The organism is Longitalea luteola, assembly GCF_017356035.1.
Taxonomy (GTDB): domain Bacteria; phylum Bacteroidota; class Bacteroidia; order Chitinophagales; family Chitinophagaceae; genus Niastella; species Niastella luteola.
This window is the reverse complement of the sequence record NZ_JAFIQX010000003.1, coordinates 1-57,671: the sequence shown is the minus strand read 5'-3', so window position 1 is coordinate 57,671 and position 57,671 is coordinate 1. Positions and strand designations below refer to the sequence as shown.

Genomic DNA, 57,671 nt, shown 5'->3' with positions numbered 1-57,671 from the left:
CAAGGTTACCAGCGAAGAAGTGACCAAATATCTTAACTAAGAAGCAGGTTAAACAGCGTACACAATAAAATAATATGGCGTGGCGGGTTCCTTTCAACCACTGCTTTAACGGGCAGGCAATGAGGAGCTCGCCACGCTTTTTTATCCCGCCCTTGTAATTAAGATTTTCTTTCTTCTTTATATTATTGGTTTGCGGTTTTTTGCGCATTTTGGCTAATAGTTATATGAAATAAGCTCTTTATTTCACCTATAATGGTTTCCGCTCATATTTTCATCCGCATAAAGCGGCGCTATATCGATTTTAAATGTCGTTTGAACGAATAATGTTAAAGTTGCGGTAATATATCGGCAATTTTGAGCCTTAATCCAATATCAGTTTTAAACATCCAGATCCGAAGAAAGACCATCCAGGTCCTCGAAAAACTTATCCAAGGTTCCTATGAAAGAAAGATATCCTGGTGAAAAACCATTAGGATCAATTGTTATCCTATCCAATGAAAAGCTGATCCATCCACTTTTCCTGGTGAACCTCTTTGTAGCTTGATCCTATTCCTACGTAATCCCAAAAGAGTTTAGCCTGTTAAAAGTATTTAGGCCCCGGCGATTGTGCCGGGGCTTTTTTGCGGGTTGTGCCTGCCTGCCGGCAGCTTCCAATCGATGAGCTTTTTGCGTTCGGCATTCCGCGTTTTGTGTTTTGTATTTTGCGTTTTGCGTTCCGCGTTTTGCGTTCCGCGTTTTGCGTTTCGCGTTCAGCGTTTTGCGTTTTGCGTTCCGCGTTCCGCGTTTGGCGTTTTCCGCTTAACTTCGCCCCGCATGTTATTTAAAGATGTTATAGGCCAGGCAGATGTAAAACTGCATCTCGCCAATATGGTGCAGCACGACCGCATCAGCCATGCCCTTTTGTTCTTAGGGAAAGAAGGTAGCGGCGCCCTGCCCCTCGCCATTGCATTTGCCCAATACATCGTTTGTGAAAAAGTGAACCAGAAAGGCGTTGTTCCTGCAGCAGCCGCCGGACCTTCGCTATTTGGCGAGGAGCCGATCCCTTCGGGAGCCACCCACTCACCACTCACCACAAACCACTTACAAGATTCCTGCGGTGAATGCCCATCCTGTCAGAAGATGCTGCAGCTCATGCATCCGGATATCCATTTTTCTTATCCGGTGATCCCTCGCAAATCGGGCGATAAGCCCCTAAGCTCGGATTACATCAGTGAATGGCGGGAGTTCATCAGCAAATACCCATACGGTAACGCCTACGACTGGTTACAATTTATTGGCGCCGAGAACAAGCAGGGTAATATTACCGCCTATGAGTGTAACGACATCATCCGCAAGCTGTCGCTAAAAAGCTTCGAAAGCGGATTTAAAATACTGGTCATGTGGATGCCCGAATACCTGGGCAATGAAGGAAATAAGCTGTTGAAACTCATCGAAGAGCCACCACCAAATACTCTATTTATTTTGGTCGCCGAAAATGAATCGCTCATTCTGCAGACCATCTTGTCGAGAACCCAGCTGGTTAAAATTCCGGCCCTTAGCCACCAGGAAATAACGGGCGCCCTGGTAACCAGAGCAAAAATGGCCGAAGAACCTGCCAGCCAGATCGCTCTTATCGCAGAAGGCAATTACCGGGAGGCATTACAGTTAATACAGCATGCCGACGAAGACTGGCAATCGCTGCTGCGCGAATGGCTTAATGCCATTTTAAAGAACGGCCCTATTTCCCAGGTAAAATGGATCGAGGAAGTGAGCAAGCTGGGCCGCGAAAAACAAAAACAATTCCTCCGTTATTTCACCCATCTGCTGGAGCAGGCCATCCGGCTGCACGCCATGGGACCCGAGAACCTGCACCTGCCCGACAAGGAAAAAGACTTTGCCGGCCGCCTGAACAAGATCGCCGCCTTTCATCAGCAGCAGGCCATTATTGAAGAGCTCGACAAAGCCTCTTATTATATAGAACGGAACGCCAATGCCAAAATGCTGTTCCATGCCCTCACCATTAAATTATACCACATCATTGCCGCCAAGCAGGTAGCTAATATTATTTAGCAGCTGTTGGTGTTCAGCCAGCCTTCAATTACGCTATCCACGGGCCAGGCTTTTCAGCTTTATCATATAAAAGCCCTTTTGACGTTAATAACTTATATTTGTAAATCGGCCTGTAAAGCAGGAGCAGAAAAATTGTGCGTAAGGGATTGCAATGCGAGCAGGATATATATATTACCAGGTTATCTTATTTCGCTATATTATCCATAAATGCGTCTTATTCAATAGGTTACAATATTGTAACCCGTCAATTTGCGAATACAGGCGCACCCCGGTTTTCCCGGAGGGATGAATAATACCCTGCCTTTATTTCTGCATGTATTTCCGGCCGATCATTAATTAAATTTATAAATCGTTAATTCCAAATAGAGAATGGGATGTAGTTCATGCGGAACAGGCGGTAAAGTTGCCGGTTGTAAAAGCAATGGCGGATGCAGCACGGGCAGTTGTAACAGGATGAATGTGCACGATTGGCTGAGTAACCTGCCATTCAGCGATCCTTCAGGCAGCTGCAAGATCGTAGAGATAACTTTCAATAACGGAAGTCGCAAAGACTTTTTCCGGAATACCACTGTTCATTTATTCGAAAAAGGGGACCTCGTTGCCGTAGAAGGCGTAAGCGGTTTCGATGTTGGCACTGTAAACCTTACAGGAGAAATTGTTCGCCTGCAAATGAAGAAAAGAAATGCCGACGAAACCGACCCCGATATTAAAAAAGTGTTACGCCGCGCCACAGATAAAGACATAGAGATCTGGCAACAAAATAAAGAACGCGAAAAAGACGCCCTCATCAGGGCGCGGGCCATTGCCCGCCAGCTGAACCTGGAAATGAAGCTCACGGAAGTAGAGATCCAGGCGGACGGCCGCAAAGCCACCTTCTTTTATATCGCCGATGACCGGGTCGACTTTCGTGAATTGATCAAAGTTTACGCTAAAGAATTCAGGGTAAAGGTTGAAATGCGCCAGATAGGCGCCCGCCAGGAGGCCGCCAAAGTGGGCGGAATCGGCAGTTGCGGTCGCGAACTTTGCTGCAGCACCTGGTTAACCGATTTTAAATCGGTAAATACCACTGCTGCCCGTTATCAGAACCTGTCGATCAACCAAAGCAAGTTGAGCGGACAGTGCGGCCGGTTAAAATGTTGCCTCAACTACGAACTGGATATTTACCTCGATGCATTACAGCATTTTCCAGACAATGCCGATACGCTGCAGGTACAAAAGGGCACTGCCATCCTGATCAAGAAAGATATTTTCAAAAATCTCATGTGGTATACCCTGCCCGACAGCACCAAGCAGTACCCGCTGACCATTGAACGGGTACGGAAAATAAAACAGTTGAATGAGCAGGGCAAAGTGGCCGATGAACTGGAAGCAGTTGATGTAACCACCCAGAAGCCCAAAGAGGTGGAACCTGAATTTGTTGATGTGGTTGGACAGATCAGCTTACGCAGCCTGGAAAGGGCCGAAAAGAAAAAGCGGCACCACCACCAACAGCAGAAGGAGCAACAGCCCCGTCAGCAGCAGCAACAAAAGGAGCAACACCGTCCTCATCAGCAACAACAGCAACACCGCCGCGACAACCGGCAACACGATAAAAAAGGAGGCGGAGGCAACGAGCGGAAGCATAATCCGCAAAGGAATCAGCAGCAGAACCGCGAAAACCGGGAGAGCCGGGACAACCGGGAAGACCGGGGGAAAAAAGAATAATGTGATAATGTAATCACAATGAATCAATGTACTGATGTGCTGATTTGCTAATCCCGACTAAAGTCGGGACAAGTTGTGTTGATTAAAACAAATAAGCGGAACTTTATTCAGGTTGCAGGCCACCGGTAACTGGTAACCGGTGACTCTGGAAGCCTGACCAGAAATAAAACAAAGATCTTAGAACATAGCATAATTAAATTTAAAACCCTTATAACTATGGCTCTATTTAAATCCGGTAATCCTGCTTTAAACGAAAAGACATTTTCGAAAAGCTATTCCATGTCCTATGACGGGGCAATGACGGTAAAAGGAACGCTGAACAAATTCGGTATCCTTTTCCTGCTTACCATGGCAACTGCCGGCCTCGCATGGAAAATGGTTTATTCAGGTGTTGAGGTAACAACCTACATGTGGGTGTCTGTATTCGGTGCTTTAGGCATCGCCCTTATCCTGGCTTTCAAGATGCAATGGGCGGCCTACCTGGCCCCTATATACGCACTGGTGAAAGGCTTTGCTGTAGGTGCTATTTCCGCTTACTATAACTATGCTTTCGAAAAGATCGCACCTAATATTATAACGCAGGCTGTAGCCCTCACCTTCGGGGTGGTGATCGCCATGTTCCTGTTATACAAATTCAACATCATCAAGGCAACACCCGTTTTCAAGAAAATAGTGATCACCGCTACGTTGGGTATCGCTGTATTCTACCTGATCTCAATCGGTTTGCATTTTGCCAATATCGATATTCCCTTCCTGCATGAAGGCAGTACATTCGGTATCATTTTCTCTTTGGTAGTCGTTGGTTTGGCTGCCATGAACCTGATTCTGGATTTCGATATGATCGAGAATGGCGCCAACATGGGAGCTCCTAAATATATGGAATGGTATGGCGCCTTTGGCCTGCTGGTAACCATCGTATGGCTGTACCTGGAGATTCTGCGCTTACTGGCCAAGCTGGCTGGTGATAGAAAATAAAGCCCCCGCCCCTCCTGTGGGGCACGAGATAATATACTTTACAAAAGGGGCGTCCCGGCAAAGCCGGGACGCCCCTTTTTAACTATGTATTCATTACATTGGTTTTACCATCCATCTCCATCCAGCACATTACCTAATCCACCCAGGATGCTGCCCTCTTCTCTACGGCCTCCGGGACCGCCATACTGTAAAATGCGGCCGGCCAGGCGGCTGATGGGCAGGGTTTGGATCCATACTTTACCCGGACCACGAAGCGTAGCAAAGAACAAACCTTCGCCGCCAAACAGGGTATTCTTAATACCACCAACGAACTGAATATCGTAATCGATAGTCTGAGTGTATGCTACTATACAGCCTGTATCTACACGCAGTAACTCGCCAGGTTGCAATATTCTTTCAAATACGTGTCCACCCGCATGCACAAAGGCCATACCATCACCTTCCAGCTTTTGCATAATGAAGCCTTCGCCACCAAACAAACCGGTACCCAGTTTACGTTGAAACTCAATGCCCACACTTACACCTTTCGCAGCACACAGAAAAGAATCTTTCTGGCAAATAAGCTTTCCACCCATTTCCATCAGATCGAGGGGAATGATCTTACCTGGATAAGGCGAAGCGAAGCTTACTTTCTTTTTGCCCTGACCCACATTGGAGAAAGCAGTCATAAACAAACTTTCACCAGTCAATATGCGCTTGCCAGCTGACATCAGTTTGCCGAAAAAGCCGGTTTGCGGGCGGGCGCCGTCACCGAAAATGGTTTCCATTTGAATACCATCATCCATCATCATGAAGGAGCCGCTTTCTGCAACAGCCGTTTCACCCGGATCCAGTTCCACTTCTACATATTGCATCTCTTCTCCATAAATCTTGTAATCTATTTCGTGATTTGTACGCATGTAAATCTGTTTAAAAGTTTTATTAATGAGTTTTTAGTTGTTACATGGTGAATGGTCAATGGTCAATGGTGAATGGTGAATGGTTCGCGCATCTTGAAATTAATAACCGAACTTACGCCACCCGAAACTCATTGCCTTGCGCCTTAAGCCTTCCGCCTTCAGCCTTTCGCCTTCTGCCTTAAGCCTTCAGCCTTCCGCCTTCAGCCTTCCGCCTTCAGCCTTCCGCCTTAATGATCAGGTTAGTCGCAAATTAATGCTATTCGTTTCACGAAAATGATTATTTTTTTGCTGTTTGCAGCTTCCGCCCGCCCCATGCTTTTGATAAATGGTTTGGAACCCCTGTACTATTTCCTTTACCTTGTAATTACTTAACAAAAATCACATATATGAAAAGAGCCATACTGCTACTGGCCATTATGCCCTGCCTGTATGACCAGGTTGCTGCTCAGGCAAAACTGGTTGAAAAGATCACCCGGCAGGGACATGAGCTCGTTATTCCTTATGAGAAATATGTACTGCCAAACGGCCTCACGCTGGTGGTACATGAAGACCATAGCGACCCGATCGTACAGGTAGATGTTACCTACCACGTTGGTTCCGCGCGGGAACAGATCGGTAAATCGGGCTTTGCCCACTTCTTTGAACATATGATGTTCCAGGGTAGCGACCATGTAAAAGATGAAGAACATTTTAAAATGGTCACCGACGCGGGCGGCACGTTGAATGGTTCAACCAACCGCGACCGTACCAACTATTACGAAACGGTCCCTTCGAACCAGCTTGAAAAAATGCTTTGGCTCGAAGCAGATCGCATGGGCTTTTTGCTGGATGCAGTTACGCAGCAAAAATTCGAAATTCAGCGGGCTACCGTAAAAAATGAAAGAGGACAGAACTACGATAACCGCCCCTATGGTTTAATGGCCGAAGTGGCTGCGAGGAACCTATACCCATACGGTCATCCATACTCGTGGCTGACGATAGGATATATTGAGGACCTGAACCGCGTAGATGTAAATGACCTTAAGAATTTCTTTTTACGCTGGTATGGTCCTAACAATGCTACGGTAACAGTTGGCGGCGATGTAAAAACCGCAGAAGTCGTTAAACTGGTAGAGAAGTATTTTGGTTCTATTCCCAAAGGACCAGCCGTTGAAAAAGTAGTAGTGCCCCCGGTTGTATTGGAGAAAGACCGGTATGTTTCCTACACTGATAATTATATCCGGTTACCATTATTGAATATCGTATTTCCAACGGTGCCTAACTATCATAAAGACATGGCCGCCCTGACCTGCCTGGCGCAACTACTGGGCGGAGGCAATTCCTCGATCCTCTATCAGCAACTGGTAAAATCGCAGCAGGCATTACAGGCAAACGTGTACAGTCAGCTGTTTGAACTGGCCGGTGAATTTACCATCCGCGTAATTCCCATGCCAGGTAAAACCCTCGCCGATATGGAAAAACTGGTACGCGCTTCATTGGATAGCTTTGAAAAGCGCGGCGTTACCGACGAAGACATAGAAAAATTCAAAGGTTATACAGAAGCTCAATACATAAACGGGCTGCAAAGCGTATCGGGCAAAGTGTTCCAGCTGGCAGCTTTTCAAACCCTGGCCGGCAATCCGAATATGATCGGCACCCTGCTTAAAATGACCAGTACAGTGACCAAAGAAGATGTAATGCGGGTATACAATCAATACATTAAAGGAAAACATGCTGTTATCGTGAGCGTATTGCCTAAAGGGCAGGAATCTGTTATTGCCGCTGCAGATAATTACGAAATTGACAAAACCCATTACACAGCCCCTGATTATGGCTATACCGGCCTGAAGTATACGAAAGCAACAGATAAATTCGATCGTAGTAAACGCCCGGGCAACGGCGCCAACCCCGTTGTAAAAGTACCGGCCTTCTGGCGCAAGGACCTGCCCAATAAGATCAAATGCATCGGCGCGGAAAATAATGAGTTGCCTACCGTAACCCTAATTATCTCCATCCCCGGCGGCCATCTGCTTCAGGCTAACGATACTGCCAGGGTCGGACTGGCAAGCCTGTTCGCCGACATGATGAATGAAGACACTAAAAATTACACAGCTGAACAAATGGCCATCGAGCTGGATAAACTGGGCAGCACCATAGAAGTAACCAGCAGCCGCGACGCCATTGTCTTTACCGTAGAAGCACTTAAAAAGAATATCGATAAAACACTGGCCCTGCTGCAGGAAAGATTGTTCAATCCCAAATTCACAGAGGCAACGTTCAACCGCATTCAACGGCAAACGCTGGAAAGTTTAAAACAATCAAAGACCCGTCCGGCCGTAGTAGCAGATGATGTAATTGCCGCGGTGAATTATGGTGCCACTCATATTTTCGGCATGAACGAATACGGCACTGAAAGCTCTATCAGGAACATAACTTTGAAAGACATTGAATATTATTACAACAATTATCTCGCAGCTAACAATACCAAAGTGGTTGTGGTAGGCGATATTAAACAACATGAGATCCTGCCAAAGCTGGCTTTCCTGAACAAACTGCCCAACAAGAAGATTGAGCTGCCTGTTGTACCGGCCAAACCGAAAGAAGTTGATAAATCACGCATCTACCTCGTTGATATTCCCCGCGCAGCGCAAACTGAATTCAGAATAAGCCATGTTACCGGTTTAAAATACGATGCTACCGGAGAATATTACAAAACCGGCCTGATGAACTTCGCATTAGGTGGTGGTTTCAATGGGCGCGTAAATATCAACCTGCGCGAAGACAAGGGCTGGACCTACGGTGCGCGCACCAACTTCAATGGCGATGAATATACCGGCGACTTCATCTTCAGCTCCGGCATTAAAGCCGATGCTACTGACAGCGCATTAGCCGAGGTGATGAAAGAATTGAAAGCCTATGCAGCCAATGGTATTAAAGAAGAGGAACTGGTGTTTATGAAAAATGCGATCGGCCAGCGGGATGCATTGCGTTATGAAACGGGCACGCAGAAAGCCGGCTTTATACAACGCATGTTACAGTTTAATTTACCGGCCAATTATGTTGATCAGCAGCTTAAGATCCTCAAGAACATCACCAAACCTGAAATTGATGCGCTGGCTAAAAAATATATTCAGCCCGACAAATTGAATATGGTACTGGTAGGTGACAAAGCCCGTATTCTACCCGGCCTGCAAAAATCGGGTTACGAGATCGTGGAATTGAATACAGATGGGAAGCCGGTTGATGGAATGAAGAAAGGATTTTGATCAATGTGATAATTGGATAATTCGATAATGTGATAATTGAAATACAACAAAAAAATCCCTGGCAATGCCAGGGATTTTCATTATCAAATTATCACATTAGCTAATTATCACATTAATTTTAGAACCAGCTTCCGATAAACGCTTCATTTACTTTTTCTTTCTTGCCAGCCAGCTTTCTTCTTCTGCGGCTAACTTTATAACGGTGCCGTCCCAAAGTGATCAGCATCATTAAGAAAAATACAGGCGTTAATGGCGGAATACCTGTGAATGAAACCCATTTACCACCCCACATGTTCCGCATGGGTCTTCTTAACCGTTCAGCGATGAGGTACATCGCAGGCAGGATCAGCAGCGTCATGAAGAAGGCAAAGGCCAAACCGAAGATGATGGTCCATGACAATGGCTTCCAGAACACCACGTTATCTCCGCCAAAGAAGATATGCGGATTGAGTTCTGAGAACAGGGTAACGAAGTTGATGTTCAAACCAACAGCCAGCGGTATCAGACCCAGGATGGCTGCCAGCGCTGTTAACAATACGGGAATGATACGGGTTTTACCGGCCTGCACCAGCGCTTCCCTTGTTTTCATACCACGTGCTCTTAACTCATCGGCGAACTCAATTACCAGGATACCGTTCTTCACCACAATACCGGCCAAACCTACGATACCGATACCGGTCATTACCACTGATACTTCCATACCTGTAAATGCAAAGCCGAGCAACACACCGATCACACTGAAAATGATCTCCGTTAAAATGATCACCGGTTTACTGATGGAGTTGAACTGAATAACCAGGATCAACAGAATGAAAAACAGCGCAATGACCAGGGCCTTGCCCAGGAAGGCGCCTGTTTCAGCCTGTTGTTCACCCTCACCCGTTTGTTTAATAGTAACATCGTCGGGTTTTTGTTTGAAGTTATTGATATGTCCGGCGATCACCTGGTTAACTGCCGTAGGCGTATAACCGCTCAATACGTTTGAACGTACCGTAATTACCCGCTTCTGGTTTTTTCGCTTAACGCTACCCAGGGTACTGGTGTAATCAACTTTCACCAGAGAACTGATGGGCACTTGTTTTACCCGGCCGGTAGCCATATCGCGGAATGAAATATTCATGTTCAGCAGGTCGGCCAGGTTCTTACGTTGACCTTCCAGGTTGCGTAATTGGATCTTATATTCATCTTCACCGTCCTTGATCTTCGATACTTCCCTTCCGAATACTGCCGTTCTTATCTCCATACCAATCTGTTGGGTAGAAACTCCTTCGATCAGCGCACGCTCACGGTCTATCGTAAAGCTCACCTCAGGATTGGTAAGATCGATATCCATTTTCAACTCTTCCACGCCGGGCACCTGGATAGAATCGAGGTAGTTCTTGAGAGATACTGCGGTTTTGATGAGGTTATCGAAATCTTCACTGGCTACTTCAATATTAACCGGTGGTTCTGTTGGCGGACCGTTCTGCTCCTGGTCAACGGAGATCTCGGCGCCCGGTATACCTTTGATCGCCTGACGAATTGAATCAAGAATGGGTTTGGTGGCAACGCCATGTCTTTTTTCAAACTCAACGAACGATACCTGTATACGTCCCAGCTCGGGCCTTGTACTTCTGTCGCCGCTATTGGGATCACTGGCGCCAACGGCCACGTTACTGATCACACTTTCGACGATCGGGTTTTCTTTATATCCGCCTTTACCATCTTTTTCCATGTGTAGCACCTTGTACACTTTCTCTTCCAAAGTATGCGTAATAGAATCTGTGTACTCTACATCAGTACCTACAGGCAGCTTCAGGTACACATAGATCTGGTTAGGGTCGCCACCGGGGAAGAACACCACCGGCACATTGCGGGCGCCAAAGAAGATGAAGGTAAGAATGAGCAATGCGAATGTACCCAACAGTAAATGCACAGGGCGCCATCCTTTCAATGCCCAGCGTAACGAAGTTTCATAATGACCCATGATCCAGGGCAGGGCGCGGTGCTGAAATCCATGGATCATATCATCGAGCACATACTTGTTGAGGATGATCATCAGCACAATAAAGATCAAAAAGTTGCCCAGGAAAGTGAATCCGACCAGATCGAACAGGATACCAACACCTAATGCTATCCATAATGATGGCTTACGGAAGATGGCCGATTTAGGTTGTTTATGCTCTCCTTCCGGATGGTTCATAAAGTCAACGGCAAAAACCGGGTTCATAATGAACGCCACGATCAACGAGGCCGTTAACGTAAAGATGAGCATGGTAGGCAGGTAGATCATGAACTTTCCAATGATACCTGGCCAGAACAATAACGGGAAAAAGGGCGCCAGCGTGGTTAAGGTACCGGCCAGTACAGGGATGAATACTTCACCCGCCGCCATCATGGCCGATCGTTCACTGGTCAGCCGTCCGTTGCCCTGCACAAATATGCGATGGGTATTTTCAATAACCACAATGGCGTCGTCCACAATGATACCCAGGCCGAACAAGAGGGCGAACAGTACTATGAAGTTGAGGGTAACGTGTGTTCCCACGATAAGGTCAGCAGCCGGTAAAAAGATAAAGGCCACGAACATACTCAGCGGTACCGACAGCGCCACAAAGAAGGCGTTGGTTACACCCATAAAGAACATCAGGATGATCAACACCAGCACAAAGCCGATAACGATGGTATTTACCAGTTCATTGAACGAGGTACGCGATGCTTTACTTTGATCACCGGTTACCGATACCTGCAGATCTTTAGGGAACTCCGTCGCCCGCATTTCCTCTACCACCTTCTTAACCGCATCTGATGTTTCGATCAGGTTCTCACCCGCCCGTTTAATGATATTCAGCGTAATTACATTCTTGCCATTCAACCGGGCATAACTTTCTCTTTCCTTGATAGTGTCTTTGATCTCGGCTATATCTTTCAGGTAAATAGGCGAACCACCTGAATTACGAACCACTACTTTCTGAATGTCAAAGGCTGTTTTAAACTGACCTTTTAACTGCAGGGTGCGTTTCATATTACCTACATCGAGCAACCCACCCGATATATCCAGGTTCTCACGGGCTACTGCGCCGGCGATATCGTCAAAAGTTACACCGGCACTGCGCATTTTGTAGTTGTCTACATTTATCTGGAACTCGCGTTCGGGCGCACCTACCAGGTCAACGCGGTTCAGCTGCGATAATTCTTCCAGCCTGTCCTGCATATCGTCGGCATATTCTTTCAGGCGGGGCAGGTCATAGTCGCCATACAGGTTCACGTACATGATCGGCTGTTCTGAAAAACTCACTTCCATCACGGAAGGTTCTTCAGTAAGGTCGGTTGGCAGGTCGGGCTTGGCCTTGTCTACCGCGTCCTTGACCTTTTGCAGCGCCACATCCGTTTTTACATCGGTGCTGAACTCAACCATAATAGCTGAGAAATCAGCCACCGATGTACTGGTGGTTTTATTGATCTTGGCGCCTGTGATACCCTTGATCTGTTTTTCAATAGGCCGGGTAACCAGGTTCTCGATATCCCTGGGTGAGTTACCTACATAAACAGTTTGTACATATATGGTAGGGATCACGATATCGGGGAACTGTTCTTTAGGTAAGGTCATGAACTGGAACACCCCGATCAGGCTCACGATGAGCATGACCAGATATATGGAGGTCTTGTTCTTTATACTCCACGTGGTGGGCTTAAAGTGTTTGAACTTACCTGTAAAATTTTCTAAAGCACTCATACGATGGATTTGGTGTGTAAGTCTAAAGTCTGCTTGAACTATTTGTTTTCTGTAATGATGAGCTGGCCATCATACAGACCCTGGAAACCTTCAGTGATCAGCTGATCACCGGCTTGCAGGCCGCTTTTTATTTCCAGTTTATCACCATACAGCAACCCAACTGTTACCGGTCTTTTCTTGGCTACCAGTTTACCATTTTCGGAAGCTGCTACCATCACAAATTTTCCTTTTTCATCATTCTGCAGGGTATTGATAGGAATTGTGATCGCATTGGGTAATGAATAATCCTGAATACGTACCATGGCTATCTGGCCTGGACGGAAACCGGTACCGGGCACACGACCTTCTATATAAAATGAACGGGAAGAAGGATTGATGGTTTTACCGGCTACAGACACTTTAGTATTGATCGATTTGTTGTTTTGCTCCGGCAGGGTTACTACCAGGTTGGTTCCTTCCTTTACTTTGCTCTGATAAGCTTCAGGCACATCGGCGGTCACTTTCAGATTGCCTGTATTAACGATCCGGATACCCAACTGGGAAGCAGTAGCAGCAGAGAAAGTTTCACCTACTTTAATATTCACGATATCGGCTACGCCACTGATACCTGCATAAACATTTGACTGGTCGAGCTGCTCTTTCAACAGGTCGATCTGTCTTTCTGTACCTTCCATTTTACTTTTGGCCTGCAGCAGTTCCACTTCAGTACCAATTTTCTGATCCCACAGGTTTTTACGGCGCTCATACATAGTTTTATCGAGGTTCAGTTGAACGTTTGCCTGCTCAATCTGCTGTTTTACCAGGGCATCATCGAGCTTCATCAACAACTGGCCTTTACGAACATAATCGCCTTGTTTTACATAAATAGCCCGAACCTGTCCGCCCTGGCCACGAGGCGTAACCCAGGCCATGTTCTCTGCATCTATGCTTCCCTGCAGGTCGATATAATGGGTGAAAGCAGCTGCATTTACCGGTGTTATCACTACCAATTTTGGTTTCTCAGTGCGGGCAGCACTGGTATCGAGTTTGGCAATCTCACTTTCCAGTTTGGCCTGCTCTTTTTTCAATTCTTCCAGCTTAGCCTTTTTCTGCTCCAGGCTTTTGTTATCGCCTCCGCTTGACGCGCCACATGCCGCCAGGAAGAGAACAACTGTTACTGCGCCAATTATGTTATACGTACTTTTCATATCTGATAATTTATCCGGTGAATGCATTTGTTGGTTTAGGTTTTTATAGAGTATGGTTATCATAGTTTTCCAATAGCCCTTAAGTAATTGATGCGGGCTATGATGGCATCGTATAGTGCCGAGAAATAATTGTTCTGTGCAGTTCTTAACTCGGTTTCTGCATTGGTGATCTCGAGGTTACTGCCCAGTCCCTGCTCATACTTGATCTTTGTTTGATTGTATACCTGTTCGGCCAGTTCCATGTTCTTTTTTTGTTCATCCACCGCTATCAGTGCATTGGCTATGCTGATACGCGATGAATCAACTTCCATGTTGATCCTGTTCTTCAGGTCTTCGATATTGTTATGCGTTTTTTCCAGTTCGAGTTTAGCCGTTCTTATGCGTGCATCTCTGGCAAAACCGTCGAAGATGGGCACATTGATCTGCAATCCGATATAAGCGGTAGTAAACCAGTCCTGGCCAGATTTAAAGAAGTTGAACTTTTCACGCATGGCCATCCGGTTATAGTTACCTGTAAGCGAAACAGTAGGTATGTAAGTGAACCTGTGGCGCTTGATATTATACGTGTTCAGTTTTTCAACTGATTTTAACAACTGGTACTCCTGGCGGTCTTCCATCCGGATGCTATCGGTTAAAACGCCTTCGCGCAAAAATGCATCAGACAACGTATCAGTAAGCATTAACTGGTTCTTGACCGGCATACCCATCAGGTATTTGAGACCGATATACCCTGTTTGCAGCTGGTTCTGCACTTTCGTTTTTTGCGTTTTTAAATTTGCCAGGGTAACAGACACTTTATCTACATCGAGTTTTTCCTGGAACCCGTTTTCAAACAATGCTTTGGTATCGTGCAACAGTTTTTCTGAACGGGCAATGTTGGCATCCAGCAACGCTAATTGCTTTTGGCCAACTACCAGCTGGTAGTAAATTTTATAAACGTTCGCCTTGATGGTTTCCCTGGTAACGCCCACATTTTTTTCAGCATATTCGATAGACGCAGCCCTGGCCTGTAAGCCTACAAACACCTGTCCGTCGAACAAAATCTGGTTCAGGGTAGCACCATAAGTACCGCTCCATTTTGTACCAAACTGTACAGGAATGAATTCGCCAGCCGCTCCGCCAAAAAATTCAGCAGGTATTAACTGCGTAGGCAATTTCAGGTAATCGGTAACATTCACGTTACCACTCAGCTGTGGGTAGGCAGCAGCAGTGATCTCGCGGTTGGTTTGCAACTGGATCTCCACATCTTTCAGTGCATTTCTAACGTTCACACTGTTTTTCATGGCGTAGTCTACAGCCTGTTTGGCCGAAAACGTAAAGGTTTCCTGTGCCATAGCCGGTCGTATTATACCTGCCAATACAACCACCAGGGCAATACTATTTATGCTTGCCGGTTTCAGTTTCATAGTTCTTTGCATTTTTATTTCTATGCTGTTGATATTTCAAGATGAGTTTGTGGCCTTTCAGGGAAGCGACCCCATATACGTAATGCTCAATAATGATTTTTGTAACCTCTGATAATTTATAACGGGAGGGGGGGAATAAGTCAATATTGAAGGGCATCATCATCGATTCCAACCTGAACTTCGATAAAATATCAACATCTACATCAGGGCGGTACAGCCCCTCCTTCACTCCCCACTCCAGGTTCTTGCGAATGACCTGTAATAAAAACTTGTTCTTATGTTCCATAAACCGCTGGTATGCCCGAATATGGAACTTCTCCATATCGTATAATACCATCGGGTTCATACTACTCAATTGTTCCACTACCTGGTCAACGGTTAAAAAGATCTCTTCAATGGCGTCCTTTGCATGTTCTCCGCATTTAAGGCAATCCTGCTGCATATCCATCACCTCATCTTCCACTACTGCATCAACCAGCTCATTCTTATCTGTGTAATATTGATATATGGTCTTTTTCGACATACCCAACTGGTTGGCTATATCATCCATGGAAACAGAGCGGATCCCATACCGCAGGAATAATTCCTTCGCCTTTTCCCTTATGCGCACTTTTGTGTTTGCTTCTGTTGTCATAATATCGGGCACAAAACTATAGAAACTTTTATCGTTACCAAAGTTTCCATCCTTTATTTTAAACCGCCGGTAACAAAAAGAAGGCTGAACAATTGTTCGTTTTTTAATTGTTCAACCGCTAAAATGGAACGTACCTGCGTGTTCCGTATCTTTGCTAACCGATTGCTTTCCAACCGAAAATACACAGCTTTAATCAAGCTTATTTTTAAGGCCGGTGAACTGGGTTACTTTTGATACGCAAAAAGCAGCAGCACATGAAAACTCCACATATATTTAAAAAGCTTATACAGTATTTTCTCCAGGGGCTTATTATCCTGGCCCCTATTGCGATCACGATCTATGCAGTGACCGCTTTGTTTAATTTTATTGACAATATTCTGCCGAGCCTTATCGGTTATTTCATGCCCGACCTGTTGGGCACCGATGCCGCCGGCAATCCTAAAAAAATACCCGGACTTGGTTTTATACTGGTAACCCTGGTCGTTATACTGGTAGGTTATATCTCTTCTTCCTTTATTGTAAGTAAACTGGTTGACCTGTTCGATAAAATACTGGAGCGCACGCCGGGCATTAAACTCCTGTATTCTACCGTGAAGGATTTCTTTGAAGCTTTCGCAGGTAACAAAAGGAAATTTGATAAAGCTGTATTGGTAAGTATAGAAACAACGGATGTATGGCAGATCGGCTTTATTACCCAGGAGGAAGTACATGAGTTCGGCTTACAGGATTATGTAGCCGTATATGTACCGCAATCTTATGCCTTTACAGGCCGCCTGTATTTTGTAAAAAGTGACCGCGTACGGCTGCTGACCGGTATAAGTTCTGCGGAAGCCATGAAATTTGCAATATCCGGCGGGGTTACTACCATTGACGACGACGTTCCTGTTAGGAAAAAGTAGCGATGGGTTACTGAGTTATTCCCATAAGGATTGACGACTGACGATTGTCGATTGTCCATTGACCATAATCAATAACTAACAGCCAGGGTCACAGCAAAACGATAATCTCGGTACCTTCATTCCGTTATGAAAAAATTACTGCTCATAACGGTTGCCATGGTGTGCAGTCACTGCCTTTATCCCTGGGGTTTTTATGCCCACCGCCAGATCAATTATTACGCTGTCTTTATGCTGCCGCCCGAGATGCTGGTATTGTACAAACCCAATATCCAGTTTCTCAGCGATCACGCGGTTGACCCTGACAAACGACGGTATGCAGTAGCCGCAGAAGGCGCACGCCATTATATCGACATCGATCGTTACGGTGTTTATCCCTTCGATTCATTACCCCGAACCTGGGCCCGCGCCCTTGAAAAATATGGGAACGACACCCTGCAGAAATATGGGATTGTTCCATGGTATATTCAAACCATGCTGCACCGGCTCACCAGGGCCTTTAAAGAAAAAGACCAGGTAAAGATCCTCAAGCTTTCTGCCGATATCGGCCATTATATTTCGGATGCACATGTACCCCTGCACGTTTGCAGCAATCACAACGGACAACTCACCAATCAGCATGGCATTCACGCTTTTTGGGAATCGCGTATACCTGAACTGCTGGCAGCCACTTCCTGGGATTTTTTGCTCGGCAAAGCCACTTACCTTATCAATCCACTCACCTTTACATGGAAACGCGTGCTGGAAAGCGCCGCTGCAGCAGACAGTGTGCTGCGGATCGAAAAGGAATTGACGAGCCGTTTTCCGCCTGATCAAAAATATTCATTTGAGCCGCGGAACGGTTTGCTGATCCGCCAGTATGCCACAGCTTACTGCCTGGCTTATAACCAGCAGCTCAATAACATGATCGAACGCCGAATGCAGGAATCCATCACCGCCGTGGCTTCTTTCTGGTACACAGCCTGGGTAAATGCCGGTCAGCCCGATCTGAAACAGCTTATCAATACCACATTCAGCAGTGAAGATCTGCGATCATTCGACCAGTTAAATAGAGAATGGCTGAACCGGAAACCCCTGGCAAAAGATTGTGATTAACTCATTCTGAACCAGTTAGGCTTTAACAGAAAAATTCGTTCCGCCCATAGTCCCGCGAATTGAATACTTTTGCACTCCTTCTAACAAAGTGAAACAATGATGCACAATTTTAACGCGGGACCCAGTATTCTCCCCCAGGAAGTATTCAAACAAGCCAGTGAAGCCATTTTGAACTACAACAATTCCGGTTTGTCGATCCTGGAGATCGGTCACCGCACCGACCTGTTTCAGGCAGTAATGGATGAGGCCATTGCCCTCGTGAAAGAATTAATGCAGCTCGATGATCAGCATGAAGTGTTGTTCCTGCATGGTGGCGCATCCACCCAGTTCTTTCAAATTCCCATGAACCTGTTGAACGATAATGAGATCGCCGCCTATACCGATACCGGTACCTGGTCGGCGAAAGCCATAAAAGAGGCCAAGATCTTCGGCCATGTAGAAGTAGTATGCAGCGCCAAGGAATCGAACTACAACCGCCTGCCCAAACAATTTACGGTTCCCAAAACAGCCAAATACCTGCACCTGACCACCAACGAAACCATTCACGGTGTGCAGTGGCACGACTTCACGCCATTTTATGAAGCCGGTGTTCCCCTGGTAGCAGATATGAGCAGTGATATCCTGAGCCGTCAGATGGACTTCAACAAATTCGACCTCATCTATGCCGGCGCCCAGAAAAATGTAGGTGCTGCCGGTGTAAACCTGGTTGTAGTGAACAAGAACATCCTGGGCAAAGTAAACCGCAAGCTGGCCTCAATGATGGATTACCGCAATCACATCGAAAACGGTTCCATGTTGAATACACCGCCGGTGTTCGCTGTTTATGTTTGTATGCTTACCCTCCGCTGGTTGAAGAACCTGGGTGGAGTAGCAGCTATTGAAAAGATCAATAACCAGAAGGCGCAGTTACTGTATAACACCATCGACAGCCTGCCCGTATTCAAAGGAACGGTGATCAATAAAGAAGACCGCAGCAGTATGAATGCGTGTTTTGTGCTTGACAATGCCGACCTGGAAAAAGAATTCCTGACCTTGTGCAAGCAAAACAATGTTATAGGCGTAAAAGGTCACCGCAGTGTGGGCGGCTTTAGGATCTCCCTGTACAATGCCCTGCCGCTGGCCAGCGTGCAGCTGCTGACCGACCTCATGAAAGATTTCGCCAATAAAAAGGGTTAACCCCATCCTCCTAAAGGGGGGAAATTTTTAAATGGTCAATAAAATTAAAATTTAATCAGGGTGCCGCCAGTTCCCCTCCTTCAGGAGGGGTTAGGGGTGGTCCCACTTAATTAATAGAACAATGGCTAATATTTCTCCTTTCAAAGCCCTGCGCCCGCGTCCTGAGCTGGCAAAGCAGGTTGCTTCTCGTCCTTACGATGTGCTGAATTCAAAAGAGGCCCGCGAAGAAGCAGTAGGTAATCCATATACGTTCCTGCATATCACAAAATCAGAGATCGATCTGCCTGACGATATTGATATCCACAGCCAGCCTGTTTATGACAAAGCGAAAGAGAACATTGCGGCTTTTATTCAACGCAGCATTTTGTTCCGGGAAGACAAGCCTTGTTATTACATCTATCAGCTTATTATGAATGGCCGCAGCCAAACAGGCCTGGTAGCAGCCAGCTCTGTTGATGACTATGAGCAGGATGTGATCAAAAAACATGAATTTACCCGTCCTGAAAAAGAGCAGGACCGTATTAACCATATTGCTACCACCGGCGCTCAAACCGGTAATGTGTTCCTGGCTTATCGCAACAACGCTGAAGTAGATACGATCATTGAAAATTGGAAGAACACGCACACACCCGTGTATGATTTTGTGGCCGATGATAGTATCAGTCATACTATATGGGTGATCACCGATGATACGGTGATAGCTACAATAACGAATATCTTCAAAACACAGATCCCGCAAACTTATATTGCCGACGGGCACCATCGTGCAGCCTCAGCCGCCAAAGTAAGAAAAGCACTGGGCAACCAGGCCAAAGAAGAAGCAAATCATTTTTTAACCACCCTGTTCCCATCGAACCAGTTATACATCATGGATTATAACCGCGTGGTTAAAGACCTGAACGGACTCACAGAAGCCGCCCTGCTGGATAAATTAGCCTATTCTTTTACGATCGAAAGAGCATCTGGCCCGGTTTCTCCTGCCAGCCTGCATCAGTTTGGCATGTACCTGAAAGGACAATGGTACACCTTGACCGCTAAAGAAGGCAGCTGGACCAATGACCCCATTGGCGTGCTGGATGTAACTATTTTATCGAACCTGGTATTGGACCCTATCTTGGGCATCAAAGACCAGCGTACCGACAAACGCATCGATTTCGTCGGCGGCATCCGTGGTTTAGGTGAACTGGAAAAAAGGGTGAACAGTGGTGAAATGGCAGTTGCCTTCAGCCTGCATCCCGTAACCATTCAGCAGTTGTTCGATATTGCTGACAGTGGCAATGTAATGCCGCCCAAGAGCACATGGTTTGAACCGAAATTGCGTGATGGCTTACTGACGCATCTTATTTACGGTTAAAACTGACATCAGTTTATGAAGTCGGAAGTCAGAAGCCGGAGGTTGAAATTTACAGCTCAAACCTCCGACTTCCGGCCTCTGACCTCAGAACTCCGAACTCCGCCTTCCGGCCTCCGACTTCAGGCCTCTGACCTCCGACTTCCGGCCAACTTTACCCCCGATTTTAACTTTGTCAAGCCCCTACTTCCCTTATCTTTGAACCGTATGAAACATCTTTTACCAGTTGTAGGCTTTTTGTTTGCCGTACATACCACCCAGGCCCAGCAGGAGCCTGGTGATCTTAAATCAGTTCAGGAAACGGCCAAATCTTATATCAAACAGGGAGATTACTCTAATGCGGTACTGGTGCTGAACCGGGCATTGCAAAACAATTCCGATAACCTGGAATTACAGAAAGACCTGGCTTTTGCCTATTATCTGAACCGGGATTATGCGCATGGACTGGAAGTGGCAAAAAAGTTCCCCGAGCGTTCCGATGCCGATGTGCAGAGCTTCCAGGTACTGGGCATGTTATACAAAGCCATTGAGGAAGTGAAGGATTGCGAAAAGATGTACAAAGCTGCCCTGAAAAAGTTCCCCAACAGCGGTACCCTGTACAACGAATACGGCGAAATGATGTGGAGCAAAAAAGCGTTCAGCGATGCCATCAAACTGTGGGAAAAAGGGATTGAAACCGACCCCAATTACTCCGGCAACTATTATAACGCCGCCAAATATTACTATTTTACGCCCGATAAAGTGTGGGCATTGATCTACGGTGAGATCTTTGTAAACCTTGAAAGTTATTCAAAACGTACCGCAGAGATCAAGAACATTTTACTCGATGGTTACAAGAAGTTATTTACCGACGCTAACATCTATAAAGACCAGGATACCAAAAATGAGTTTGTGAAGGCTTTTCTCGATGGCATGAAAGCACAATCTTCATTTATCAGCACCAGCGGTGTTACGCCGGAAACATTATCTGCCGTTCGCACCAAATTCATCCTGGACTGGTTTTCTAAGAACGCTACAAAGTTTCCCTTCCGCCTATACGAACATCATCAGCAACTATTAAAATCAGGCATGTTCGATGCCTATAATCAATGGGTTTTTGGCACTGCCAGCAATCTGCCGGCTTACGAAAACTGGACCAAGACCCACCAGGAAGAATACAATAAGTTTGACTACTTTCAACACAACCGCGTTTTTAAGTTACCCGCGGGACAGTACTATCAAACAATAAAATAACTAATTAGCCCCGACGTTTCAGTCGGGGCTTTTTTTATTTGCGCAGATTCGTTAAATTCAATTAAGTTTAAAGGGAGCGCGTTTGCACCGTTAACATGCCCTTTTTAAAACAACGTCTATGACCGAACCCAAACGATTATTCGATTGCCTGCAATTCCATTTAAAAGGGAAGCCACTGCCTGACATGCTGGCTGCCAAGGAAAATGGTCAATGGAAAAAATACAGCACAGAAGAAGTTAAAAGCACCGTAGACAAACTCAGCGCCGGCTTACTGAATCTCGGCATTTCCTGCGGCGATATGACTGCCGAAAAACGCGACAAGATTGCCATTTTAAGCAAGAACCGCCCGGAATGGGTAATGCTCGATCTGGCGGTACAACGCATCGGCGGCATTCTCACCCCTGTTTATCCTACCATTAATGTACAAGACCTGGAATTTGTGCTTAAAGACGCCCAGGTCAAAATTGTATTTGCAAACGACGAAGAACTGTTTCATAAAGTTTTAAGCGTAAAGGAACGGGTGCCTTCGCTGCAGGCCATTTACACCTTTGAACATGTGGCCAATGCGCGCCACTGGAAAGAATTACTGGCCCTGTCGACCGACGAGGCCATCAAGAACGTACAGCTCATTGCCGATAAGATCCGGTACGAAGACCTGGCAACGATCATTTATACCTCCGGCACCACCGGTACACCCAAAGGCGTTATGCTGTCGCACCGGAACATCCTGAGCAACGTAATGGCCTGTTACCCCTGTCTGCCCGATTTCCCTAATATGCGCTCGCTGAGCTTTTTGCCGCTCAATCACATTTTCGAACGCATGATCACTTATTTTTATCTGTACAGGGGCATCGCAATTTATTATGCCGAAAGCATGGAAACTATTGGGGACAACCTGAAGGAAGTTAAACCCGATATGTTCACCACCGTTCCGCGCCTGCTCGAAAAAGTGTACGACAAGATCATGGCCAAAGGCGCAGAACTGACCGGTTTGAAAAGGAAACTGTTCTATTGGGCGCACGACCTGGCTGCCCGCTACGAGATCAACAAACCGATGGGCTTCAGTTATAACCTGCAGTTAGCACTGGCGAATAAGCTTATATTCAGTAAATGGCGCGAAGCGCTGGGCAATAACCTGAAATGTATCGTTAGTGGCGGTGCTGCCGCCCAGGTACGTTTAATTCGCATTTTTACCGCCGCGCAGATACCGGTGCTCGAAGGTTATGGGCTAACAGAAACCTCACCGGTGATCAGTGTGAACCGCTATGAGATACATAACAGGCATTTCGGGACTGTGGGTCCGTTGATCGATAATGTAGAGGTGAAAATAGCAGAAGACGGGGAAATCCTCTGCAAAGGCCCCAACGTTATGATGGGTTATTATAAACGTCCCGACCTTACGGAAGAAACCATGAGCGGCGAATGGTACCACACCGGCGATATAGGCATGATGGTGGAGAACAAATTCCTCAAGATCACCGATCGTAAAAAAGAACTGTTCAAAACCAGTGGCGGTAAATACGTAGCGCCACTGCCTATTGAGAACAAGCTCAAGGAATCGATCTATGTAGAACAGATCATGGTAGTGGGTTCTGAACGGAAATTCGTGGGCGCCCTTATCATTCCCGCCTTTCCGGCATTGAAAGACTGGGCCCGCAAACAAGGCATAGCCGAGATGCCGAACGACCAGCTGATAAAGCAACCTAAAGTGATCGAGCTGTTTACAGAACTCGTCGACAGTTACAACAAATACTTCAATCACGTAGAGCAAATAAAAAAATTTGAACTCTTGCCGCAGGAATGGAGCATTGAAACCGGTGAGATGACCCCCAAATTAAGCATAAAGCGAAAAGTGGTCATGGAAAAATACCGCGACTCCATTGAAAAGATCTATGTGTGATAAGTTGGTAAGATTAGAATAACGCCCAACGTATTACTATCGCCGGCCTGGAGCGAACATTTGTCTCTCCCCTGCCGGCGATCGTTTTTATATATAATTCCACAGCTCTGTACTTTCCACCTTCATCTGATCTGGTTCAACTATCCAAAACTGCATCTGTTTTATACCACTGTTCTTCGTGAAATTTGCTATACGCCTAAGGGCGCTGGATGGCCTACGCGCGTTTTGCGTTTCGCCTTTTGCGTTTTGCGTATTGGGTTAAGCGTTAAGCACCTGCCTGCCGGCAGGCAGGTTTGCCTTTTGCGTTTTGCCTTTTGCGTTAAGCGTTCAGCGTTTTGCGTTCAGCGTTAAGCGTTTTGCGTATAAAAAGTTAAGTTATGAAAGAAGAAGCAATACTAACGGAGGAAAAGACACTTGATCCGCAGGATTGGTCGGCTTTGAACGAGCTGGGCCACCGCATGCTCGACGATCTGTTCTACTACCTGGAAACGGTGCGGCAACGGCCGGTGTATTCAAAACCCACAACTGCTGCCATTGCCAGTGCAAAGCAACCGCTGCCCGAAATGCCGCAGGACGCTGCATCGGTGTATAAGGATTTCTATACGAATGTACTTCCCCATAACACCAACAATATCCATCCGCGCTTCTGGGCGTGGGTACAGGGCAGCGGTACACCTTTCGGCATGCTGGCCGATATGCTCGCAGCAGGCATGAATGCCAATGTCAGCATCGGCGATAATATGCCCATGTATGTTGAAAAGCAGGTCATTGACTGGTCGAAAGAAATGATGGGGTTCCCGGACACCGCCAGCGGCATCTTGCTTAGCGGAGCCAGCCTCGCGAATATCACTGCGCTAATAGTGGCCCGGCATCACGCCAATCGCGATATAAAAACAAAAGGGTTACAGGCAGTAACCGGTCCGCTTACGATATATGGTTCATCTGAAACACATAATTGCGTATTGAAGGGAGTAGAAGTGATCGGCATTGGCAGTGATAATTTCCGCAAAGTACCGGTCGACGACAACTACCGCATCCGCATAGATGCGTTGAAGCGTATGATCATGGAAGACAGGGCCGCCGGTTGCCAGCCTTTTTGTATCGTAGGCAATGCGGGCACCGTAAACACCGGCGCTATTGACCCGCTTCACGAACTGGCAGCCATTGCCCGCGAACACCAGCTGTGGTTGCATGTTGATGGCGCTTTTGGCGCTATTCCCAGGCTGTTGCCGGAATTTGCGGACCAGCTGAAAGGCCTGGAACTGGCCGACAGCCTTTCCTTCGATTTTCACAAATGGCTCTATGTAAATTATGAAGCAGCCTGCGTGCTCATTCGCGATCCTGAGCTCCACCGGGAAGCCTTTACTTCGGCAGTGAATTACTTAACCCTGCACGAACGGGGCTTATCGGCCGGGCCAGACAGCCTGAACAATCTGGGCATGGAATTATCGCGCGGCTTCAAGGCCCTGAAGATCTGGATGTCATTGAAGCACCATGGGTTGGAAACCTATCGGCAGCTCATCAGGCAAAACCTGCAGCAGGCGCAATACCTGGCAGAACTGGTACAATTACAACCGGAACTCGAGCTATTGGCGCCCGTTCCGCTGAATATCGTAAACTTCCGGTACGATCCCGGCCATCGCACCGAACAGGAATTAAATGCCCTGAACAAAGAAATATTAATGCGATTGCACGAGCAGGGCATTGCCGCCCCCTCTTATACGGTGCTGAATGGAAAGTATACCATCCGCACGGCCATTACTAACCACCGCAGCCGGCTGGAAGACTTTGAATTGCTTGTAAAAGAGGCAGTACGAATTGGAAATCAATTGACTCAAAGTTCTTAGTCGCCGGTAACCCTGGAACCTTGAATCCTCGGTCTGCTGCCCTGGGTTCTTAACCTTGTACCTTGAGTTCTTCAGGCTTAAGCCATGCGCTCCTGAGCTTTGTACCTTGGCCCGTGTGCCTCGCACCTTTGGGCCTTGGGCTTATAAAAGTTATCTTTACACACTGAATGACTTGTAGCACCAAAAAAATTACCTGAATATGGAACTTACCGATGAGATCTTAGTTGAACAAACAACCAAATCGAGGTTACCTGAAGTAGATTTTAACAAACTGGGTTTTGGCACTTATGTATCAGATCACATGCTTATTTGCAATTATTCCAAAGGCCAGTGGCAGGCGCCCCGCATCATACCGTTCGGCGATATTACGATAAGCCCCACTACCCTGGCATTACATTACGGACAATCGGTTTTTGAAGGCCTCAAGGCATTCAAGCTGGATGATGGCCGCATTAACCTGTTCCGTGTACATAAGCACTATGAAAGAATGGGCAAGTCCCTGGCTCGTATGTGTATGCCCCATGTTCCGGAAGAAGTGTTTGTTGATGGTTTACGCCGCCTTGTTGAAGTAGATAAAGAATGGATCCCCACACAGCCCGGCTCCTCATTATATATTCGTCCGCTCATGTTCGCCAGCGAAGCAAAATTCGGCGTAAAGATCTCTGATGAATATTGCTTTATCATTTTCACCGGCCCTGTTGGTCCTGCGTTTTCACAACCGCTGAAAGTTAAGGTAGAGACCAATTACACAAGGGCAGCCAAAGGCGGAACCGGTTCAGCCAAATGCGCCGGTAACTATGGCGGCGCTTTTTACCCTACCCAAAAAGCGAAAGAAGCAGGGTACGACCAGGTATTGTGGACAGATGCCCGCGAAAACAAATTCATTGAAGAGTCCGGTATGATGAATGCCATGTTCGTGATCGACGGTGTACTGGTTACCCCACCCACCAGCGATTCTATTCTCGCCGGTGTAACCCGCGATTCATTACTGACGCTGGCAGCCGATCTGGGTATTCCCCATGAAGCAAGGCCGGTAAGCGTGGCAGAACTTGAAAATGCGTTCAGGCATAATTCTATTACAGAAGCGTTTGGTGCCGGAACTGCCGCCATTGTAGCGCCCATTGCTACCATACACATCAATGGCATTGACCATCATCTGCCAACGATCAACGACAATGCCATTATGTTCCAGTTGAAGAACAAAATGGAAGCTATTCGTAAAGGCCAGGATGAAGATAAACATGGCTGGAACTTTCTGTTCTAGGTAACATTACGTTATAATAACATTTCAGGGTGCCATCCGCTTTCTGCGTGATGGCACTTTCTTTTTATATCTTTGAAAAACAAGCTTTAATTTTTACATATATGCCTAAAACCATTATTATAACCGGCGCTAACGGTAACCTCGGCACTGCAGTGGTAAAAAAATTCCTGGAGCAGGACTACAAGGTAATTGCGGTTGACCATTCAGGTAGCCACCTGGGTTTTGCAGACAGGCATCCTCAATTCGAGCTGCATGGAATCGACCTCAGTGATGAATCGGAAGCCGGCACATTTGTAAAGGAAGCAGCCAGTTTATATGGCAATATTGATTGTGGTATATTACTGGCCGGTGGTTTTGAAATGGGTGGTATTGAAACAACCGATACAGCACAATTGAGAAAAATGTTCGCGCTGAACTTTGAAACGGCCTATAATATTGCAAGGCCTTTATTTCAGCATATGATGCAGAATGGATATGGCCGGCTGGTATTTACCGGCGCCCGCCCCGGTTTACAGGCAGAAGAAGGTACTAATAAAATTGCGTATGCTTTAAGCAAATCTTTATTGTTTAAACTGGCCGATATTTTAAACAAAGAAGCCAAGGGCAAAAATGTAACCGTATCGGTAATAGCCCCCAGCACGATCGACACGCCCCCGAACCGGGAAAGCATGCCTAAAGCCAATTTTGACAATTGGGTAAAACCCGAACAGATTGCCGAAGTGCTTGCGTTTATATGTTCAGACAATGGAAATATCCTGCGGGAGCCGGTATATAAAGTTTACAATAATGCATAAAAAAATAAGATGAGTTATTCAATCAATTTCGAATAACTCATCTTATCCTTTTTAAACGCTGCATGCCTCACAAAGCTTTCCTCCCAATACAATCGGGCGTACGGAATGAAGCACACTGTTTTTATTACACCATTTTAACACTTTTCTGTTTAATGGCCAGCCGTTAGCTGGCGTTCGCCGACCTTTCAATCACACCTCTAACACACTGTTCCATCCGGTAACACCGTCGGGTTCACGAAACTGGTTCTCTATGTCTTCAGCCCACATTCTTTCATCAATAAAGAATTTGTAATGATACTTACCGCGTGGTAACATGGGAATTTCAATTTTCCAAAAACCATTTTTTGTGGGACGTAATGTTAACTGGTCGTGCGCCCAGTTATTGAAATCTCCGGCAAGTGATATCCTGTTCGCACAGGAATTCTGGATGTGAAATTCAATACACTTCTTCCTCTTGTTAACGTAAGGGGATTGATGGTGTTTCATGGTGCCCTCCTTCCTTTTTTGATGCCTAAATAAATGTTGTTATCAAATACAGATCCTACGGCGGTTTTCACAAGGTTCGCTACGAAGCACAAAGAATAAAGATGACGCCTATGCAGGCAAATAGAACAAGTAAGGCAGAGATATTAGTTTAAGGATTTCTTCTGGACTGTCACAAAAGGTACGATAATTTAAAAAAAATATAAAATCATTTGCAAAATAATTTTAGCCGGTGGCCGAACATCATTTTATTCCAGTAAGAATCATTTTCCTATACACTGCTGCGCAATATGCCCTAGCCGTTCAAATATAGGGCACCTCCAATATTTTCATTATGATAGTGGTCATACGCAGGAATGATCAGCGTTGCTAAACCGTTTCGGAGGAAAATATGTATGAGCACACTCTTTAATGTTGCATCAATGAGCAGGCGGAGCATTCAGGAGATTATTTATTTGCGGTCAGTTGTTGCTTTTCGGGCTGGTGACTGTGTAAAAGGCTGTCGACGTCGTGTTTCAGAAAATTGATGTCTTTTTGCAGCTGTAAGTTTACAGACAGAACGGAATCGTTCAACAGTAACAACTCGTTATTGTGCTCAGTAAGTTGTTTATTCTTTCGATGCTGCACAACAGCTACTATCACTAAAGTAATGGCGCAAATCGCGAGGCCTCGGAAAATATAAACAGGTTGATTCAACTTCATGGAATATTAGTATATCAAATATGCTTTATTGCCGTTAAACCGTAATTAAACGGGAATTAAAAAGCAATTAACATATTTAAGGACCAAATCAGCGAATCGCTAATAACAAATGATAAAAGCCAAAATACAAACCCCAAAAGCAGGTTCTATTCTGGAGCTTGAGCTTTGCGTTTTGAGATTTACCCGGGTATGTTCATCCTAATAAGCCTGGTAATATCCTCAAAGTTTAGCCGCAAATGCTTTCAGGGAGGGCAGAATGATGGTAAACACCGTACCGGACTCTTTTGTAGACTGTACTTTAATGATGCCTTTATGCAAGTTGATGATGCGCTGGGCCAGCGCAAGCCCCAGTCCAAAACCTTTTATCGGGGAAGCATTGGCGCTCCGGTAGAATGGCTGGAATATGTGTTCTGTCTCATCTTCGGTAATAGTATCGCCAAAGTTCCTGAACTGTACAATGACATTATCGTTTTCAAACAGCAGGTTCACCATTACGTGATGGTCGTACGAAAATTTACAACCGTTGTCTGCAATATTACGTAGTGAACTATACAACAGATCACTGTTGCCGAATACCAGGAAGGCTTTTTCATCATCGGGAAAATCGCCGAACTGTAAGATCACCTTATACTCTTCACTGTTCTTTTGCACATCGGCGGTTACCTTTAACAACACTTCGTCGATACGAACCTCATTCAACTCGATACTTCCCTGGCTGCCTGTTTTGGCGATCTCAAGTAAACTTTTGGTAAGCTGTTGCATTTGCTGCACGTCTTCATGTACCGATTGTATCACCTGTTTATATTCTTCGGTACTTCTTTCTTTTTGCAGTGTTACATCGAGCTGGCTCGAAATGGAAGTAAGCGGTGTTGACAGTTCGTGTGATGCATTGGAAATAAAACGCCTTTGTATTACAAATGACTCCTGCAGGCGATCGAGCAATTCATTGAACGTGTTGGCCAGCTGGTTTAACTCGTCCTGCGTGCTGCCGGCCTGAATATGATGCGTGAGGTTCTGGGAGGTGATATGTTTTACGTCGTAAATGATCTGTTTTATCGGTTTTACGAGCTGTACTGAAAAAGCATATCCTACCACCAGCGCAATGGCAATGCCCATGAACAGGCAGGTAAGTAAGATATCGCGGAGGTCTTTCATCCGTAGCCAGCCATCGACATCATAACCGGCCACAACTACTACGATACGGCTGCGGTTATCGGTGTAATGAAAAGCCAGAACATCCCGTTTATCCACTGTATAGTACACTTCTTTCCGCAGGCGGGCCTGTTTCAGGATGTCTTTGTCGGGCAGTATGCTATCGATGTCGTTCGCATTGTAGTTATATACAGGTTTATCGAGGTAATTGAAGATCACCACGCTTTTCCGGTTCAGGGTAAAGGCTGATGCGGAATCGATATGGTGCAGGATGCGGCGGGTACTGTCGCTGTCGCCAAAATAGGAGAACAGCTGGCCGTCATTATTGGCCCGTCCTTTCAACCGCTTTTTAAATGCTTCAATGCGCTGCAGCGAAGTAAAATAATGAACGGAAATGCTTACTACCAGCAGGATTATGGTAACCAGTAAAGCAAAAAGCGCGGTTATTTTAAATTTGATTTTCAACCTAGGGATTTTCTTTCAATATATAGCCCATACCAACCTGGGTATGAATAAGCCGGGTTTCAAAATCCTTATCCAGCTTCTTCCGCAGGAAATTTACGTACACATCTATCACATTGGTCTTGGTGTCAAAATCAATATCCCATACATTCAGGGCTATATCGGCACGGGATACCACGCGGTTCTTATTACGAATCAGGTATTCGAGCAACTGGAATTCCTTGGCGGTAAGGGAAATGGGCTTATCGGCACGGGTCACCTCCTTACTGTCCAGGTTCATCGTAAGATCGGCCACCTTCAGAATATTACCGGTTGGAATGTTATGATAGATCCTCTTCAACAAAGCTCTTATGCGAACCAGCAGTTCCTTGAAATCGAATGGCTTTACAATGTAGTCATCTGCACCGGCATCAAAGCCTTCAATTTTATCGGCCGTTGTATTAAGGGCTGTTAGCATAACCACCGGAATGCGCTCACTATGCCGGCGAATTTCCTTGCACAGCTCGTATCCATTCAATCCGGGCAGATTGATATCCAGAATAATGAGGTCGAACGGGTAGGTCTCAAACAGTTTTTTACCGATCAGGCCGTCATACGCTACTTCAACATGATAATTCTGTTCGGTAAGTCCCTTCTTTAATGATTCTGCAATCTTTTTTTCATCCTCAACCAGTAAAATTTTTATTTCTTCCATAACCAAAAATTCATGGTCGCAAAATTCACGAATAATAAAGTTACCGGGTATGCCTGCTCAATTTAATGAATTAAAAACAAATTAAATTTCTGATTTCTGATTTCGAGATTTCGGGATTTTGAGATTTTGGGATTTTGAGATTTTGAGATTTATCAAAGGTTTGGAGTTTGAAGAAATCAGGAAATCTCGCAATCCCGAAATCAGAAATTCCATTTCAGTTCGGGATCCGACCACTCTACCTTATAACTTCCCTAACCAGTCGATCATCCTTGTAGTGAAACCATATTCATTATCAAACCAGGCTATCAGCTTCACATGATTGCCTACGACAGAGGTTAGGGTACCGTCAATAACGCAGCTATGCGTATTTCCTTTAATATCGAGCGACACCAACGGGTCTTCGGTATATTCCAGAATGCCCTTATAATCGTTTTGAGCGGCTGTTGAAAAAAGCCGGTTGATCTCCTGCCGGGAAGTTTCCTGCTTCAATTGAATCGTAAAATCGGCCATGGCCCCATTGGCTACCGGCACCCGGGTAGAAACCGATGCGATCCTGCCTGCCAGGGCCGGCAGTAACCGTTCAAGCGATTGCTGCAGATCGATTTCTACCGGAATAATAGCTTCAGCCGCTGCCCTGCCCCGCCTGAATTGCTTATTGGGCGCATCCACCAGCTCCTGCCGGGAGGTGTAGGAATGTAAAATGTTACATTGAACCGATTGAATGCCAATTGCATTCAAAATATACAATATATGAGTGGAGCAGTTGGTCATACAGCCGCCTGGGGAAACGATGGTGTCATCCTTTTTAAGCGCATGCTGGTTAAACCCATATACCAGCAGCGGAATATCGGCTGAACCGGTGGTAGATAATAGCACTTTCCGGGCGCCGGCTTTAATATGCTGTTCAGCGGCAGCGCGGTTCGAGAACCTGCCCGAACATTCCAGCACCACATCTACCTGCAGGTCTTTCCAGGGCAGGCGGGCGGGATTTTCCTGCTGAAACGTTTTTACTATCTTGTTGTCGGCTACAATAGCTCCCGGCTGCTGCACGAGCGTCCCGGTAAAAGTTCCGTATACCGAGTCATATTTTAACAGGTAAGCCAGGTTATCTGTATCCATAATATCATTCACCGCAACCAGTTCAACCTCTTTGTTATCTATCAACCTTCTGAACAATAGCCGGCCGATACGGCCCATACCGTTAATTGCAATTCTCATCATATAGTTTCAAAAATGAAGTTGCAAATATAGGCAGGAAGAAATCACTGGAGCCAAATCTCCATTCGCTCACAGATCACAAATCTTCAATCTTAAGAACCAAAGAATAAATACCAAAAATCAAAATTCAAAAGCCAATAGCGACTAAGACATTTCTGTTCTTTTTGGTGCCTGGTTCTCGGAGCTTTTTTGGTTCCTGGTGCTTGTTATTTGAGATTTAACTGAAGAATTTATCCAGATCGCGCAGGGAAATCGGCTTTTCCCAGATCTTGGTAACCGGCAGGTCGTCTTTTATCCGCGGCGGGTTAAAGGCACTTAACAGGTGCAGCTTTATATTCGGATGGTCTTTAATGATCAGCTCCGCCTTCTCCCACCCTAACCCGTCGGGCAGGTTGTTATCAAGGAATAGGATGTCTGGCAAAAACTGGTCAACCTGGCTAAGTCCATCAGATAATGTATAGGCAGTGTGTACGTCACAGTTTTTACGGCTAAGGTAGGCCTTGATCAAAAGGCACAGATCCTTCTCGTCATCAATAATTAAAACCTTAAGTCGCTCTTTTGTCATGTTTTAGAGCTGAATTTTTTACCCTGGGGAAATTGTTTCCCATTGATGAAAAATATAAAAAAAACAGGAATCTTTTCTCAGTGGTATAATTTTTTCCTCAAATTCCTGAAAACGTAAATGTATGACATCTAACACAAAAATCATTCTAGGCATGCTGGCAGCAGCTGCTGCAGGTGCGGCAATTGGTGTTTTAATGGCTCCTGAGAAAGGTAGTGAGTTAAGACGAAAAATAAAGACCGGTTTCGACGAAGTAATGGAAGATGTAGCTGAATTACTGGCAATTGGCAAGGAAGAAATGAAGAACATGTATGCAGGAGCGCAGGAAGTGCAACGGGAAATGCAGGAGGAAATGGAAAGATAACCAGGCCGTTACAATGAAATCTAAAGCCGGATCAAAAAGTAAACATGGACGATTTTAACACAAAAGCAGCCAACTTTGGTGATCATCTACCGCATTTTGCACAAACGCATTAGGAGCCGGCCCGTATAAACGTAGTAATGTTGTTAGCGGGTGTAGGTCTCTCCCACTATTTGGGTATTTTGTTAAACAATGCAGCAGCCGCTATTTTAGCAGCGGCTGTTTACCTATCATCAAGACAGTTATATGCTGCCCGGAAAAATTGTCCTTCCCTTTCACCAGGAATATTATCGTTCGAAAAATTTATGGCAACAGAGATCAACAGCTACAAAGAATTACTTCGGGAAAGAGCCCGCTTGAATGCGCTGCTGGCTGAGCAGGAACTTCTGATCAAAGAAGACTGGCGGCTAATTAAAGAAGACCTTAAACCTGCTGCCCTTGTAGCTACTACTGCACGCAGGTTATTTACCCGAAGAGGTGGTATGACAGTGGCCCAGTTGGGCATTAACATTTTCGCTGATGGTATCGTTAAAAAAGTGCTATTGGGAAAATCAGGCTGGATCACCCGGTGGCTGATACCATTCTTTATAAAAAATTACGCATCGCACCTGGTAGGCAGAAAAGGCAATCTGTTCGTGAAAGTAAAACACCTGTTTGGCAAAAACGGGAAAGCAGCTCAGGAAGCGGGAATGGATGCTGTTTGAAACCAGAAGCTGCGAATGTTCTCCACTACTTTTAACAAGGCATCGAAACTGATCGGCTTTACTATATAGCTATTTGCACCCAGCTCGTAACAACGTTTAATCTCTATTTCGTTCTTGGTTGTGGTGAAAACGATCACCGGTATCTTCTTAAATACCGGATGTTGCTTTATTTCCTTTAATACCTCACGCCCGTCTTTCTTGGGCATATTAAGATCAAGCAAAATAAAACCCGGAAGTGCTTTCACTTCCATGTTGTTGCTTGTGTAAATATCATCCAGATAATTCAACACTTCAATACCATTCTCTACAAAATCGATCTTCTCGGGATAGCCTGTTTCTGAAAAAGCAGTTTGAAGCAGGTACCTGTCGTCGGCATCATCTTCCGCAATGAGTATTGGTTGCATGTTCATAATTACTCACTCCTTTTATCCTTTCAAATGTAAGAATTTGTTAAGAGACATCACCCTTAAAGTTTCCTTAAGACGATGTGTAAAAACTAAAAAAGTCCGGAAGAAGATTGAATGAATCGTCTCCCGGACTTACAAATTTCCGACTCGCAAACTTTCTGGTTTGTATTCATTATTAGTCTACACGACGGAAGCCTCCTGCGATCAATGAGATCAGGAACAGTATGATAAAAATGAAAAACAGAATTTTGGCGATGGAGGCAGCACCTGCAGCTATCCCTGTAAACCCAAACACTGCTGCTATTATAGCTACTACCAGAAATATCACTGTCCAACGTAGCATAGTAATAAATTTTAGGTGAATAAATACAGTTACTATCATTCTACCGGCCTGCCGGGTGCACTTCAGCGGTTACCTGCATACACCGGTATAACTTATAATTTGTAAAAATCATACCGCCGGCCCGGTTCAAATGCCCGTCATTACTGATCAATTGGTAGTACTCCCCCGTTCAGGTAAAAAAAATTACAGCGTGTAGACTATGTTCTACATTATCTTTTTGGCTCCGTAAAGCCCTTCGCCGGTACAATCTTTACAATAATTCAGGTAGCTGCTTCTTTAAAAAGTCGTTGTAAAATGAACAGTTAAAAGAGAGATTAGAGTCATTGAACAAAAAAAAATTTCAGGTTATGAAGAACAGCTATTTAATGCATATAGATGAGCAAACAATGCTGGGGATTCCGCTTGAGGATATAAGTTTCTTATCATCATTTAAAGCCAACCTCCTTGAAGATGTGCTGAGAGAGATCTATGTAATTGAAGTAACCCTCTCAAATCCTGACGCCTGTTCTGTTGCAGCGCTGATAAAGATAGGCGCACAAACAGGTGAATTCACCGGCTACAGCGTTGCCTTTCGATGGGAAACGGCCATAGCGAAAGCTTTTGAAAGTATCAGGTACCATGTTCACCTGATCGCTAACCCTCCGGTACAGGAAAATACAAATTAAATAAAGCGCCTTTGTCAACCTGTGATGAAGCAAGCACATAACCATTGTGATTGGTCATTACGCGTTCAACAATAGCCAACCCGATGCCCTTGCCTTCAAATTCAGCTTCTGTATGCAGGCGCTGAAAGATCAAAAATATTTTTTGGTTGAATTCATTGCTGAACCCTATACCATTATCCTGTACGCTTATACGTATGAAGACCTTTTTCAACAATTTCTTATCGATATGAACCAGTTCTTCGCCGGTAGTTTGCACACATTGAATGGTAACTACCGGTGGAATACCTGGTTTTGAGAACTTAAGTGCATTGTCGATAAGCGCCCTGAACATCATGAACAATTGTTTTTCAAACCCGGTTATGGTAGGCATCTGACCGATATGGATGGTAGCCCTTTTTATCTCTATGTCCTGCTTCAAATATTCAACTACCGATTGCAATAATTTGTCTGCGTTCACCACACTTAACGTTTCACCGCCCCTTACCAGGTTCGCAAAATTCATGAGGTCTTCCAGTAATCCCTGCATGCGGCGGGCAGAATAATCGATACGGGAGAGGATCATCTGACCTTCTTCATTCAGCTGATCGCGGTATTTCCAGTTCAACCGGTCGCTGAAGGTCCTGATGCGCCGCAAGGGCTCCTGCAGGTCGTGCGAGGTGGCAAAGGCGATCTGTTCCAGCTCGGTGTTATACGCTTTCACTTCGATTATCTTCTGCTCCAGCTCTTTCTGATAATGGAACCGCTGCCGGTATTCTTTCAGGATCACGGCGAAAGAAATAAATATGATAAATGCAGCAAATAAAAAGATGGCGGTGAAATAACGCGGCATAGCCGCCTCGTATTTATTTACGGCGAACCGTTTTACCAGGTTCATTTCCTCCTTTTGTATTTCCTTGAACACGTTTCGTAAACTATCCATGCCTGCCCTTGTTTCCAAAAGGCGGGCTCTCGATCTCAGGTATACGCTGTGTTGAAATTGATCGATCAGGTTATTCATCAGCAGGCCGGCTTTATTTACCAACTGCCGTTGCCGCATATTATCCGCGGTAAGGCGCTGCAACGAATCATAACCGGGTTTAATATCATTTCGGATACTCAGGTACGGTTGCAGGAAGGAACTGTCACTTGTCAGCAGGTAACCACGTTGTGCCGTTTCTGCTTCTTTGATATAATTCTCCAGTTCACTGGTTTGCAATACTACTTTATAGGCATGCTCAATACGCCGGTTCTGGTCGCCTGACTGCACGTAGCTATTATACAACAGGTATGACAAGGACAACGTAATTACAAGCGCTAACACAAATGCAGTTATTATAAAAAATAGTCGTCGTTTCATAGTGATTAGTTCTACAAATCGGGGATATTTTTCCACAATCGCTCGGCCGTACTAATAACATCTGCAACATAGTAAAAAAACGAGTCAAGGACAAAGTCCTAGCAATCAATTAAATAAAATTTTATTCTGTAATAATCCAAAGTGGAAAGCATCTTGAAGTTAATAAAGAAAAATGAACCCGTATGTTACAGCAGAACCTTGTGCAGAAACAGGAAACCAAAATATTGCCTCAGCAGATACAACTACTTAATTTATTCCATCTAAATACACTTGAATTAGAACACAGGATTGAACAGGAACTGGAAGATAACCCATTTCTTGAGAAGAAAGAAGAGGATGAGGAATCAACGGCTGACAAATTCACGAAGGAGCAGGTGCAGGATTTCCAGGACTGGGATGAATACGGTTATGACGACATTCCCGACTACAAGATGGAATACAGCAATTATCTGCCCGATGAAGAGAAGACCTTCAGTCCGCTGAAGGCTGCTTCCGATTTCCGGGAAGACCTCAAGAAACAATATCGCCTTTGCTGCAATGAAACAGAAGAAACGCTGCTGGCCGATTACCTCATTGATTCGCTGAGCGACAACGGCCTGCTGGAGCTGTCACTGGAAAAGGTAGCCGAAGAATATTCATTCGCCTTTAAAACCTGGAAGGAAGCCGAGGATTTTGAAGTGGTGCTGAAAAATATTCAAATGCTGGATCCTATTGGCATCGGTGCCCGCAGCATCTGTGAATGCCTGTTACTGCAGTTGAAGGCCATGAATGCTAAAAGACCGGATGTACAAAAAGCCATCTGCCTTTTGGAGAACCACTACCAGGACCTTCGCAACCGCAACATGGATAAAATAATGGAGTGCCTGCACCTGGAAGAAGATGAATTAAAGATCATCCTGGAGCTGATCAGTTCGTTAAAAATGAAGCCCGTGGCAGAAGTGCAGGAAGGCAGCACCCCCAATGCCCACATCATTCCCGATTTCCTGATCGTACAGGAAGGTGATTACCTGGAGGTTTCCCTGTACAACCAGCGTTCGTCCTCCCTTTTTATCAGCCGCGAATGGAAAGAAGTAGTGGCGGAAAGCCAGAAAAACAAGAAAGACACCGCAGCGGCACAATATTTAAAGAATAAATACCAGTCGGCTCAATGGTTCGTGAGCGCCATCAGGCAGCGGGAAAGCACCATGCTGCGCATCATGAAGGCCATCGTTAATATGCAGTACGATTATTTCCGGGAAGGAGATATAAAACTGCTTAAACCCATGATCCTGAAAAATATTGCCGACAAAACCGGCGTGGATATTTCTACCGTATCTCGTATTACCTGTAATAAATACGTAGATACTCCATTTGGAATGATCCTGTTGAAAGACCTGTTTACTGAAGGTATTATCAATGAAAAAGGGGAAGCCATCAGTAACCGGGTTATCCAGGTGGCTATTGAGGATGCAATTGAGAAAGAAGACAAGAAAAATCCCTATACCGATCAGCAACTGGTAGCTATTTTAGCTAAAAAAGGATTTTCCATTGCCAGAAGAACGGTTGCCAAATACCGGGAAATATTACAGATACCAGTGGCACAGATGCGTTCCATATGGGCATAGCAACGGCATTGTTAAAAAATACTGAATTTTACGCTTTAATCGATCCGGGTATTCCTGAAACAATCCATCATAAACTCACAGTAAAAAAGTAAATTTGAAGATGCCGAAAATACTAGTAATTGACGACGACAGGGACATTTGCCTGTTATTAAAACGCTTTTTAACAAAGCATAACTATGAAGTGGCTGAAGTGTATGCCGGGAAGAAGGCATTGGAACTCATGAATTCATTCACGCCCGACCTGGTAATGTGCGATTTCAGGCTCGATGATATGGATGGCACTACTTTACTGGTGAAAATAAAAGAACAATTACCCGACGTACCGGTCATCATCATGACCGGCTATAGTGATATCAAGGTAGCTGTAGAAGTAATGAAACTGGGGGCCTACGATTATATTGGCAAACCATTATTCCCCGACGAAATTCTGGTCACTATAAAAAAAGCATTGCAGAACCAGGGCAGTACCACCACTACCCAGGCAACTGCTGCCACGCCGGCAGCGGCCCCTGCAACTCCTGCTTATAACACACCAACCGTTACCGAAGAGCAGCATGTAATTGATGCCCGGGAAAAGAAACAACAGATCGTTATTTCCGGTGACTATATCTTTGGTGACAGCGACTCCTTTAAAAAGATCCTGAAACAGATCGACCTGGTAGCGCCTACCAGTTACAGCATTATCATCTACGGCGAAAGCGGCAGCGGAAAAGAAGCGATAGCGCAGGAAATTCATAAGCGCAGCCGCCGTAAAGCCATGCCGTTCATTGCCATTGACTGCGGCGCCATGTCGAAAGAGCTGGCCGGCAGTGAATTGTTCGGTCATGAAAAAGGTTCGTTCACTGGTGCCCTGAACCAGAAGATAGGCAGCCTGGAGATAGCGAACGGAGGCACTGTATTCCTCGATGAAATTGGTAATTTATCTTACGATATACAGGTATCGCTGTTACGCGTGGTACAGGAAAGAAAAATGCGCCGCGTTGGCGGAACAAAAGACATTGACCTGGACATCCGCATTATCGTGGCGAGCAACGAAAAACTTTGGGACATTGCCCGTAAAGGAAAGTTCCGCGAAGATCTTTACCATCGCTTTAACGAATTCAGCATAGTGGTACCACCCTTACGTGAACGTAAGGAAGATATTATGGTTTTCGCCCGCCATTTCTTACAGCAAACCAATAAAGAGCTGGAAAAAAATGTAAAAGGCTTTACCAAGGAAGTAGAAGATATTTTCAAAAATTATATCTGGTATGGCAACCTGCGCGAACTGAAGAACGTGATCAAACGGGCTACCCTGCTGGCAGAAGGTTCTTTCATTGAAGCACATACATTGCCATTTGAAATTTCAAATTTCACCCGTTTGCAATTTGACGAAGCGCCGGATACGCCGTATTTACAGGCAGAGCCCAAACAAACCATACCAACCCCGCCTATTCCTTCACCTATTACTGAAGCGGAAATACCACGGCCGCATCCGCATCATTCACACAGTGAACTTTCCCTGAAGAATGCAAGCATCGATGCCGAGTATGAAACCATCATTGAAGCACTGAAGAAATCAAACTTTAACAAAAGCAAGGCAGCGAAACTGTTGAATATCGATCGCAAGACCCTGTATAATAAAATGAAACAATACCAGGAATTTAATAACCAGTAACACGCGGCTCATTCACCCTGTGAAGGAAATATACGCATATAAGTCCAGGCTTTGATGGAACAACTAATAAACCAGGAGATTAACCCTCTGAAGCTTTTGTTTCAATCCAATAGCGATAATGATGGGCTTCCGGATAAAATAACCGATTTTATTCCGGCGATCGTTTATGTGTATGATGCTGATACCAGAAAGCTGAAATATATTAACAGCAAGGTTACCGACCTGCTGGGTTATACCTATAATGACCTGCATGCCTGGGACAATGACCTGCTTTCCATTGTGCATAAAGACGATCTGGAAAATGTTCAAAAGGAGCTTACCAGGTTTGATACTTTACAGGATGAAGAAAGCTATAGTTACAATTCCCGCCTGACGCATAAATCCGGCATTTCGAAACATTTCCGTACAATGGGTACAGTGCTTAACCGTGATACCAAAGGCCGCGCGGCTACTTTTTTATTTATTGCCCAGGACATTACCGGCGAGGTTGAATCAGGCAATCAGTTCAAGCGCATTGACGAACTGTTCAACGACACCCAGGAGCTGCTTAAATTCGGCGTATGGGAATGGTCGGTGCCTGATAATAAGATCTCATGGAGCAATGGCCTCTATAAAATACTGGGCTATGATCCCAAAACAGAAAAAGACAAACTGCATATAACGCCCGAATTTTACCTGCAGCATGTATTGGAAGCTGACCGCGACAAGGTCTTATATAACCGGAAAGATTTCCTGGTGCATCATGAATATGACCTGTATTATAAAATATTCGACCGCAACGGCCGTGCAAAGGATGTACGCGAAAAAGCCAAAGTATTCAGAAATGAGAAGGATGAACTGTTGCGGGTGATCGGCAGCACTATTGACATCACGGAGCAATCACAGTTATACCGCGACCTGGCAGCCTACAAGGCCATGAAGCAGGAGAATGAAGCGTTCCTTGACTATGGCACCTGGGAAATGGATGCGCGCACCGGCAACATTTTCTGGTCAGACGGCATGTACCGCCTCTTCGGCTATGATCCGGAAACAGATAAAAACAAGGTAGTAGTAAATGAAGCGCTGTATCAAAAGCACATGAATGAAGAACATTTTGAAAACAGCAGGTCATTTGTTGATAGTATTATCGCCCAAAAGGAACATCCTGAAAATTATGTGGCCGAATTAGAGATCAAGACCAATGACGGCAGTGTAAAAAGAATAGAGACCTCTGCAAAATTCTTTTACGACAATGAGGGCCGGTGGATAAAGACCATTGGCACTTCACGCAACATTACCCGCTTGCATCATTACCAGTCGAACCTTGAGGAAAAAATAAAAGACCTCGACCGCTCCAACAAGGAACTGGAAGAATTTGCCTATGTGGCTTCGCACGACATGAACGAACCGCTGCGCAAGATCACCACATTCATCGAGCGGCTCGAAAGCAAATACAAATCAGAGCTGGGTGCAGATGGAAAATTGTACCTGGCCCGCATTTCCGCGTCGGTAGAGAACATGCGGCACCTGATAGATACGCTGCTTGAGTTCAGCCGTACAGCCCGCACCAACCAGCCATTTGTACAGGTTGACCTGAACGCGATCCTGAAAGAAGTGCAAACCGACCTGGAACTTAAAATAGAAGAAACATCGACAACAATTCATATAGATGCTTTACCGGCCATTCAGGCGATCCCCTCGCAAATGAAGCAGTTGTTTGATAATTTATTGAACAACTCCATTAAATTCAGAAAAGCCGATACACATCCCGTTATAAATATCCGGTGCATGCGGTTAACGCGCCGGCAGAAAGAACAACACCACCTCGATACCGAGAATACCTGGTTCAAAATTGAATTTGCCGATAACGGCATCGGCTTTGAACCGGAATATAAAGAACGGATCTTCCAGATCTTCCAGCGCCTGCATGGAAAAACGGAATACCCCGGCTCAGGCATCGGACTGGCTATCTGCAAAAAAATAATCGATCAGCACAAGGGACTCATTTACGCAACCGGCGAGCCGGATAATGGCGCTACCTTTACTATAATATTGCCGGAACATCAATAATATTACCTGATGATAGTATCCAATTTACAGGCCCGCATTCTCATTGTAGATGATGATGAGGATGATTTTTTAATTACCAGTGATCTCATACGCAATATTCCGTCATCGGGTTTTTCAACCAACTGGTGCTATTCCTATAAGGATGCGCTTGAACAAATGAAAAGCCGGGCGTTTGATATTTATTTCATCGACTATCGCCTGGGCGCCAAGACCGGGCTCGATCTGTTGAAGGAAGGTATCGCCGCCGGCTGTGAAGAACCGGTGATCTTATTAACCGGTAAAGGCAACCACACGGTAGATATGGAAGCGATGCGGGTGGGCGCCATGGATTACCTGGTAAAAGGCGAATTGAACGAGGAAAAATTAGAACGCTCCATTCGCTATGCCCTCGACAGATCGGCCTCTGTTAAGGCCCTGAGGGCCAATGAGCGCAAGTACCGCAATATGTTCGAGCGCTCGAAAGATATGGTGTTCACCGCCGACCGCGAGGGCCGGTTCAAAGATGTGAACAGCGCTACCACCGACCTCGTAGGCTATACCCGCGAGGAGCTGATGCAGATAAACATTTATGACCTGTTCATTCAAAAGAAAGAAGAAGAACGGTTCAGGTACCTGTTCACCGAACGCCAGGAAGTGAATGACCTGGAAGCGGAGATCCGCACGAAACAGGGCGAACACCGCATCTGTATCATTTCAGCATCGCTGGAAACCGATAACAACAACCAGGATTATATGCAGGGTATTGTGCATGACATCACCAACCTTAAAAAGGCAGAAAAAGCTACCCTGCAAATAGAAAAACTGGCCGCCACCGGCCGGCTGGTACGCACCCTGGCCCACGAAGTGCGAAATCCTTTGAACAATATCAATCTGTCGGTAGAGCACCTGCGCGAAGAGGCAGGCGGCGATGAAAACGGTTCAACCTACCTGGAGATCATTCAGCGCAACAGCAACCGCATTGGAGCGCTGATCACGGAGCTGTTGAACTCATCGCGGCCGGCGGAAATGAAAATGGAACGCCATGTGCTGCAAAGCGTCATGGACGAAAGTATACTCGACGCCATTGACCGGCTGACGCTGCAACGAATAAAGCTCGAGATCAAATATCCCGACGTACCGGTGGTAGTAACTGTAGATAAGGAAAAGTTAAAGCTTGCCTTTTCCAACATCCTGATCAATGCTACGGAAGCCATACACCATAAACAGGGAAGAATATCTGTAGTGATCAATGACGATCCCGACCCAAGCATTATTATCAGTGACAATGGTTGCGGCATCAGTGAAGAAAACATTTCGCGGCTGTTTGAACCTTATTTTACTTCCAAACGCAACGGGATGGGACTGGGGCTTGCGAGCACGTTGAACATCATACAATCGAACAAGGGAACCATCGACGTAAAATCTACTTTGAATGTGGGTACATCGTTCATCATTACGTTCCCCAAGAACCAGGAAGTGGCCAATATACGAGACGAACAATAACAATAAGGTCCTCAAAGCTACATGTGCGTATGAAAAAAAGCTGCCTCCCTTTGGGAAGCAGCTTTTTCCTTGAATCCTCAAACCCGTATCGCTCAAAATCCTAATCCGATATATAGAGAGATAGCGCTGTTCTTCGAATCTCTTGTCAATTCTCCGGACAGGCTACCGGACTTCCCAATCTCTCTTAAGCCATAACTGTAACGGGCACCTATGGTAAAGTTAGAAATATCTATGCCAAGCCCGCCGGCAACACCATAATCGAACCGGTTAAAATTCTCGGCATCCAGATCAGTAATATCCTCTATCGTGCCGTCATCTTCCAGGTCTTTGATATTCGCAGCTGCGAGATAGGATATGTAAGGGCCAACATGTACATTGAAATTTTTGGCCAGGTTAATTACAGCCAGTACCGGCAATTCAATATAGTTCAGGTTGAACCTGTACTCTCCTTCTCCCTGAATGAAATTATCATAGGTTTCTTTCGCTCCCTTGCTTGTATACAATAGTTCTGGTTGAATGGAGAAACCTCTTGTAATAGGCAGTTTCGCAAAAAAGCCGGCATTGAATCCAACTTTCATGTTCTCATCCGACACATCCTGCACATACATGTTGGTGAGGTTTACGCCTCCCTTGATACCGAACTTAGGGGATAAGTCACTTTCATCTGGTGTCTGTTGCACTTGTGCCAAGGCACTGGTTCCTGTTAAAATCGCGGCCGATAATAAGGCAGCACACATAATCTTTTTCATAAGAAAAATTTTTCGATCCTTTTTTCAATTATTGGTTAAAATTCCTATGCCCCCGCCGTAAACACAGCACTGCAGCGGGTTTCAGCGTTTTCCCTGAGGAAATATATCCTCATAGAATGCCACAAAATGGTTAGTTCATTTCACCATCCCTAAGGCAGGCACAATAATTTTTTATATAGGACGAAACCTAATCACCAAAAGATATGAACAAGTTTTTTAATTGGATAAAAGCAGTTTTCGTAGCCATGATAAACGTTTGTTTATTGTGCGGAGCGGGGCATGTGCTTGTGTGGATAGGATTTGTATTCAACAAAACCTCGCGCGCCGGACGCAGGATAAAGCAATTTGTTATGAATAATTTGTAATATACCGGTATCTGACAAACGAAATAAAAATATGACATAAATCATCACCATTGGCAACACCCCTAAATACATACAAATGAAAAAGCTATTCTTCCTGCTCATCCTTGTCCTTCTTGTTGCCGGAGGCCTTATATACTATAAAAAATGGCGCAAGGAATTCCTGCTTGAAAAAGTTCCCCAGTTCGTATTCCTGAAGTCAGACAGCCTTTACCGGATCACCTACGACACCATCGACATAGATGAAGTAGAAGGCGAGATCGTGATCAGGAACCTGCAGCTGATCCCCGACTCTACTTACAAAAAGCCTACAGACAGCACGCTCCCCAGGAACTTATTACGCGTTAAAGTAGCTGAATTACACGTCACCGGCGTGCAAACTGATGCGGCTGTACTGAACAAAGAGGTAATAGCTACCAAGATAAAATTAACCAGGCCGGTGGTAACAATGTACAACAACCGTCGTGGCGCTAAAAACAACGACACAACGCCCACTACCGATAAAATATACCAGGTACTGCTGCGTGGACTGCAAAAGATCAAGGTAGACACCATCATTCTTGCTGATGCAGATTACCACATATGCCGCTGGCCTAAAGGCGACACTGTTTTCAGCGGTCTGAAAATAAATGCACAACTGCATCATATCGATATCAGTGATAGTACGAGCACCGATTCTACCCGTATATTATTTGCCCAAAGCGCATCCCTGGATGTCAATAAATTACTGCTACGGCGCTCCAATCAGTTGTATCATTATCAGTTCACCGATCTGACCCTGCAATCGAAGGACAGATCATTTGCAATAAAGAAGGCACAGATTACCCCTTTATTAGGCGAGGCGGCCTTTTTGCGCGCAGCCAAATGGCAAACCGACAGGTTCGACGTTGACCTGCACAATCTGCTGTTTAAAAACATAGATGTCCGGGAACTGTTGAACGGCAACCTCATCGCCGATGAATTGTCTGTTTCGAAGACGAGCTTTAAAATAGCGAGAGACAGGTCGTATCCTCTTAGAACAGTAAGCAAAGTGGGGCATTATCCACAACAGGAGCTTCTGAAAATACCCATTGATCTTGCCCTCAAAAAAGTGATTGTACAGGATGGATATATTGAGTACAAGGAAAAAGTGCCAAAAACCGGGAGCAGCGGCGTGCTGGTGTTCGACAACGTATATGCCACCCTGCACAATGTTACCAGCCGCCGCAAAGATATCCGTAAAAATAATGTCTTCACCATACACTTTAACAGCCGCTTACTTAGCAGTATACCGCTTACTGCAACGCTGAAGCTTTACTATGGCAATAATAAGGGCAGGTTTGCCGTGAACGGTAGCTTGAAGTCAACAGATGCTACCATCTTCAACCGCTTAAGCAAGCCAATGGCCATGGTAGAAATCAATTCTGGTAATATCAACAGCCTCGACTTTAATCTCATTGGCAACGACTACAACGCCAGGGGGATCGTAAGGCTGTTATACAACGATCTTAAGATCAAGATCCTGAAAAAGGACCAGGAAGAAAAAGAAATAAAAAACAGGAAAATGGTGACCTTACTGGCCAATATGGCGATCCTCGACGCCAACCCTGGCAAAAAGAATGACGTGGAACGCATTGTTTCAATTTCTCACCCAAGAGATGTTAGTGCGTCTATCTTCAATCTCATCTGGAAATCGATCTTTAAGGGCGTGCAGAACACGCTTGGTATTACCGGCGGGCTGCCTTTGTAGGGGGGGAATCGTCAGTCGACAATCGTCAGTCGTCAATTGGCAATCGTCAGTCGTCAGTCGACAACCCACCATTGTCAATCGTCAATCGGAAATACTAACTCAACAACTCATTAACTGAATAACTAAATAACTGAACTGCTCAGAACGGATACCCAATCGCGAGGTTAAAGACCAGATTCTGTTTGCGCCACTCACTATTACCCCAATCAAACTGACCCAGCACCCAGCGCTCTCCTTCCGGCAACCAGGGCTTACGAATAGGAAAAGCGAGATCGAACCGTAATACCAGGAAGTTCAGGTCGAACCGTACACCGGCGCCTGTTCCCATAGCCAGCTCATTTATGAATTTATTGGTGAATAACGAACCCGGCTTGTTTTTATCTTCATTGAACAACCACACATTACCGGCATCTATAAACACAGCTCCCTGAACAATACCAACTATCGGGAAACGCAATTCTGTGTTGAGCTCAAGCTTTATATCGCCCGGCTGTTCAGCCAGCAGTCCGGCATTTTGCGGCCCTTGATAGGTTCCAGGACCAACGGAGCGGCTTCTGAAGGCCCTTATACTGTTGTTACCGCCCGAAAAGAATTGTTTTATATAGGGCAGTGCACTCGAGTTGCCATACGGAATACCAATACCGGTAAAGATCCGGTTAGCCCAAACGCTCTTCTCGCCTACTTTCCGGTAAAAACGGAAATCGCCCTGCAACCGCGTGTATTGAGAAAACTGTTTACCCAGTATTTTGGCCGTGTCGCCTTTATTGATGTTGGCGCCCATGGCCAGTCCGGCAATATTACCCGAGAGGTCGATGCCGGCATTCAAATAAAAACCATTCACCGGCCGGTAATTAAGCACATTCGTATAGGTATAAGAATAAGACGAGCCGAGGATGAATTGCGTGTCGATCGTTGTGTACAGCGAAGGATTGTTCTTGGCGCTGTCAGTAAATTCCGAGGTAATATCAACCGGTTGAACATAATTGATCTCAATGGGATTCAACTCATGTTCTTTTTCCAATGATTCCTTCCAGGTAAACCCATAACTGCCCCTGATCGAATTCATGGTATATAACTTTTGCCGTTGCAGCACATCATACCCTAACGTTATTGTTGTGCGGGGCAGGAATCCGCCTTTGGTATTGAAGTTAAAGAAAGGCACCAGGAACCGCGGGAAGGAAAGAGAAGGTTCCAACCCGAACCGGAAGGTATTATATCCTTTGAACTGCCCGCTATATTGTAATTCGAAACCCGCCGATGCTCTTACCACAAACTGTTCGCCGCCCCGGAATGCATTACGGTTTCGCCAGGCGATGGTAACATTTGAACCGGTGAGGTTATTTGATTTGGTAAGTCCGTTCAGCTCCACCCGTAACGATTTCTTAGGCAGCCTTGTCAGGTAATAGAATGAGTTCAACAAGGCCGAATCGGTATTCGGCACTACCTCGAACCGGTTCTTCACAAACTTGAAGATATTCATGCTGATCAACCGGCTGATGCTGGCATTGTGGTCTGTACGATTGTATACATCGCCCGAGTCAAACGCCATGGACTGCTGGAAAAGTTTTGGCTTATATATTTTCCGCCTGTCAACCACATAATACCCTTTATAGAAAGTGGCGCCCCTCTTGCTGGTATCCATTTGCCCGGGCTCCAGGTTGAATCCGGTGTATATGAACACATCCTTAATGCGAAACACTTTCCTGGCATCTGCAGGCGTCTCGGGCTTAACCGTCATGAACAGATCAACCTTGTTATTGCCTACGGTTGTATCTGCTTTTACAAGCAGGTAATCGGGACTAAAGAAATAAAATCCATGTTCCTTAAGATAATTATCAATGCGTGTTCTTTCTGTAGTCACCACCTGCAGATCGAACGGATCGTTCGGCTTCAGCAGTGTTTTCGGCATTGTTTCGCGGATGGTCTGGGGCAGCACGGAACTGTCGCCTCTGAACTCCACTTTATCTATATGGTACTGATCGCTTGTTTGCACAGCATAGTCGGCAGACGCCTTTTTATTTTTTACGGTGGTATCGCCCGCTACCTGTGCATGGAAATATCCTTTATTTATCAAATAGTTTTGCAGGACCTGCACGTTGGTGTTAAGGTTCACATCGCTCAGCAGAACAGGCCGCTGCCCCCATTTTTCCCGGATCCATTTACCCGGGCCTTTTTTAGCTTTCGCAAACTTGTTGTAGATGTATAATTTAAAAGGTATGCCCAAGAACCGTTGATTAGGCACCGGCCGCGTTAATGAACTCAGCTGACTGCGCAAGGCCTTTTTCTTTTTCTTCGATACCTTATTGTCCTTAATATCTATGCGCGCACCTGTATACAATGCGTCACCGGCAGGCAGGTTTTTAGTGCTGGAACATGAATAAAGGGTCAATAAACTTAGCACCAGCAAAGCATAATATGTATATCTAGCTGTCTTCACGCCTTATGAATTCCCTGTTTTCAGGTGATGGAATATGTGTTTGGGGTGGAGCAGGTGCTTCCTGTTGCTGCTGTTGCTGCCGTTCTTCACGGGCCTCCCTGATCCGCTGGCGCCTTTCTTCACGGGCCTTTTTGCTCAGGAACAGGTTTCTGAATTTATTATAATCAAGGGTAATAATAAATCCTACGCCTGTTTCTATCACGTAACCTTCAATAACGCCTTCGTATTCATTTTTGCGGTATGCCCTTAACATGTACCGGCGGTCCCTGCTGAGGCTGTAATCAACGGCTACGTTGCCGGCAATATTACTCGAGCTGCGGTTGGTGTTTCGGGCGCCTTCCAGTTCAAAATTGCTGCCGACGGTTACCGTTAAACGGTCATTCATGAGCCGTTTCGACAGGGCCACGTTCATATCGGTACGGGTTTGGGCAGTACCCGTTGAATAATCGTCGAACGAGGTGACGTCGAAATTGATATCAACGCCCTGCACCAGATCACCGGCCAGCCGATTCAATTGTTCGGTCAGCAGTTTGCTGGCGCTTTGGCGGGCAAATGATTCGGCTGTTAATCCGCCTGCGCTGCTTTCAAACGGGTTCTCACCAACAAAGCGGTTCAACAGCAACAGGGAGAACACCTGTTTATTCAACTCTGAAGGCTCCTGCCGCAACTGGGTAAGCCGGTAGTTGATGGTAGTGGCGGTTCCTTTTGAAACCTCATTGCTTTCTTCCGGTAATTGAATGTCAAAACTGATCTGTGGTTGTAATAATTCACCCTGTAATTTCAGCAATACCTCAAACGGCAGCCGCTGCAGGTAAGCATTACGGGTATTGGCTTCTTCTTCGGCGATCTGGTTCTTTACCAGGTCCATCGGCGCTGCCTTGGTCTTATAGATAGCCGTAACATCCAGGTCGGCCTTGGTAGGCTCGCCATTCCAAACGATCTTGCTGCCCTGCTGTATTTCGAAGCGCCGCTTTAAAAAATTATAACTTAACTCATAGGCGCCATTCTGGATCTCATAGGAACCTGTAAGGGTCGTTTTACCGCTGGGATCTATACCGCCAGACAGCAATCCCTCACCCTGCATGCGAATGAAGTCGCCATTGCCTTCATCTACCACCATGCTGAATATGGCTTCTTTTTTAATTTCCAGGTTGGCAGTGATATCCAGTCCCCGTAAGCCTGACCTATTCAGGGAATCAAATCCGGCCATGGCATTGTTAAACAACGTATCGTTTTCGGGCGCATCCATATCTACAAATTGTACAATGCCCTCCCTTTTCACAACCGATGGGTCCTGCTGCGGCAATACCACCGTTACATTCGTTTTATCGGCGATGGTGATGCTTCCATCAATAACAGGTTGTTCGGCTGTTCCCTTCACTTTCATATTACTGCTGAAGATGAGCTGGCCATAATATAACCTGTTCTGTTGTTTGGTGCTGTTCATGGCGCGGAAGTTATTGGCGCGCAGCGAGAGGTCGAACCGGTATTTTGCAAAATCGGTCGTATATACCATGCCATCAATGGTGGCTTTGTTCCTGGCAGAGTCTTCTATTATAAAACTGTCGAACCGGATGCCCTGGTTATTCACGGTGATCGTTTCATCTTCAATATGGAACAAACTGTTAAGCATGCTCAGGTTCAGATTTGTTTGTTTGAAGCTGAGCGCCCCGTTCACATTTGGTTTTGCAAACGAACCCGAAACATCGAACTGACCGGTAATACGGCCTGATGCATCTTTTATGGCGCCCTGGGTTGCTCCTTCTATAGAGGCCATGTTCAATGTATCGAGCGACACTTTGAATTTGAAATCATTTCCATTCACCGGCTTCAGATAAAAATCTCCTTTCACGGTGGCATGGTTGCCGCGGCCGGTCAACAAAACATCGGCATTAATGATCTGCGGGGTGGTATTCTTTGCCTTCACAATAACATTGCCTACGGTATCGTGCTGGAAATTGAGGTTGGTGATGGTCATATCCCCGGAGAAAAGCGGTTGTGTGGTGAGGTTGTATAACAAGATCTCGCCATCGAGTGTTCCGTCCACAGCCAGCGTGTCTGAGGTAGCGAAATCTGCCAGCGTTGAGATCTGGAAACTGGTAAAGCTGGCCTCTGCAGGCGCATTCACCATGTTGCCCTGGCTTTTCAGGCTGAACTGTTGAAAGTTGTGGTTCAGCATAAAATTGGTCACGCGCAGATCGTTCTTTCCGATATGTATTTTGTTATCAGGCGCCACAGTCCACAGGTCATAATTCAATAACAGGCTGTCCGTTTTCAGGCTGATGTCATACACACCAAATTGTGGTTGGTGCATAACGCCGGGAATAGCATATTGTATGCGGCCTGTCTGGTCGTGGAAGCGGGTGAGAAAATCGACTTTGTTTTTTGCCGCATTGGCGCATACAAACGCATTGTGCACTGTATTGCCGCCGAACTGGAGTTGTTTCACGGTGGTGTTCAGGTACAGGGCACTGTCGCGAACGCCGGCATCCAGCTGCAAATCATCTATGGCCATACCGCTCATGGCTAGTATAGGCACCTGTGCGTTAGCCTGCCAGCCGCTGTCACTGGCGAAATGCGCGGTCAACTGTAACGACTGAAACCGCTGTAGCGTAGGCAGCGCGGCTTTCAGTGCAGGATTATCCCGGGCATACACAGCCATCCGGAAATTATAGGGCTTTATAATGGCCGTATCGGCTGGTTGTTTGGGCATAACCGCAAAATATGGCTGTACGGCCTGCATGAAAATAGTGCCAAGCGCTGTTAACTGATACTTGCCCGTGAGGGCTGCTTTGGCAATATCACTTTCCAAAGTGAGCCGGCTGCTGTCGCCGGACTGCCTGGCTTCCACGGTGATCGTATCCAGCTGCAAGCGGTCTTTGCCTACTACCAGTAGTGAATGAATGATCTTTACATCGCCGTGCAAACTGTCGGGATTGATACTCGGCATGTCGGCAGTGATCCTTCCGCGATACACCAGATCCTGGGGTGTTAAATTGAGCGGTTTGGTTTTAATGCTGTCGACCATAACGTCGGCCACCAGCGCCGGTTCGGCCAGGGCCAGGTTCACGCCGATATTACCGGCCAGCCGAATGTTCTCATCTATCACACTCAGGTTCGCTTTGGCCTGCTGGTCTTTGATCGTTCCATCCAGATTTATGTTTTGGTAATTGTACTTCTGAAATACTACGGAAGCTACCGTTCCTTTCAACCTGGCGTCGGCTGTTTCCAGCGTTAACCCTTTGCCCTGCGCCTCCACGTTAGCAGATACTGTTTGCAAACCGGGGTTTTTCAAGATAGCTCCTGCCTGCACCTGCTGTACCTGTACCTCCATATCGTAAGTAGCTGCCTTCACATCCTGGTAATTGGCCATAGTGCCGTTCAAGGCAATATTGCCCGAGGAAGATTTCACCTGTAAATCGGTTTGCATTTGTTGCCCGTTCCCTTTAACAGTACCTGTAAGCTGCACACTGGCAGGAATATCTATCTGCGCAAGTACTTCTTTAGGCAGGAATCGTTGGGCATCTTTCCGGGTGGTACGAACTTCTTTGATCCGCACATCGCCATACAGTTTATTTATATCGGGCAGGCCCACGATGGTACCGGCTACATCGAGCCTGGTATCGTTCCAGCCACTTACCTGTAATATGCGGGCGGTAAGCCGGTTCACGCGGCCCTGGACATCGGCATTAATGGAAAAAACGGTAGCCGGGTCACTAAATGCTGGCTGGCTCCTGAGCGCCGGAACAAAATAGAGAATGTCTTTATTGGAAACATAACAGCCGGGCAGCACGGCTTTTACCTGCAGGCTGCCAATATCTTTCTGTATGCTTTCCAGGGAAGGGTAATCGAGGTGGATGGTATGTTTTATCCGGGTGCCGGGGGTTTGCACCAACAACCGGTCGATACGCACTTTTTGGCCGGTGTACATAAAATCACCGCGCAGCTCCTGCAAGGTAAACCCGCTTTGCTCTTTGAACGCCACCTGCTGTACAGAAGCGGTTATGGAGTCTTTGTTCATTAGCACGTTACGCGCCTGAAGCGTAAGATCGCTTGCTTGCAAATGTCCATAATCCAGCACCTGTTTCTGGCGGGGCTGGTTCTCATCGTCAAACTGGAAAAATGTTTTCTGGATATTTATATTTTTCGCATTCACAAACCAGCTTTGGGCAACCACATCTTTGGCTTCTGTCTTTGCTTTTTCGGCAACCAGTTTGGCCGCAGCTGTTTTACCCATGGTTACCCGGGTTTCAGACCCCAGCAACTGAAGCTGATCAAGAATAATGCGGCGTCCATTCAGGTCAGTCGTATTAACGCGGGTGTCCAGGTTCTTCATTTTGGCGTGGGTATACAGGGCCGACACATCGTTCCTGTATTCGACATCAATGTTCTTCAGCTGCACCTGCTTCAGATTGATGGCCGGCATGGGCGCTACCGCGGAATCATTGGCTACTACGTCTTCTACGGTCACAAGCGGTTTATACTGATACAGACGGGCAGTTAAGCCATCGAGGTTTATGGCGGGTATACTAAAGACCTGCTTTTGCGGATCAAATTCACTGATCCGGCTGTCGAAATGTTTTAACTGAATGGCCCAGTCATTACCGGTGATGGTGTCTTTGTACAGGAAACGAATGTTATCGAGATACAAATGGTCAAGGCTCATTTTCAATGCGGCTGTATCTGCGGGCTGGGCGGGCTTTTTATTTTCAACTACAAAAGCGTCGATAAGAAATTGAAAGTTATATACGGTATCTGGCAACTGCCGTTTTATTTTGGCAGTCATATCCTGCAGCCGCAGGTCGCCGATGCGTACCTCATTGTTCAGCAGTTTGAGCAGCTGGATGTTGACCTTGATGCGGCCGCCATACAACAGGGTGTCTTTCGTTTTATCTTCGACATAGATCTGATCCAGGACGACGGAGGAAGGAAATCCAATACGAATTTTCCCGATCTCGAACCGGGTATCCAGCTTTTGTTGCAGCCATGCCTGTACTTTTTTACGGGCAAAATTCTGGACGGGTGGCGTTTGTACCAGCACTGCTATCAATAGCAGACCAACAAAGATCCACAGGAATATCTTCAGCGTTATTTTAGCCGCTTTCTTCACATCATTAGCTTTAGAGTACTGTATCCTTTCATCCAACAGTGAACTTCTATGGCAGCCAGGATACTTACATCGAGCGTTACGTTTATAAACTATAAATACCTATGCCATTACATGGATTGAAATAATAGTAAGTGTGAATTACGGGCAGGTTTAGCGATGTAGAAAAAAATCTACGTCGGTTATATCTTCGACTCTCCGATCTCTTTTGCTTCGTGTTTTATAATGAATACGGCTGTGTTTGTGGGTTTTATGCCTGCCCCGTGATGGATGGAGTATATTTTCGTGAACTCAGCGCCGAAATACAGGATCAGGGAAGAATAATACACCCATACCAGGATGACGATAATAGAACCGGCAGCCCCATACGTTAAACCCACATTGGAATTCCCGATATATAAACTTATCAGGAATTTACCTGCCATGAACAACAGGGCCGTAAACCCGGCGCCAACAGAAGCATCTCTCCACCGGATGGTGGCATCGGGCAGTACTTTAAAAATAATGGCAAACAGGGCGGTGATCACTGCAAAGATCAAGACCTGGTTCAGGATGTAGAACACGACTATGGTCACACTCTTGAAATACAACTGCAGCTTTTCATTCAACAGTTCCATTAACGCGTTTAATACCAGTGATACGAGTAAAATGAATCCGCAGCTAATAACCAGTGAAAATGAAATGAGGCGGTTGGTAATGAATTTGAGCCAGCCTTTTTTTGGTTTCGCCCGAATTGACCAGATATAATTGATTGATCCCTGTATTTCTACAAACACCCCGGTAGCGCCCAGAATAAGCAATACAAACCCGATGATGGCTGCCAGCACGGTCTGCTGATTCGTTTGCACATTGGCTATGATGTTCTGCACCTGCAAAGCCGCCGCGCTTCCGATCAGGTTTTTTATCTGATCATATAATTTACCTTCTACGGCTTCGCGCCCCAGAAAGATACCGGCAAATGAAATGATGATGATCAAAGTGGGTCCCAGGGCAAAAATGGTATAATAAGATAAGGAAGCACTGAGCTTGATACAGTTGTCGTCTAAAAACTCAGTAACCGACTGCTTAAAGATTTTCCAGGTATTTGCCATTATATTAATAATGATCATATCCCGTACCAGTAAAAAGAACGTTCCCGTTTAATGTGCTTATACCGGCGGCTCTTTCAATGAGTATTTGTTTCTACACCGATCACCCAGCTGAAGTAATGATTTCAACAAGAAGCAAGGCGCGTGCAATGATTTCAACAAGAAATATGGCGTGTTTGCTGGCAATATATTTTTATTACTACTACATTATTATGCAACCTAAAATTGTTCACCATGAGAAGTATATTGTATTTAATTGCAGTGATCTTAGTAATTGGCTGGTTGTTAGGTTTCTTTGTATATAGTGCAGGTGGCTTAATACACGTTTTAATCGTACTGGCCGTAATTTCGTTGATCCTTGGCTTAATGCGTAGCACGTAGTTTTATCCTTTATATAGAAAAGTCTCAATCAAAGCCAGCCCCGACGGTAGTTACGTCGGGGCTTTTTACTTTTACATGTATTGCCGCCAGCCTACTAACGCTTAAAAAACAAAAAAGGCTATCCCGATACATTCGGGACAGCCCTGTATTACCTATGTATATATGATGGAAAACCTTAGGTCAGTTGATCAGAACCTTTTCGTTCCTTGCCTCTACATCCAAAATGAACTTATATACGAACGGATCGGCTAAATTTCCACAACCATCTATCAAAGTTCCTTTTACCCCATCAGATGTTTCTAACACGTACAGGACGGCGCTATCGTGGGGGTCGGAAAAACCTTCGAAACGGAAGGAGGTGATCACTTTTACTTCATTTGGTCCGTAGAGCTTGCGGGTACTGGATGACTCTAACCCTTCCTTGGTGGCTACAAAGTCTTCTTTGTAACCATCATCAACCACTTTGCTCAAACACGACACCATGCTTTGGATATAAGGGGTTGAGCTGTTAATGTCTGCTTTCATACCGTTGAATTTGCATAAACATTATTAGAAAAACGTTTGCCACCGCATTTCAGGGTCTTTTTAACCAAAAAGTGTATTTATTTCCACACATACATGCTAATTTTCCAATATATTTTCAACAATTTGGTGTTAGATCAACATCTATAAAACAAACAGGCCAGATAAGAGATCTTACCCGGCCTGCGTTTTTGCTCTACAGTACTAAAGCCACTATTTTAGAATTATTTAGCAATTTCATGCATATCCCTGTACTTTTTGATCATGTCATGGGCATTTTTCAGGGTCGCTTTCTGACTAACGATCAATTGTCTTACATCGGTTGGCAATGGAGCGTCGGAAGAAAGTGCGTCTTCGTATGCCCGTTGAGCGGCATCTTCGCCATACTCGCAGGAGGCCAGCAAAGCGTGCCTGTCCTTACCAGTAAACATATCCTTTACGTTCATCCATGCTCTGTATAATTTACCTGAAGTAGTGGTGCCGGTTGCGGGTTCACCACCCAATCTACCTACCTGGGATGTTAACTCAATGGCATTCTGACGGCTTTCATCTGCCATCCGTTCGAAGATCGTTCTAAGATCAACGTCTACAATTTTAGTATCTTCTGCAGCTCTTGTGTAGCCTGCAGTACGATCATTATTGATTCTGATAAGATCGTTCAATACTTCAATTACTTCATTATTTTGTGCCATGTCAAATCATTTTTTAAGTTTCCAATTAATTGTAAGAATATGTAAGGTTTATACAACGTGATGCATCACACGTAATTCTGGTTAAGCCAGCATCCAACTGCTGCCGGACATATTCAGAAGGCTTACCAACTACGTATTTACTATGGATGTTCATTCATGATCCACGGCAAACACCACGTAAGCTTAATGACCCTATAGTTAATTAAAAAATTATTCCGCCCTGTTTTACAGGCAGCTATGTTACAGCAGATATTTGAATGGGAAACCGCTTCTACATTTTACTGAAGCATCGTCAACAAACTGTATTATGTAACATGGATACAAAAAACCAGGCTGATGGCATGGTAATTTTCGCCTTCATTATTGGTATTATTATTCAGCTAATTAAAAAGAACAGCTATGGCAAGATATTCAAAAAAATCGCAGAGCAGTGTGGGAAGCGCCATGCGTCGCAAAAAGAAAGGCACCTTACGTAGTGGCAGAAGTGGTAAAAAAGTAACCAGCAGTAAACAGGCAATTGCCATTGGATTATCTGAAGCCAGGAAGAAAGGTGCGAAAGTGCCGGCTCCCAAGAAAAAGAAAGCAGCAAAAAAAAGAGGAACAACGGCGAAAAAGAAAACAGCAGGTAAGAGAAGAAGTACAGCCAGGAAAAAAAGTTCATAAAAGTTAACAGCGTTGATCGGTTGATAACGTTGATACATTAGCGCGGCAATGCCGGGACTGCTCATCCTTCATCATCATCCGGCGGCTCTCACCTGCATGAATGAATATTTTTCATCTTGTTGCCCGGGCGCTGATGTTATTTTCCTGCCTGCATTCCAATTACCATTGGTATTAAAGAGGCCGTCCCCTGGCATCAGCTTCTATGATGCCATGGCAAAACACCACCATTGTGACTTGCTACTACTTCAGCTGCCCAATGACAGCCAGCAAACACTGTTGTCGCATACACAACTTTGATATCACAGGGCCTTCTCTGCAGACTAATATGCGATGCGGCTATGCAGATTATACGAAAAAAAAGTCCGGAAAGATCGCACTCATGTGAGTGTACATTCTTCCGGACTTTTGCTACTGAAGCCTTCGCGGCTTAATTATCCACCTTCAAACTATTAATTCAATGTTCTCTGTTTACAATTGACGTTACCGAGTATTCTGCCTCATTTCAATTACGGATCATGTTGAAAAGTTGGGGGATTTATGATAAAGTAGTTCTTTTGCCGAAAATTAAACGACAGGAACATTGGATAAGGAAAAACAATTATTAGGCTATTTTTTACCGGAAGGGACACTTGAATATTTTGATATAACACATTTTGTAAAAGATAAGGAAGGTTTTGTGTTGTTTTTGGA

44 protein-coding genes (1 of these 44 running past the window's edge) are annotated in these 57,671 nt (G+C 45.5%); 24 read left to right on the top strand and 20 right to left on the bottom strand.

The window, feature by feature from the left end; all coding sequences use genetic code 11:
* From JUB15_RS08775 to JUB15_RS08760, 4 genes are all read left to right on the top strand, one after another.
* Window positions 1–40, top strand: the 3' portion of a protein-coding gene (locus JUB15_RS08775; RefSeq protein ID WP_207512106.1) for a glutathione peroxidase. 476 nt of this gene lie to the left of the window's left edge; 40 of the gene's 516 nt are visible here — the last part of the coding sequence; its start codon lies off the left edge, out of view; the stop codon is at window positions 38–40.
* Window positions 41–813: 773 nt separating this feature from the next.
* On the top strand, window positions 814–2,049 hold the full coding sequence (locus tag JUB15_RS08770; RefSeq protein WP_207512105.1) for a DNA polymerase III subunit: 1,236 nt from the start codon (window positions 814–816) through the stop codon (window positions 2,047–2,049).
* A 369-nt stretch (window positions 2,050–2,418) separates the two neighbouring features.
* Complete coding sequence (locus JUB15_RS08765) at window positions 2,419–3,753, top strand: PSP1 domain-containing protein (protein ID WP_242696275.1); 1,335 nt, start codon at window positions 2,419–2,421, stop codon at window positions 3,751–3,753.
* A gap of 216 nt (window positions 3,754–3,969) precedes the next feature.
* Window positions 3,970–4,728 carry a Bax inhibitor-1/YccA family protein gene (locus tag JUB15_RS08760; protein ID WP_207512104.1) on the top strand — a complete coding sequence of 253 codons (759 nt, stop codon included), beginning with the start codon at window positions 3,970–3,972 and terminating at the stop codon, window positions 4,726–4,728.
* Between the two features lie 104 nt (window positions 4,729–4,832).
* On the opposite strand, the gene JUB15_RS08755 is transcribed toward JUB15_RS08760, so the two are convergent.
* Entirely contained in the window at window positions 4,833–5,627 is a 795-nt protein-coding gene (locus JUB15_RS08755) for a TIGR00266 family protein (RefSeq protein WP_207512103.1), read from the bottom strand.
* A gap of 386 nt (window positions 5,628–6,013) precedes the next feature.
* Here JUB15_RS08755 and JUB15_RS08750 point away from each other — a divergent pair, with 386 nt between their 5' ends.
* A complete protein-coding gene (locus JUB15_RS08750; protein ID WP_207512102.1) occupies window positions 6,014–8,872 on the top strand; it encodes a M16 family metallopeptidase in 2,859 nt (952 codons plus the stop codon).
* 118 nt (window positions 8,873–8,990) lie between these two features.
* Here JUB15_RS08750 and JUB15_RS08745 read toward each other — a convergent pair whose 3' ends face one another.
* From JUB15_RS08745 to JUB15_RS08730, 4 genes are read right to left on the bottom strand one after another with little or no spacing between them, the layout of a single operon-like run.
* Window positions 8,991–12,587, bottom strand: a complete 3,597-nt coding sequence (locus JUB15_RS08745) for an efflux RND transporter permease subunit (protein WP_207512101.1) — start codon at window positions 12,585–12,587, stop codon at window positions 8,991–8,993.
* A 38-nt stretch (window positions 12,588–12,625) separates the two neighbouring features.
* The gene (locus JUB15_RS08740; RefSeq protein ID WP_242696274.1) at window positions 12,626–13,774 is read right to left on the bottom strand and encodes an efflux RND transporter periplasmic adaptor subunit; all 1,149 of its coding nucleotides are present in this window, start codon (window positions 13,772–13,774) and stop codon (window positions 12,626–12,628) included.
* A gap of 59 nt (window positions 13,775–13,833) precedes the next feature.
* A complete protein-coding gene (locus tag JUB15_RS08735; protein WP_207512099.1) occupies window positions 13,834–15,180 on the bottom strand; it encodes a TolC family protein in 1,347 nt (448 codons plus the stop codon).
* Entirely contained in the window at window positions 15,152–15,814 is a 663-nt protein-coding gene (locus tag JUB15_RS08730) for a TetR/AcrR family transcriptional regulator (RefSeq protein WP_207512098.1), read from the bottom strand. Before JUB15_RS08730 ends, JUB15_RS08735 begins: the two co-directional genes overlap by 29 nt.
* Before the next feature lie 254 nt (window positions 15,815–16,068).
* Here JUB15_RS08730 and JUB15_RS08725 point away from each other — a divergent pair, with 254 nt between their 5' ends.
* The 9 genes from JUB15_RS08725 (at window position 16,069) to JUB15_RS08685 (ending at window position 27,370) form a co-directional block, all read left to right on the top strand.
* Complete coding sequence (locus tag JUB15_RS08725) at window positions 16,069–16,713, top strand: DUF502 domain-containing protein (RefSeq protein WP_207512097.1); 645 nt, start codon at window positions 16,069–16,071, stop codon at window positions 16,711–16,713.
* Between the two features lie 126 nt (window positions 16,714–16,839).
* Complete coding sequence (locus JUB15_RS08720; protein ID WP_207512096.1) at window positions 16,840–17,805, top strand: zinc dependent phospholipase C family protein; 966 nt, start codon at window positions 16,840–16,842, stop codon at window positions 17,803–17,805.
* 96 nt (window positions 17,806–17,901) lie between these two features.
* A complete protein-coding gene (gene serC / locus JUB15_RS08715) occupies window positions 17,902–18,981 on the top strand; it encodes a 3-phosphoserine/phosphohydroxythreonine transaminase (protein ID WP_207512095.1) in 1,080 nt (359 codons plus the stop codon).
* Between the two features lie 121 nt (window positions 18,982–19,102).
* Window positions 19,103–20,335, top strand: a complete 1,233-nt coding sequence (locus JUB15_RS08710; RefSeq protein ID WP_207512094.1) for a DUF1015 domain-containing protein — start codon at window positions 19,103–19,105, stop codon at window positions 20,333–20,335.
* Between the two features lie 204 nt (window positions 20,336–20,539).
* Window positions 20,540–21,565 (top strand): tetratricopeptide repeat protein, encoded by a 1,026-nt coding sequence (locus JUB15_RS08705; protein ID WP_207512093.1) that lies wholly within the window; start codon window positions 20,540–20,542, stop codon window positions 21,563–21,565.
* 118 nt (window positions 21,566–21,683) lie between these two features.
* Window positions 21,684–23,465 carry an AMP-dependent synthetase/ligase gene (locus tag JUB15_RS08700; RefSeq protein WP_207512092.1) on the top strand — a complete coding sequence of 594 codons (1,782 nt, stop codon included), beginning with the start codon at window positions 21,684–21,686 and terminating at the stop codon, window positions 23,463–23,465.
* A gap of 377 nt (window positions 23,466–23,842) precedes the next feature.
* On the top strand, window positions 23,843–25,312 hold the full coding sequence (locus tag JUB15_RS08695; RefSeq protein WP_207512091.1) for a pyridoxal phosphate-dependent decarboxylase family protein: 1,470 nt from the start codon (window positions 23,843–23,845) through the stop codon (window positions 25,310–25,312).
* Between the two features lie 199 nt (window positions 25,313–25,511).
* On the top strand, window positions 25,512–26,576 hold the full coding sequence (locus JUB15_RS08690) for a branched-chain amino acid aminotransferase (RefSeq protein ID WP_207512090.1): 1,065 nt from the start codon (window positions 25,512–25,514) through the stop codon (window positions 26,574–26,576).
* A 101-nt stretch (window positions 26,577–26,677) separates the two neighbouring features.
* On the top strand, window positions 26,678–27,370 hold the full coding sequence (locus JUB15_RS08685) for an SDR family NAD(P)-dependent oxidoreductase (RefSeq protein WP_207512089.1): 693 nt from the start codon (window positions 26,678–26,680) through the stop codon (window positions 27,368–27,370).
* 189 nt (window positions 27,371–27,559) lie between these two features.
* On the opposite strand, the gene JUB15_RS08680 is transcribed toward JUB15_RS08685, so the two are convergent.
* The 6 genes from JUB15_RS08680 to JUB15_RS08655 all read right to left on the bottom strand — a co-directional run bounded on the left by JUB15_RS08680 (window position 27,560) and on the right by JUB15_RS08655 (window position 32,646).
* Window positions 27,560–27,856 (bottom strand): early set domain-containing protein, encoded by a 297-nt coding sequence (locus JUB15_RS08680; protein WP_207512088.1) that lies wholly within the window; start codon window positions 27,854–27,856, stop codon window positions 27,560–27,562.
* Between the two features lie 444 nt (window positions 27,857–28,300).
* Window positions 28,301–28,555 (bottom strand): hypothetical protein, encoded by a 255-nt coding sequence (locus JUB15_RS08675; protein WP_207512087.1) that lies wholly within the window; start codon window positions 28,553–28,555, stop codon window positions 28,301–28,303.
* A gap of 219 nt (window positions 28,556–28,774) precedes the next feature.
* Window positions 28,775–30,172, bottom strand: coding sequence for a HAMP domain-containing sensor histidine kinase (locus JUB15_RS08670; RefSeq protein WP_207512086.1), 1,398 nt, complete (start codon window positions 30,170–30,172; stop codon window positions 28,775–28,777).
* A gap of 1 nt (window position 30,173) precedes the next feature.
* Window positions 30,174–30,863 (bottom strand): response regulator transcription factor, encoded by a 690-nt coding sequence (locus JUB15_RS08665; RefSeq protein WP_132554617.1) that lies wholly within the window; start codon window positions 30,861–30,863, stop codon window positions 30,174–30,176.
* Window positions 30,864–31,103: 240 nt separating this feature from the next.
* A complete protein-coding gene (locus JUB15_RS08660; protein WP_207512085.1) occupies window positions 31,104–32,084 on the bottom strand; it encodes a type I glyceraldehyde-3-phosphate dehydrogenase in 981 nt (326 codons plus the stop codon).
* 214 nt (window positions 32,085–32,298) lie between these two features.
* Window positions 32,299–32,646, bottom strand: coding sequence for a response regulator (locus JUB15_RS08655; RefSeq protein WP_207512084.1), 348 nt, complete (start codon window positions 32,644–32,646; stop codon window positions 32,299–32,301).
* Window positions 32,647–32,767: 121 nt separating this feature from the next.
* On the opposite strand from JUB15_RS08655, the gene JUB15_RS08650 reads away from it, so the two are divergent.
* Window positions 32,768–33,007 (top strand): YtxH domain-containing protein, encoded by a 240-nt coding sequence (locus JUB15_RS08650; protein WP_207512083.1) that lies wholly within the window; start codon window positions 32,768–32,770, stop codon window positions 33,005–33,007.
* A 302-nt stretch (window positions 33,008–33,309) separates the two neighbouring features.
* A complete protein-coding gene (locus tag JUB15_RS08645) occupies window positions 33,310–33,708 on the top strand; it encodes a hypothetical protein (RefSeq protein ID WP_207512082.1) in 399 nt (132 codons plus the stop codon).
* On the opposite strand, the gene JUB15_RS08640 is transcribed toward JUB15_RS08645, so the two are convergent.
* Both JUB15_RS08640 and JUB15_RS08635 read right to left on the bottom strand, forming a co-directional pair.
* Window positions 33,681–34,112, bottom strand: a complete 432-nt coding sequence (locus JUB15_RS08640) for a response regulator (protein WP_242696273.1) — start codon at window positions 34,110–34,112, stop codon at window positions 33,681–33,683. The two genes, JUB15_RS08645 and JUB15_RS08640, sit on opposite strands and share 28 nt — an antisense overlap.
* Window positions 34,113–34,290: 178 nt before the next feature.
* Complete coding sequence (locus JUB15_RS08635) at window positions 34,291–34,458, bottom strand: DUF1328 family protein (RefSeq protein ID WP_205511699.1); 168 nt, start codon at window positions 34,456–34,458, stop codon at window positions 34,291–34,293.
* 347 nt (window positions 34,459–34,805) lie between these two features.
* Here JUB15_RS08635 and JUB15_RS08630 point away from each other — a divergent pair, with 347 nt between their 5' ends.
* Window positions 34,806–35,123 carry a hypothetical protein gene (locus JUB15_RS08630; RefSeq protein WP_207512080.1) on the top strand — a complete coding sequence of 106 codons (318 nt, stop codon included), beginning with the start codon at window positions 34,806–34,808 and terminating at the stop codon, window positions 35,121–35,123.
* Here the strand turns inward: JUB15_RS08630 and JUB15_RS08625 are convergent.
* Window positions 35,092–36,459 carry a sensor histidine kinase gene (locus JUB15_RS08625; RefSeq protein ID WP_207512079.1) on the bottom strand — a complete coding sequence of 456 codons (1,368 nt, stop codon included), beginning with the start codon at window positions 36,457–36,459 and terminating at the stop codon, window positions 35,092–35,094. The genes JUB15_RS08630 and JUB15_RS08625 overlap by 32 nt on opposite strands.
* A gap of 182 nt (window positions 36,460–36,641) precedes the next feature.
* Here JUB15_RS08625 and rpoN point away from each other — a divergent pair, with 182 nt between their 5' ends.
* The 4 genes from rpoN to JUB15_RS08605 all read left to right on the top strand — a co-directional run bounded on the left by rpoN (window position 36,642) and on the right by JUB15_RS08605 (window position 43,251).
* Window positions 36,642–38,063: an RNA polymerase factor sigma-54 gene (rpoN, locus tag JUB15_RS08620; RefSeq protein WP_207512078.1), complete on the top strand. Its 1,422-nt coding sequence runs from the start codon at window positions 36,642–36,644 to the stop codon at window positions 38,061–38,063.
* 100 nt (window positions 38,064–38,163) lie between these two features.
* Window positions 38,164–39,720 carry a sigma-54-dependent transcriptional regulator gene (locus tag JUB15_RS08615; RefSeq protein WP_207512077.1) on the top strand — a complete coding sequence of 519 codons (1,557 nt, stop codon included), beginning with the start codon at window positions 38,164–38,166 and terminating at the stop codon, window positions 39,718–39,720.
* Between the two features lie 96 nt (window positions 39,721–39,816).
* A complete protein-coding gene (locus JUB15_RS08610) occupies window positions 39,817–41,769 on the top strand; it encodes a PAS domain-containing sensor histidine kinase (RefSeq protein WP_207512076.1) in 1,953 nt (650 codons plus the stop codon).
* 9 nt (window positions 41,770–41,778) lie between these two features.
* Complete coding sequence (locus tag JUB15_RS08605; RefSeq protein ID WP_207512075.1) at window positions 41,779–43,251, top strand: hybrid sensor histidine kinase/response regulator; 1,473 nt, start codon at window positions 41,779–41,781, stop codon at window positions 43,249–43,251.
* A gap of 92 nt (window positions 43,252–43,343) precedes the next feature.
* Here the strand turns inward: JUB15_RS08605 and JUB15_RS08600 are convergent, their stop codons facing one another.
* A complete protein-coding gene (locus tag JUB15_RS08600; protein WP_207512074.1) occupies window positions 43,344–44,000 on the bottom strand; it encodes a porin family protein in 657 nt (218 codons plus the stop codon).
* 441 nt (window positions 44,001–44,441) lie between these two features.
* Between JUB15_RS08600 and JUB15_RS08595 the strand changes: the two genes are divergently transcribed.
* The gene (locus JUB15_RS08595) at window positions 44,442–46,091 is read left to right on the top strand and encodes a hypothetical protein (RefSeq protein ID WP_207512073.1); all 1,650 of its coding nucleotides are present in this window, start codon (window positions 44,442–44,444) and stop codon (window positions 46,089–46,091) included.
* 139 nt (window positions 46,092–46,230) lie between these two features.
* On the opposite strand, the gene tamL is transcribed toward JUB15_RS08595, so the two are convergent.
* The 3 genes from tamL to JUB15_RS08580 all read right to left on the bottom strand — a co-directional run bounded on the left by tamL (window position 46,231) and on the right by JUB15_RS08580 (window position 54,744).
* Window positions 46,231–48,528, bottom strand: coding sequence for a translocation and assembly module lipoprotein TamL (gene tamL / locus JUB15_RS08590; protein WP_207512072.1), 2,298 nt, complete (start codon window positions 48,526–48,528; stop codon window positions 46,231–46,233).
* Complete coding sequence (locus JUB15_RS28765) at window positions 48,515–53,638, bottom strand: translocation/assembly module TamB domain-containing protein (RefSeq protein ID WP_207512071.1); 5,124 nt, start codon at window positions 53,636–53,638, stop codon at window positions 48,515–48,517. Before JUB15_RS28765 ends, tamL begins: the two co-directional genes overlap by 14 nt.
* A gap of 179 nt (window positions 53,639–53,817) precedes the next feature.
* Window positions 53,818–54,744 (bottom strand): YihY/virulence factor BrkB family protein, encoded by a 927-nt coding sequence (locus tag JUB15_RS08580; RefSeq protein WP_207512070.1) that lies wholly within the window; start codon window positions 54,742–54,744, stop codon window positions 53,818–53,820.
* A gap of 213 nt (window positions 54,745–54,957) precedes the next feature.
* Here JUB15_RS08580 and JUB15_RS08575 point away from each other — a divergent pair, with 213 nt between their 5' ends.
* Window positions 54,958–55,104, top strand: a complete 147-nt coding sequence (locus JUB15_RS08575) for a lmo0937 family membrane protein (RefSeq protein WP_205511687.1) — start codon at window positions 54,958–54,960, stop codon at window positions 55,102–55,104.
* A 180-nt stretch (window positions 55,105–55,284) separates the two neighbouring features.
* Here JUB15_RS08575 and JUB15_RS08570 read toward each other — a convergent pair whose 3' ends face one another.
* Window positions 55,285–55,629, bottom strand: coding sequence for a hypothetical protein (locus JUB15_RS08570; protein WP_207512069.1), 345 nt, complete (start codon window positions 55,627–55,629; stop codon window positions 55,285–55,287).
* 221 nt (window positions 55,630–55,850) lie between these two features.
* A complete protein-coding gene (locus tag JUB15_RS08565; RefSeq protein ID WP_207512068.1) occupies window positions 55,851–56,318 on the bottom strand; it encodes a ferritin-like domain-containing protein in 468 nt (155 codons plus the stop codon).
* A 399-nt stretch (window positions 56,319–56,717) separates the two neighbouring features.
* Here JUB15_RS08565 and JUB15_RS08560 point away from each other — a divergent pair, with 399 nt between their 5' ends.
* Window positions 56,718–56,981, top strand: a complete 264-nt coding sequence (locus JUB15_RS08560; protein WP_207512067.1) for a DUF6496 domain-containing protein — start codon at window positions 56,718–56,720, stop codon at window positions 56,979–56,981.
* Window positions 56,982–57,671 lie beyond the last annotated feature (690 nt).

Bases quoted from the DNA above. Each gene is read 5' to 3' on its own strand.
- JUB15_RS08770 (WP_207512105.1), top strand. From the start codon at position 814: ATGTTATTTAAAGATGTTATAGGCCAGGCAGATGTAAAACTGCATCTC.
- JUB15_RS08765 (WP_242696275.1), top strand. From the start codon at position 2,419: ATGGGATGTAGTTCATGCGGAACAGGCGGTAAAGTTGCCGGTTGTAAA.
- JUB15_RS08760 (WP_207512104.1), top strand. From the start codon at position 3,970: ATGGCTCTATTTAAATCCGGTAATCCTGCTTTAAACGAAAAGACATTT.
- JUB15_RS08755 (WP_207512103.1), bottom strand. From the start codon at position 5,627: ATGCGTACAAATCACGAAATAGATTACAAGATTTATGGAGAAGAGATG.
- JUB15_RS08750 (WP_207512102.1), top strand. From the start codon at position 6,014: ATGAAAAGAGCCATACTGCTACTGGCCATTATGCCCTGCCTGTATGAC.
- JUB15_RS08745 (WP_207512101.1), bottom strand. From the start codon at position 12,587: ATGAGTGCTTTAGAAAATTTTACAGGTAAGTTCAAACACTTTAAGCCC.
- JUB15_RS08740 (WP_242696274.1), bottom strand. From the start codon at position 13,774: ATGAAAAGTACGTATAACATAATTGGCGCAGTAACAGTTGTTCTCTTC.
- JUB15_RS08735 (WP_207512099.1), bottom strand. From the start codon at position 15,180: ATGAAACTGAAACCGGCAAGCATAAATAGTATTGCCCTGGTGGTTGTA.
- JUB15_RS08730 (WP_207512098.1), bottom strand. From the start codon at position 15,814: ATGACAACAGAAGCAAACACAAAAGTGCGCATAAGGGAAAAGGCGAAG.
- JUB15_RS08725 (WP_207512097.1), top strand. From the start codon at position 16,069: ATGAAAACTCCACATATATTTAAAAAGCTTATACAGTATTTTCTCCAG.
- JUB15_RS08720 (WP_207512096.1), top strand. From the start codon at position 16,840: ATGAAAAAATTACTGCTCATAACGGTTGCCATGGTGTGCAGTCACTGC.
- serC (WP_207512095.1), top strand. From the start codon at position 17,902: ATGATGCACAATTTTAACGCGGGACCCAGTATTCTCCCCCAGGAAGTA.
- JUB15_RS08710 (WP_207512094.1), top strand. From the start codon at position 19,103: ATGGCTAATATTTCTCCTTTCAAAGCCCTGCGCCCGCGTCCTGAGCTG.
- JUB15_RS08705 (WP_207512093.1), top strand. From the start codon at position 20,540: ATGAAACATCTTTTACCAGTTGTAGGCTTTTTGTTTGCCGTACATACC.
- JUB15_RS08700 (WP_207512092.1), top strand. From the start codon at position 21,684: ATGACCGAACCCAAACGATTATTCGATTGCCTGCAATTCCATTTAAAA.
- JUB15_RS08695 (WP_207512091.1), top strand. From the start codon at position 23,843: ATGAAAGAAGAAGCAATACTAACGGAGGAAAAGACACTTGATCCGCAG.
- JUB15_RS08690 (WP_207512090.1), top strand. From the start codon at position 25,512: ATGGAACTTACCGATGAGATCTTAGTTGAACAAACAACCAAATCGAGG.
- JUB15_RS08685 (WP_207512089.1), top strand. From the start codon at position 26,678: ATGCCTAAAACCATTATTATAACCGGCGCTAACGGTAACCTCGGCACT.
- JUB15_RS08680 (WP_207512088.1), bottom strand. From the start codon at position 27,856: ATGAAACACCATCAATCCCCTTACGTTAACAAGAGGAAGAAGTGTATT.
- JUB15_RS08675 (WP_207512087.1), bottom strand. From the start codon at position 28,555: ATGAAGTTGAATCAACCTGTTTATATTTTCCGAGGCCTCGCGATTTGC.
- JUB15_RS08665 (WP_132554617.1), bottom strand. From the start codon at position 30,863: ATGGAAGAAATAAAAATTTTACTGGTTGAGGATGAAAAAAAGATTGCA.
- JUB15_RS08660 (WP_207512085.1), bottom strand. From the start codon at position 32,084: ATGATGAGAATTGCAATTAACGGTATGGGCCGTATCGGCCGGCTATTG.
- JUB15_RS08655 (WP_207512084.1), bottom strand. From the start codon at position 32,646: ATGACAAAAGAGCGACTTAAGGTTTTAATTATTGATGACGAGAAGGAT.
- JUB15_RS08650 (WP_207512083.1), top strand. From the start codon at position 32,768: ATGACATCTAACACAAAAATCATTCTAGGCATGCTGGCAGCAGCTGCT.
- JUB15_RS08645 (WP_207512082.1), top strand. From the start codon at position 33,310: ATGGCAACAGAGATCAACAGCTACAAAGAATTACTTCGGGAAAGAGCC.
- JUB15_RS08640 (WP_242696273.1), bottom strand. From the start codon at position 34,112: ATGCAACCAATACTCATTGCGGAAGATGATGCCGACGACAGGTACCTG.
- JUB15_RS08635 (WP_205511699.1), bottom strand. From the start codon at position 34,458: ATGCTACGTTGGACAGTGATATTTCTGGTAGTAGCTATAATAGCAGCA.
- JUB15_RS08630 (WP_207512080.1), top strand. From the start codon at position 34,806: ATGAAGAACAGCTATTTAATGCATATAGATGAGCAAACAATGCTGGGG.
- JUB15_RS08625 (WP_207512079.1), bottom strand. From the start codon at position 36,459: ATGAAACGACGACTATTTTTTATAATAACTGCATTTGTGTTAGCGCTT.
- rpoN (WP_207512078.1), top strand. From the start codon at position 36,642: ATGTTACAGCAGAACCTTGTGCAGAAACAGGAAACCAAAATATTGCCT.
- JUB15_RS08615 (WP_207512077.1), top strand. From the start codon at position 38,164: ATGCCGAAAATACTAGTAATTGACGACGACAGGGACATTTGCCTGTTA.
- JUB15_RS08605 (WP_207512075.1), top strand. From the start codon at position 41,779: ATGATAGTATCCAATTTACAGGCCCGCATTCTCATTGTAGATGATGAT.
- JUB15_RS08600 (WP_207512074.1), bottom strand. From the start codon at position 44,000: ATGAAAAAGATTATGTGTGCTGCCTTATTATCGGCCGCGATTTTAACA.
- JUB15_RS08595 (WP_207512073.1), top strand. From the start codon at position 44,442: ATGAAAAAGCTATTCTTCCTGCTCATCCTTGTCCTTCTTGTTGCCGGA.
- JUB15_RS08580 (WP_207512070.1), bottom strand. From the start codon at position 54,744: ATGATCATTATTAATATAATGGCAAATACCTGGAAAATCTTTAAGCAG.
- JUB15_RS08575 (WP_205511687.1), top strand. From the start codon at position 54,958: ATGAGAAGTATATTGTATTTAATTGCAGTGATCTTAGTAATTGGCTGG.
- JUB15_RS08570 (WP_207512069.1), bottom strand. From the start codon at position 55,629: ATGAAAGCAGACATTAACAGCTCAACCCCTTATATCCAAAGCATGGTG.
- JUB15_RS08565 (WP_207512068.1), bottom strand. From the start codon at position 56,318: ATGGCACAAAATAATGAAGTAATTGAAGTATTGAACGATCTTATCAGA.
- JUB15_RS08560 (WP_207512067.1), top strand. From the start codon at position 56,718: ATGGCAAGATATTCAAAAAAATCGCAGAGCAGTGTGGGAAGCGCCATG.